This is a genomic window from Leucothrix pacifica, from assembly GCF_003172875.1.
GTDB lineage: Bacteria > Pseudomonadota > Gammaproteobacteria > Thiotrichales > Thiotrichaceae > Leucothrix > Leucothrix pacifica.
On the sequence record NZ_QGKM01000036.1, the window covers coordinates 1 to 57,671 of the forward strand.

51 protein-coding genes and 1 pseudogene (1 of these 52 running past the window's edge) are annotated in these 57,671 nt (G+C 45.6%); 32 read left to right on the plus strand and 20 right to left on the minus strand.

Features of this window, described 5'->3' with window-relative positions:
• A pseudogene (locus DKW60_RS12185) lies at nt 1-335 on the plus strand (hypothetical protein); the annotation flags it as partial.
• On the opposite strand, the gene DKW60_RS12190 reads toward DKW60_RS12185, so the two are convergent.
• Nucleotides 332-1,483, minus strand: a complete 1,152-nt coding sequence (locus DKW60_RS12190) for a hypothetical protein (protein WP_109837930.1) — start codon at nt 1,481-1,483, stop codon at nt 332-334. The pseudogene DKW60_RS12185 and the gene DKW60_RS12190 overlap by 4 nt on opposite strands.
• Before the next feature lie 166 nt (nt 1,484-1,649).
• Between DKW60_RS12190 and DKW60_RS12195 the strand changes: the two genes are divergently transcribed.
• The 11 genes from DKW60_RS12195 to DKW60_RS12245 all read left to right on the plus strand — a co-directional run bounded on the left by DKW60_RS12195 (nt 1,650) and on the right by DKW60_RS12245 (nt 13,501).
• Nucleotides 1,650-2,795, plus strand: coding sequence for an AAA family ATPase (locus DKW60_RS12195; RefSeq protein WP_109837931.1), 1,146 nt, complete (start codon nt 1,650-1,652; stop codon nt 2,793-2,795).
• The gene (locus tag DKW60_RS12200; protein ID WP_109837932.1) at nt 2,792-3,319 is read left to right on the plus strand and encodes a hypothetical protein; all 528 of its coding nucleotides are present in this window, start codon (nt 2,792-2,794) and stop codon (nt 3,317-3,319) included. The genes DKW60_RS12195 and DKW60_RS12200 overlap by 4 nt, the downstream gene beginning before the upstream one ends.
• 153 nt (nt 3,320-3,472) lie before the next feature.
• Nucleotides 3,473-5,074, plus strand: coding sequence for a cytochrome ubiquinol oxidase subunit I (locus DKW60_RS12205; protein ID WP_109837933.1), 1,602 nt, complete (start codon nt 3,473-3,475; stop codon nt 5,072-5,074).
• 12 nt (nt 5,075-5,086) lie between these two features.
• The gene (cydB, locus tag DKW60_RS12210; RefSeq protein ID WP_109837934.1) at nt 5,087-6,232 is read left to right on the plus strand and encodes a cytochrome d ubiquinol oxidase subunit II; all 1,146 of its coding nucleotides are present in this window, start codon (nt 5,087-5,089) and stop codon (nt 6,230-6,232) included.
• A 12-nt stretch (nt 6,233-6,244) separates the two neighbouring features.
• A complete protein-coding gene (gene cydX / locus DKW60_RS12215; protein WP_109837935.1) occupies nt 6,245-6,346 on the plus strand; it encodes a cytochrome bd-I oxidase subunit CydX in 102 nt (33 codons plus the stop codon).
• Between the two features lie 11 nt (nt 6,347-6,357).
• Complete coding sequence (gene cydD, locus DKW60_RS12220; protein ID WP_109837936.1) at nt 6,358-8,193, plus strand: thiol reductant ABC exporter subunit CydD; 1,836 nt, start codon at nt 6,358-6,360, stop codon at nt 8,191-8,193.
• Nucleotides 8,190-9,875 carry a thiol reductant ABC exporter subunit CydC gene (gene cydC, locus DKW60_RS12225; RefSeq protein ID WP_219988747.1) on the plus strand — a complete coding sequence of 562 codons (1,686 nt, stop codon included), beginning with the start codon at nt 8,190-8,192 and terminating at the stop codon, nt 9,873-9,875. The genes cydD and cydC overlap by 4 nt, the downstream gene beginning before the upstream one ends.
• A gap of 66 nt (nt 9,876-9,941) precedes the next feature.
• A complete protein-coding gene (locus DKW60_RS12230) occupies nt 9,942-10,655 on the plus strand; it encodes a Crp/Fnr family transcriptional regulator (protein ID WP_109837937.1) in 714 nt (237 codons plus the stop codon).
• A gap of 239 nt (nt 10,656-10,894) precedes the next feature.
• Nucleotides 10,895-11,437: an RNA polymerase sigma factor gene (locus tag DKW60_RS12235; protein ID WP_109837938.1), complete on the plus strand. Its 543-nt coding sequence runs from the start codon at nt 10,895-10,897 to the stop codon at nt 11,435-11,437.
• Nucleotides 11,438-11,455: 18 nt separating this feature from the next.
• Complete coding sequence (locus DKW60_RS12240; protein WP_109837939.1) at nt 11,456-12,760, plus strand: formylglycine-generating enzyme family protein; 1,305 nt, start codon at nt 11,456-11,458, stop codon at nt 12,758-12,760.
• A 111-nt stretch (nt 12,761-12,871) separates the two neighbouring features.
• Entirely contained in the window at nt 12,872-13,501 is a 630-nt protein-coding gene (locus DKW60_RS12245) for a helix-turn-helix transcriptional regulator (protein ID WP_181389681.1), read from the plus strand.
• A 19-nt stretch (nt 13,502-13,520) separates the two neighbouring features.
• Here the strand turns inward: DKW60_RS12245 and DKW60_RS12250 are convergent, their stop codons facing one another.
• Nucleotides 13,521-14,552, minus strand: coding sequence for a TAXI family TRAP transporter solute-binding subunit (locus DKW60_RS12250; protein WP_109837941.1), 1,032 nt, complete (start codon nt 14,550-14,552; stop codon nt 13,521-13,523).
• 47 nt (nt 14,553-14,599) lie between these two features.
• Nucleotides 14,600-15,355 carry a hypothetical protein gene (locus tag DKW60_RS12255; protein ID WP_109837942.1) on the minus strand — a complete coding sequence of 252 codons (756 nt, stop codon included), beginning with the start codon at nt 15,353-15,355 and terminating at the stop codon, nt 14,600-14,602.
• A gap of 507 nt (nt 15,356-15,862) precedes the next feature.
• On the opposite strand from DKW60_RS12255, the gene DKW60_RS12260 reads away from it, so the two are divergent.
• Together DKW60_RS12260 and DKW60_RS12265 are read left to right on the plus strand one after the other, a co-directional pair.
• Complete coding sequence (locus tag DKW60_RS12260) at nt 15,863-16,483, plus strand: response regulator transcription factor (protein ID WP_109837943.1); 621 nt, start codon at nt 15,863-15,865, stop codon at nt 16,481-16,483.
• On the plus strand, nt 16,480-16,839 hold the full coding sequence (locus DKW60_RS12265) for a hypothetical protein (RefSeq protein ID WP_109837944.1): 360 nt from the start codon (nt 16,480-16,482) through the stop codon (nt 16,837-16,839). The genes DKW60_RS12260 and DKW60_RS12265 overlap by 4 nt, the downstream gene beginning before the upstream one ends.
• Nucleotides 16,840-16,862: 23 nt before the next feature.
• Here DKW60_RS12265 and DKW60_RS12270 read toward each other — a convergent pair whose 3' ends face one another.
• From DKW60_RS12270 to DKW60_RS12280, 3 genes are all read right to left on the minus strand, one after another.
• Nucleotides 16,863-19,598: a transporter substrate-binding domain-containing protein gene (locus DKW60_RS12270; protein ID WP_109837945.1), complete on the minus strand. Its 2,736-nt coding sequence runs from the start codon at nt 19,596-19,598 to the stop codon at nt 16,863-16,865.
• Nucleotides 19,599-19,842: 244 nt separating this feature from the next.
• Complete coding sequence (locus DKW60_RS12275; protein WP_109837946.1) at nt 19,843-20,442, minus strand: protein-methionine-sulfoxide reductase heme-binding subunit MsrQ; 600 nt, start codon at nt 20,440-20,442, stop codon at nt 19,843-19,845.
• Nucleotides 20,443-20,613: 171 nt separating this feature from the next.
• Nucleotides 20,614-21,309, minus strand: a complete 696-nt coding sequence (locus tag DKW60_RS12280) for an aspartate/glutamate racemase family protein (RefSeq protein WP_109837947.1) — start codon at nt 21,307-21,309, stop codon at nt 20,614-20,616.
• 71 nt (nt 21,310-21,380) lie between these two features.
• Here DKW60_RS12280 and DKW60_RS12285 point away from each other — a divergent pair, with 71 nt between their 5' ends.
• The 3 genes from DKW60_RS12285 (at nt 21,381) to DKW60_RS12295 (ending at nt 23,052) form a co-directional block, all read left to right on the plus strand.
• On the plus strand, nt 21,381-21,851 hold the full coding sequence (locus tag DKW60_RS12285) for an FKBP-type peptidyl-prolyl cis-trans isomerase (protein ID WP_109837948.1): 471 nt from the start codon (nt 21,381-21,383) through the stop codon (nt 21,849-21,851).
• A 371-nt stretch (nt 21,852-22,222) separates the two neighbouring features.
• Nucleotides 22,223-22,525 carry a PepSY domain-containing protein gene (locus DKW60_RS12290; protein ID WP_109837949.1) on the plus strand — a complete coding sequence of 101 codons (303 nt, stop codon included), beginning with the start codon at nt 22,223-22,225 and terminating at the stop codon, nt 22,523-22,525.
• A gap of 2 nt (nt 22,526-22,527) precedes the next feature.
• Nucleotides 22,528-23,052, plus strand: coding sequence for a cytochrome b/b6 domain-containing protein (locus DKW60_RS12295; RefSeq protein WP_109837950.1), 525 nt, complete (start codon nt 22,528-22,530; stop codon nt 23,050-23,052).
• Nucleotides 23,053-23,194: 142 nt separating this feature from the next.
• Here DKW60_RS12295 and DKW60_RS12300 read toward each other — a convergent pair whose 3' ends face one another.
• The 5 genes from DKW60_RS12300 to DKW60_RS12320 all read right to left on the minus strand — a co-directional run bounded on the left by DKW60_RS12300 (nt 23,195) and on the right by DKW60_RS12320 (nt 27,595).
• Nucleotides 23,195-23,698: a helix-turn-helix transcriptional regulator gene (locus DKW60_RS12300; RefSeq protein WP_109837951.1), complete on the minus strand. Its 504-nt coding sequence runs from the start codon at nt 23,696-23,698 to the stop codon at nt 23,195-23,197.
• Between the two features lie 100 nt (nt 23,699-23,798).
• A complete protein-coding gene (locus DKW60_RS12305) occupies nt 23,799-25,061 on the minus strand; it encodes an FAD-dependent oxidoreductase (RefSeq protein WP_109837952.1) in 1,263 nt (420 codons plus the stop codon).
• Nucleotides 25,062-25,121: 60 nt separating this feature from the next.
• A complete protein-coding gene (locus DKW60_RS12310; RefSeq protein ID WP_181389682.1) occupies nt 25,122-25,652 on the minus strand; it encodes a c-type cytochrome in 531 nt (176 codons plus the stop codon).
• 85 nt (nt 25,653-25,737) lie between these two features.
• The gene (locus tag DKW60_RS12315; RefSeq protein ID WP_109837953.1) at nt 25,738-26,763 is read right to left on the minus strand and encodes a DUF5666 domain-containing protein; all 1,026 of its coding nucleotides are present in this window, start codon (nt 26,761-26,763) and stop codon (nt 25,738-25,740) included.
• Entirely contained in the window at nt 26,753-27,595 is an 843-nt protein-coding gene (locus DKW60_RS12320) for a DUF6502 family protein (RefSeq protein ID WP_109838053.1), read from the minus strand. Before DKW60_RS12320 ends, DKW60_RS12315 begins: the two co-directional genes overlap by 11 nt.
• Nucleotides 27,596-28,134: 539 nt before the next feature.
• Between DKW60_RS12320 and DKW60_RS12325 the strand changes: the two genes are divergently transcribed.
• The 4 genes from DKW60_RS12325 (at nt 28,135) to DKW60_RS12340 (ending at nt 31,613) form a co-directional block, all read left to right on the plus strand.
• The gene (locus tag DKW60_RS12325) at nt 28,135-29,346 is read left to right on the plus strand and encodes a TsoY family (seleno)protein (RefSeq protein ID WP_109837954.1); all 1,212 of its coding nucleotides are present in this window, start codon (nt 28,135-28,137) and stop codon (nt 29,344-29,346) included.
• A gap of 88 nt (nt 29,347-29,434) precedes the next feature.
• On the plus strand, nt 29,435-30,307 hold the full coding sequence (locus DKW60_RS12330; protein ID WP_109837955.1) for a Rossmann-like and DUF2520 domain-containing protein: 873 nt from the start codon (nt 29,435-29,437) through the stop codon (nt 30,305-30,307).
• A gap of 103 nt (nt 30,308-30,410) precedes the next feature.
• Nucleotides 30,411-30,755: a DUF1127 domain-containing protein gene (locus tag DKW60_RS12335; protein WP_181389683.1), complete on the plus strand. Its 345-nt coding sequence runs from the start codon at nt 30,411-30,413 to the stop codon at nt 30,753-30,755.
• 108 nt (nt 30,756-30,863) lie between these two features.
• Nucleotides 30,864-31,613: a cyclic nucleotide-binding domain-containing protein gene (locus DKW60_RS12340; RefSeq protein ID WP_109837957.1), complete on the plus strand. Its 750-nt coding sequence runs from the start codon at nt 30,864-30,866 to the stop codon at nt 31,611-31,613.
• Nucleotides 31,614-31,667: 54 nt separating this feature from the next.
• On the opposite strand, the gene DKW60_RS12345 is transcribed toward DKW60_RS12340, so the two are convergent.
• From DKW60_RS12345 to DKW60_RS12360, 5 genes are all read right to left on the minus strand, one after another.
• Nucleotides 31,668-32,390 (minus strand): sulfite exporter TauE/SafE family protein, encoded by a 723-nt coding sequence (locus tag DKW60_RS12345; protein ID WP_109837958.1) that lies wholly within the window; start codon nt 32,388-32,390, stop codon nt 31,668-31,670.
• Between the two features lie 19 nt (nt 32,391-32,409).
• Nucleotides 32,410-32,589, minus strand: a complete 180-nt coding sequence (ccoS, locus tag DKW60_RS12350) for a cbb3-type cytochrome oxidase assembly protein CcoS (protein WP_109837959.1) — start codon at nt 32,587-32,589, stop codon at nt 32,410-32,412.
• Between the two features lie 20 nt (nt 32,590-32,609).
• Nucleotides 32,610-35,117 carry a heavy metal translocating P-type ATPase gene (locus DKW60_RS12355; RefSeq protein WP_109837960.1) on the minus strand — a complete coding sequence of 836 codons (2,508 nt, stop codon included), beginning with the start codon at nt 35,115-35,117 and terminating at the stop codon, nt 32,610-32,612.
• Between the two features lie 11 nt (nt 35,118-35,128).
• Entirely contained in the window at nt 35,129-35,302 is a 174-nt protein-coding gene (locus tag DKW60_RS23700; RefSeq protein ID WP_181389684.1) for a hypothetical protein, read from the minus strand.
• A 175-nt stretch (nt 35,303-35,477) separates the two neighbouring features.
• Nucleotides 35,478-37,985 carry a CotH kinase family protein gene (locus tag DKW60_RS12360; protein ID WP_109837961.1) on the minus strand — a complete coding sequence of 836 codons (2,508 nt, stop codon included), beginning with the start codon at nt 37,983-37,985 and terminating at the stop codon, nt 35,478-35,480.
• A 243-nt stretch (nt 37,986-38,228) separates the two neighbouring features.
• On the opposite strand from DKW60_RS12360, the gene DKW60_RS12365 reads away from it, so the two are divergent.
• From DKW60_RS12365 to DKW60_RS12385, 5 genes are all read left to right on the plus strand, one after another.
• Nucleotides 38,229-38,855, plus strand: coding sequence for a dioxygenase family protein (locus DKW60_RS12365; protein ID WP_109837962.1), 627 nt, complete (start codon nt 38,229-38,231; stop codon nt 38,853-38,855).
• A gap of 471 nt (nt 38,856-39,326) precedes the next feature.
• Entirely contained in the window at nt 39,327-40,400 is a 1,074-nt protein-coding gene (locus DKW60_RS12370) for an extracellular solute-binding protein (protein ID WP_109837963.1), read from the plus strand.
• 6 nt (nt 40,401-40,406) lie between these two features.
• Nucleotides 40,407-41,519, plus strand: a complete 1,113-nt coding sequence (locus tag DKW60_RS12375; RefSeq protein WP_109837964.1) for an ABC transporter ATP-binding protein — start codon at nt 40,407-40,409, stop codon at nt 41,517-41,519.
• On the plus strand, nt 41,516-42,376 hold the full coding sequence (locus DKW60_RS12380) for an ABC transporter permease (RefSeq protein WP_219988748.1): 861 nt from the start codon (nt 41,516-41,518) through the stop codon (nt 42,374-42,376). Before DKW60_RS12375 ends, DKW60_RS12380 begins: the two co-directional genes overlap by 4 nt.
• Nucleotides 42,373-43,230, plus strand: coding sequence for an ABC transporter permease (locus DKW60_RS12385; protein ID WP_109837965.1), 858 nt, complete (start codon nt 42,373-42,375; stop codon nt 43,228-43,230). The genes DKW60_RS12380 and DKW60_RS12385 overlap by 4 nt, the downstream gene beginning before the upstream one ends.
• Before the next feature lie 52 nt (nt 43,231-43,282).
• Here the strand turns inward: DKW60_RS12385 and DKW60_RS12390 are convergent, their stop codons facing one another.
• A complete protein-coding gene (locus DKW60_RS12390; RefSeq protein WP_109837966.1) occupies nt 43,283-43,777 on the minus strand; it encodes a CreA family protein in 495 nt (164 codons plus the stop codon).
• Nucleotides 43,778-44,034: 257 nt separating this feature from the next.
• On the opposite strand from DKW60_RS12390, the gene DKW60_RS12395 reads away from it, so the two are divergent.
• Complete coding sequence (locus DKW60_RS12395) at nt 44,035-45,423, plus strand: DUF5011 domain-containing protein (RefSeq protein ID WP_109837967.1); 1,389 nt, start codon at nt 44,035-44,037, stop codon at nt 45,421-45,423.
• 141 nt (nt 45,424-45,564) lie between these two features.
• On the opposite strand, the gene DKW60_RS12400 is transcribed toward DKW60_RS12395, so the two are convergent.
• The 3 genes from DKW60_RS12400 to DKW60_RS12410 all read right to left on the minus strand — a co-directional run bounded on the left by DKW60_RS12400 (nt 45,565) and on the right by DKW60_RS12410 (nt 48,034).
• Nucleotides 45,565-46,068, minus strand: a complete 504-nt coding sequence (locus tag DKW60_RS12400) for an anthrone oxygenase family protein (RefSeq protein WP_109837968.1) — start codon at nt 46,066-46,068, stop codon at nt 45,565-45,567.
• Nucleotides 46,069-46,149: 81 nt separating this feature from the next.
• Entirely contained in the window at nt 46,150-46,740 is a 591-nt protein-coding gene (locus DKW60_RS12405) for a Crp/Fnr family transcriptional regulator (RefSeq protein WP_146203477.1), read from the minus strand.
• Between the two features lie 16 nt (nt 46,741-46,756).
• Entirely contained in the window at nt 46,757-48,034 is a 1,278-nt protein-coding gene (locus tag DKW60_RS12410) for an ATP-binding protein (protein ID WP_109837970.1), read from the minus strand.
• 353 nt (nt 48,035-48,387) lie between these two features.
• Between DKW60_RS12410 and DKW60_RS12415 the strand changes: the two genes are divergently transcribed.
• The 5 genes in view from DKW60_RS12415 to DKW60_RS12435 are tightly spaced (at most 31 nt apart) and all read left to right on the plus strand, a layout consistent with a single transcriptional unit that may run on beyond the window.
• The gene (locus DKW60_RS12415) at nt 48,388-51,939 is read left to right on the plus strand and encodes a helicase-related protein (protein WP_109837971.1); all 3,552 of its coding nucleotides are present in this window, start codon (nt 48,388-48,390) and stop codon (nt 51,937-51,939) included.
• A complete protein-coding gene (locus tag DKW60_RS12420; protein ID WP_109837972.1) occupies nt 51,936-53,273 on the plus strand; it encodes an AAA family ATPase in 1,338 nt (445 codons plus the stop codon). The genes DKW60_RS12415 and DKW60_RS12420 overlap by 4 nt, the downstream gene beginning before the upstream one ends.
• Nucleotides 53,274-53,283: 10 nt before the next feature.
• The gene (ptuB, locus tag DKW60_RS12425; RefSeq protein WP_109837973.1) at nt 53,284-53,922 is read left to right on the plus strand and encodes a retron Ec78 anti-phage system effector HNH endonuclease PtuB; all 639 of its coding nucleotides are present in this window, start codon (nt 53,284-53,286) and stop codon (nt 53,920-53,922) included.
• 31 nt (nt 53,923-53,953) lie between these two features.
• Complete coding sequence (locus DKW60_RS12430; protein WP_109837974.1) at nt 53,954-56,857, plus strand: DUF1156 domain-containing protein; 2,904 nt, start codon at nt 53,954-53,956, stop codon at nt 56,855-56,857.
• 16 nt (nt 56,858-56,873) lie between these two features.
• Nucleotides 56,874-57,671, plus strand: the 5' portion of a protein-coding gene (locus DKW60_RS12435; protein WP_109837975.1) for an ATP-binding protein. Its footprint extends 2,037 nt past the window's final position; the window shows 798 of its 2,835 coding nt (coding positions 1-798); its start codon is at nt 56,874-56,876; its stop codon lies off the right edge, out of view.

Here is a 57,671-nt window from a genome sequence, read left to right on the forward strand (position 1 = left end):
TGAAAGGCCGTGGGTTCAACATGGAAGTTACCCGTCTGACGCATTACTTTCGAATTAAGAAGATGGTGGCTTTACTGGTGATTGGGTTTTGTTGGGCGCATAAAACAGGTGAATGGAAGCACAAAATGATTAAGCCGTTACGTGTTAAAAATCATGGCCGCCTTGAGAAAAACCTGTTCCGCTATGGCCTGGATCACCTGACCGATCAGTTGATGTCAGGTGCGTTGGATGCACTGGAGACTAGTCGCTTATTATTGTTGTTTCTGTGCCCACCTGACTGGTTGGAACCTACTAAATCAACGAATGGCCATGGTTTTTCAATCGTGGATTTCTAAATTGTCGTGTACAGAGGTAAAGATGTTAATGACTGTAAGGACTGAGTTACATTTCCTGAGTTTAATTCTACCCCCCGAGGATGTACCTTTTGTAATATATTTCTTATCTCAGCCTGTTTAAACCCTTTCTCTAGTTGCTCCATATCGCCAGTTAATATTGGAAAAAGTAACCATTTATGCATTTCTAGAGTCGTGTCTTGGAATCCTTCGGAAAACTGACTTAGAAACGAATTAAACCTTCCGCCCTGTTGATTTACAACAAGGCTTACAAGATCAGTACATTCAGTTATGGTACCAATCTGCTTAAGCTCTTCTTGTGTTTTGAGTATATGATATTTAACACAACACTGATGACAGGTTTCCTGAACTATAAAAACGCTTCCATAACATGACTCAAGTAACTCACGTTTAAATTCTTCACCAAACGAAACATTGAGTAGGGCTTCACCATCAGAAATTACTTTATTAAGTTCAGGCTCTTCCCATTTGTCTGCATTTATTGGTAAAAGCCTTCCCGTCAAATCACCGTTGTAAACACTCAAGCGATTTTCCTCCAGCCACACACCAATGATAATGAAACAGAGTTTTGAGTTTTCATGAAACGCCTTCAATGCAACCGAGAAATCCTTCTGAGTTTCAATTGGTAAATAATGAAAGTCTTCTAAAACAATGTATTTCTCAAAACCAAGCTTTTGCAAAGCAGAAATGATGTCATTTACATCAACAGGATCCAACTCAAGAGGAGCTGTTGTTGATCCTTCTTCTTGGATTCTCTCCGACTCAGCTCCCCCTTCAGCTTCCCCCGCCAAAAAGTTAGCCTTAACCTTCGCAAATATTTTCTGCTTGCCAGAAGTCGCTTTAGTTGTAGAAACAGTTAATTCGTACCCAGCCTGTTTCAATACAGCTTCATGGACATCGTCCAGCCCCCATTTATTGGAGCAATGCACAACCACATAGTCATCTTCATCTAAACAATGCTTTCTTAAAGAAGTTTTACCTTGCTTCGAACTCCCGTAAATAACTAAATGCTGACTTCGAGCTAAGTTATCAACAAGTACGGAATCTGCACTATCGCGCTCTACATAATTTAATGGAAGATTACGGTTAATACCGAACACTTCATCAACCGAATGTTCTTTTTCTATCAAAACTCATCTCCCAATAAACATAGTTCATTACAGACCAATTAGACTATCAATATAGAGCCAAGAAAGCACTGAAAACACACTAAAAAATATTACTCACCCTCAAATACCTTGACCATCAAGCCACCTCAACGTATTATTTTAAATTCCAAATACTGGAATTTATATTATGATTTTCCTCAACGTAGCCCTAAAAAACATCTACATGTTTCAGGACGCCAAACTGGATCTGTCCTACCCTAGAAAGCTACCCAGCTCGACTGTCGAAAATGAGTGGCTAGAGGATTTCCCAAAAATAAATTTCAAGAGAGTGCTGATTCTGTCGGGTGCAAACGCATCGGGTAAGACAGTATTTGGCAAAGTACTTTGCATTATAAATAACTACATTGCCGGTAGCAGCATCAACCAGAGCACCAGCTGGCTCGATATAAAGAAGGTAATGTTTGATAAGAAAAAGCCAACCTCTTTCAAGGTGGAATTTCTGACGCCCAAAACTGCTCAAGCTCATAAACTCGCCGTTATTTTCGATCAAGATGGACTAATCGAGGAGTCATATACTTGCATTGATCTGCAACGAAACGAGCCGCAGTCAGCGATGTATAAGCGACTAAGGGAATTCGAACCGACCTCTTACTACCATAAAACGAAGAACAACCACGATATAACCAACGCGGGATTCACGAGTGTTGCTGTCTCACAAGGCAAAATGAAAGTCCCTTCTATGTGGAACTATCGCCTGTGTGAAGTCGATAACACCAGCGGCAGCCAAGGAAGAATTACAGCGCACGACACCAACATCATCAAAACCTTTTTGTCGGCCTTTGATTCGTCTATCACAAAAGTTAAGTCGATTGCTGCAGAGTCATACAAGATCGAATTTTCAAATGGCGAACACGTATTAATTGATAAAGGCAAACTGCTTGATCCAGATCGGTTATCACGAGGCACGCATGAAGCGATTGATATTGCTATGTTTTATGAAGCAATGAAGAATGAAAGCTTTGGAGAGTCTGCGACTTTTTATCTGGATGAAATGTTAGCTTACTCACACACAGAAGCTGAGCAAAGTATTCTAAACTTGCTGATCGACACTTTGCCAAGGCATTCTCAGTTGTTCTATAGCACCCATAATTACGACATATTGGATATGAACTTGCCGGTACACAGCCATGTGTTTCTCAAGAAGGACAAATACTCAGAGTTTATCCAGCCAGAAAAAATGGGCTACAACCAAAATGATAGAAGTTTGCTTGGCTATGTGAAAAACGATGTATTTGGCACACTCCCAAGTATGGATGCGATCAATAACCTATGAGCAAAGTAGAAACGATTTATTTTGTTGAGGGTGAGTGCGAGAAGAACTTTATCAACTCTTTCAAAACGAATCGCGCCATTATCTCAGGTAAGGTGCGAATAACGAATCTGTGGGAAACAGCCAATATCAACCGGATTATTCGTTCACTCCCAAAACAAGGGGCGGTGATCTATGTGGCTTTTGACACGGACGTCACTTCAGAAGCCGAGCGTTTTTGTGCAAACATCAAGGCTCTATCAAAGCATTGCCGAAAAATAATTCTCCTACCTCAGCATGAACACTTCGAGGACGAGTTGGCATTCGCTTGCCAGCAGGCAACCAGAGACTTACCTAGCTACCTATACGGACTTTCTTCTCTCAGCGAGTGTAAAACCAAATTAGCGCAAGACAAAAATCTTGTGAGCAACCTTAACGCCAAAGGTTTCGTGCTAGCGCGAATGTGGAGCAGAACCGACATTATCGAGCAATTAATCCTTCCTAAAAATAACATTCAATGGGGTATTGAATACGTTTTGACAGATTGATCAGTAACTCTACTTGCCCACCATAACACTCTCTTCTTCCCTCTCCAATAATTCCCACCCTTGATAAATATCAAGGTACTCAACCCACTCCTCCTCTATAAATGCACCCTGAACATCTATTTGTCTGGTCAACAACCAAGGAGCGTTAGCCTCATGATTCCAGAAGAAGTCGTCGATATATCGCGGCTGCAGTTTGCCGCAGTCGCCTTATATCATTTTATATTCGTCCCCCTGACCTTAGGGATGACCTTCCTGCTCGCCATTATGGAGTCGGTCTACGTCATGACCGGTAAGCAGGTCTACAAGGACATGGTTAAGTTTTGGGGTAAATTATTCGGTATTAACTTCGCCTTAGGTGTTGCCACGGGTTTGACCATGGAGTTCCAGTTCGGTACCAACTGGTCGTACTACTCGCATTACGTGGGTGATATTTTTGGTGCGCCACTGGCGATTGAAGGTCTGATGGCTTTCTTCTTAGAGTCTACCTTTGTTGGTATTTTCTTCTTTGGCTGGGATCGTTTAAGTAAGGTTTCTCACCTCACAGTAACGTGGTTGATGGCGCTGGGAACGAACTTCTCTGCGCTATGGATTCTGATTGCGAATGGCTGGATGCAAAACCCGGTGGGTGCAGAATTCAATATCGACACCATGCGTATGGAAATGACCAGCTTTGCTGAGGTGTTATTTAACCCGGTTGCACAGGTTAAATTCATTCACACCGTATCAGCGGGTTACGTTGCAGGGTCTATGTTTGTACTGAGTATCAGTGCCTGGTACTTGCTAAAAGGTCGCGACATTGGTTTTGCCAAGCGTTCATTCGCGATTGCGGCGGGCTTTGGTCTGGCGTCTATCCTGTCAGTTATTTTGCTGGGTGATGAGAGTGGTTACGAAACCGGTGAATTGCAGAAAGCTAAGCTGGCTGCGATTGAAGGTGAGTGGCACACAGAGCCAGCGCCTGCGGCATTTACGGTGGTTGGTTTCCCCGATCAGGAAGACCGCGAAACGCACAATGCCATTAAGATTCCGTATGTGTTAGGCATCATCGCGACCCGTTCTTTGGATGAAGAAGTGAAAGGTTTGAATGACATTATCGCGGAAAACGAAGTTCGTATCCGTAACTCTATGCTGACTTATGCTTTGTTTGAAAAAGTCCGCAAGGGTGAAGCGACGGATGTTGAGATCCAAAGTTTTAATGAATCAAAATCAGAGCTGGGTTATGCCTTGTTGCTAAAGCAATTTGCACCGAATGTGGTTGATGCGACTGAGGAGCAAATCAAGGAAGCGGCGGCAGCGTCCATTCCACACGTTGCGCCGATTTTCTGGTCATTCCGGATTATGGTGGCGGTTGGTTTCACCATGCTGGCAATTTTCGCACTGGCGTTCTTCTACACCGGACGTCGTACCGTGTTTACCAAGCGTTGGTTCCTGTGGATTTGTTTCCTGAGCCTTCCACTGCCGTGGATCGCGATCGAGACCGGTTGGTTAGTCGCAGAATATGGTCGTCAGCCATGGGCTGTGGGTGAAATTCTCCCTGTTTCGTCAGCGGTTTCATCACTGACTTATAACGACGTTCTGTACAGCTTAATCGGTTTTGTTCTGTTCTATACCGTGCTGCTGATCATTGAAGTATATCTGATGCAGAAGTTTGCACGCCTTGGCCCAAGCAGCCTGCACACCGGACGCTATTATCATGAAAAGCCCGGCGGCTCGATGTATCACGCGCCTTCTACTAACCCAGAAGCCGAGCTGATGTAAGGAGAATTTGTTATGGAATTTATTGATTATCCAACACTGAAAGTGGTGTGGTGGTTATTGGTTGGAGTACTTTGGTTAGGCTTTGCCATGACTGAAGGCTTCGATATGGGCGTCGGTATGTTGCTGCCATTTGTGGGCAAGACCGATGAGGAACGCCGTGTCGCGATCAACGCGGTTGCGCCGCACTGGGATGGTAATCAGGTGTGGTTGATTCTGGCTGCGGGTGCTATTTTTGCCGCTTGGCCAATCCTTTATGCAACCACCTTCTCAGGCTTTTATTTAGCACTGATGTTGATGCTGTTCTCCTTGTTTTTCCGCCCGGTCGGTTTTGATTACCGCTCTAAGCTGGAAAACAAGCAATGGCGTAATACGTGGGACTGGGGATTATTTATCGCGGGTGTCGTGCCTCCGCTGATCCTTGGGGTGGCGTTTGGTAACCTGTTCCTGGGTGTGCCATTCCACTACGATGATTACCTGCGTTCATTCTACGACGGTAACTTCTTCGGCCTGCTACACCCATTTGCAGTATTGTCCGGCTTATTGGCAATTGCTATGTTCGTCATGCACGGCGGCGCGTATCTAATGATGCGCAGCAGCCACGATGTGTATGCCCGTACGCGTCAATACACGCAGTGGGCGGCTTTGGCCGTTGCAGCGATCTTCATTATTGAAGGTTTGTGGTTATGGCTGGCTATCGACGGCTATGTGATCACCAGTGTGGTTGATCAGGCAGCACCGGCGAATCCATTAGGCAAGACCGTGGAAATTGTGGAAGGCGCATGGTTTAACAACTATGAGACTTACCCACTCACCATGATCGCGCCGATTGTCGGTATCGCAGCGGCATTGGGGACTTACCTGATGGCACGTCTGAATAAACCAGGTGCGGCATTTGCGCTTACTACAACCAGCATGTTTGGCATTATTCTGACCGGTGCATTTGCCTTGTTCCCGTTTGTATTACCGTCAAGCACTCATCCCGGCCACAGCCTGACACTGTGGGATGCGGCATCCAGTGAGTTAACCTTGACCATTATGCTGTTCGCTACGCTGTTGTTTGTGCCCATTATTTTGATCTACACCGTGTGGTGCTACATCAAATTGTGGGGTACGTTCACTGTTGAAGACATCCGTGCTAATGAGCACTCACTTTACTAAAAGGAGATAACCATGTGGTATTTCGCTTGGATTCTCGGCGTATTACTGGCCTGTGCATTCGGCATCATTAACGTGATGTGGTTAGAGCTGAATGGCTTGGATGACGATGAGTAAGCAGATATACAATGTCTAAGATGACTGATTCAGCCATCCCGGCATTTTTAAAAGCCCAGAAACCGCTAGCAGGCAATTATTTGCGTCTGTCAGTTGGTCTGGGCTTACTCTCGGGTCTGTTGCTTATTGCACAGGCCTGGAGCTTTGCCAGTATTATTAATGCGGTGATTTTTGATGACGCCAAGTTGGGCGATGTCACGCTGTATCTCGCTGCATTACTGGCCATATTTTTACTTCGCGCTGCACTGAACTGGGCGTCGGAGCAAGCAGCGGTTACTGCTGCGATGCGGGTCAAACGCGACCTGCGCCAACGGCTGCATCAACGATTATTCGATGCTGGCCCCCTCTTATTGAATAATGAACGCAGCGGCGAGCTGGTCAACACCCTGGTTGACGGCGTCGATGCACTTGAAAATTACTACGCCCGTTATCTGCCGGTGATGTCACTGGTGGCGTTGGTTCCTTTATCCATTCTGGTGTTTATCTTTCCGATTGACTGGATCTCCGGATTAATCCTGTTGGTGACTGCGCCGTTGATTCCGTTCTTTATGATCATGATCGGCAAGGGCACGGAGCGACTGAACAAGAAACAATGGCGCAAACTGGCGCGAATGAGTGCGCATTTTCTGGATATGATTCAGGGATTGACCACACTGAAGTTGTTTAATGCGAGCCGTCGTGAAGCTGATGTGATTGCACGTATTTCGGATGATTATCGTCGCAGTACCATGTCGGTATTGCGGGTGGCGTTTTTGTCTTCGCTGCTGTTGGAATTTTTGTCTACGGTCAGTATTGCGATGGTGGCGGTGCTGGTGGGCTTTCGCTTGATGTATGGCGAGTTAGATTTCTTTTATGGCTTCTTTGCGTTGTTGTTAGCGCCGGAGTTTTACTTGCCGCTGCGTAATATGGGTACGCATTATCATGCGCGTTTGGAAGCGATTGGCGCAGCGGAGAAGATGGTGGAAATTCTTGAGCCGGGCACATTGCAGCTTGAGGATGGGGTTGATCCTTTGGTAAAGGTACAAGCCTCAGTGAGTGATGGTGGGCAGTCGGAGCTGTCTGCTGCGCAAAGTCCAACGCGATATACCCCGGAAGCTATCGTAACCGCTCGCAGTATTGGCATTGCCTTCGACCAAGTCAGTTTTGATTACGAGCCGGGCCGCACTGCTCTGAAAAATATCAGCCTCGATATAAAACCCAACGAACAAATCGCCATCGTTGGTTCAAGTGGTGCGGGAAAAAGCACGCTGATGAATTTGTTATTAGGTTTTATCACGCCGCAGACTGGTGAGATTCAAATCAATCAAACACCGCTTGAAACCCAACAGCTAGATTTCTGGCGCAAGCAAATCGCGTGGATGCCGCAGAAAGCGCATTTATTCCATGGATCGATTCGCGACAATATTTGTTTAGGTCAGGATGACGCCTCCCAACACGCAATGGAAGCAGCGGCTGAGGCTGCGCAAATTGCAGATTATATAGAGTCACTGCCAGATGCATACGACACCCATGTCGGAGAGCGCGGTGCTGGCTTGTCTGGCGGACAAATTCAACGCATTGCGCTGGCACGCGCCTTTTTAAAAGATGCGCCTGTGATGTTGTTGGATGAACCGACTGCACACCTTGATGATGAAAGTGAGCGAATGATTCGGCAGAGCCTGAAGCGATTGGTGGAGAATCGCACAGTGATTAGTATCGCGCATCGCCTGAATACCGTGGAGCAAGCGGATCGTATTGTGTTGCTAGATGCTGGTGAGATAGTGGCGATTGGTAAGCATGACGAGTTGCTTGCAACACAACCACTGTACAAAGAAATGGTCTCGCGCTTCCGGGAAGGTGCGATATGAATACGGTGATGAGCAATTGGCAAGTCATTAAACGTTTACTGGTACTGATGCGCCCTTGGTATGGCTGGATGCTTTTGGGGACCTTGTTATCGCTGATTACCATACTGGCCAATATCAGTTTGATGGCTTTATCTGGTTGGTTCATCGCAACGATGGCAATGGCCGGTATTTCCGGTGCTAGTGTTAACTATTTTACGCCCGCTGCGGGTATTCGTGCATTTGCGATTGCGCGGACCGCTAGCCGATACGGTGAGCGTTTGGTTACACATGAAGCGACTTTCCGATTACTGGCGACACTTCGAACGTGGTTTTACGAACACCTCGAACCGCTAGCACCGGCGATATTGCAGAACTATCGATCCGGTGACTTGCTTAGTCGCATCCGAGCGGATATCGATGCATTGGAAAACTTTTATCTGCGCATACTCGCACCGCTATTAGTGGCTGCGATTACCAGCTTAGTGATTCTGCTATTTTTACTGCAGTACAGTGTTCTATTAGCACTGATCGAACTGGTGTTTTTGATGATCGCAGGCATCATGGTTCCCTTGCTGATTAACAAGCTGGCGCACCACGCCTCCACCCGACAAGTTGAAACCACTTCAGAATTACGCTCTGCTGTTATCGACAGCACGCAAGGCATGAGCGAGTTATTGATTTATGGCGCAGCAGAAAAACAAGCAGAGCGTGTGAATGCTCTGAGTGATCAACTATTGGATGACCAAAAACATTTAGCAAAGTTAAACGGTGGTTCGGCTTCGGCACTCGGCTTATGTGCCAACCTCAGTATGTGGTTGATGTTGATTGTGACTATTCCAATGGTCACAACCGGCAAGCTTGCACCAGCTAATCTGCCGATGATTGCGCTCTTTGCACTGGCTAGTTTTGAAGCGATTCTGCCATTGCCGCTAGCGTTTCAAACATTACCCGGCACACTTGCGGCTGCGCGACGCTTATTCGACATAGTCGATACCAAACCTGCCATCATTGAGCCTGTCACACCGACGGCTATGCCAGAACAGTTTGATATTGAAATCGATAATGTCAGCCTACGCTACCCGAATAGTCATACCAATGCACTAAACGCCATAAGCCTCAATATTCCACAAGGCACTCACCTTGCTATTGTTGGGCCGAGTGGCTCTGGGAAAAGCACCTTGATCAACGCACTGCTGCGCTTTTGGCCTGTCGAGTCTGGGGAGATTAAACTGGGAGATATCAATATTGATCAGTTTAGTGGGGAAGAGTTGCGTTTGCAGTTTGCCGTTGCAACACAGCAAAGCACTCTGTTTAACAGCACCATTAAACGTAATTTATTACTGGCTAAACGTGACGCATCAGATGAAGAGCTTGAGCAGGTGTGTAAGCTGGCACAGATTCATGAGTTTATAGAAACCTTGCCAGAGGGTTATGAAACCTGGATTGGTGAAGCTGGACATAAACTGTCCGGCGGACAGATTCGTCGTCTGGGTGTTGCCCGCGCGCTGCTGAAACCGGCTTCTGTGCTTATTTTAGATGAGCCGGGTGAAGGTTTGGACAGTGTAACTGAGCAGAAAATGATTCAGGCCATCGTTGATAGTGCTAAGGGTCGCACCTTGATTTTGATTACTCACCATCTGGTTGGGCTAGAGAATATGGATCAGATTGTTCGGCTTGAGCAGGGGCATATTGTCAAACGCTAATATTCTGGACTATCCTACACGCCTTATTATGACAGTTGCGCAACAGCATCGGGAGCGTGGGATAACATGGCAAAACTACAAGGCAAAGGCGATTGCCAGAGCTGCCCTATCCGGCATAAAAGTATTTTTTCAGAAATTCCGGTAGAAAAACTTCCGGAGGTTATAGGTGACTTCCGCACATCTGTCATCACGTTAACGCATAATGAAACCATTTACACTGAAGGCGACCCGGCCAAGCACACATTCACTTTGCGCAAAGGTTTAATCAAACTCACCAAGTCACTGGCTGATGGGCGCACACAAATTGTACGAATCATTGGTCATGGTGAGCTATTTGGTTTTGATGGTTTAGCCGGTGAAGACTACAACCAGACCGCTCTTGCCCTGACTGATTGCGAAATCTGCAAGCTTCCGATGAAGGATCTCGAGCGAATTCGTGCCAATAACCCTTCAGTTGATAAGGCTATGATGCAGAGCTGGATTCAGAGCCTGCGTGCCTCTGAAAATATGTTGCTTGATCTCGGTGCTAAAAAAGCGCCTGAGCGCTTAGCCAGCTTTTTGCTGAAATGGTGCAAAGACAAAGAGCCGGGGCAATGGATTGACTTGCCCATGTCGCGCACTGAGATTGCTGAGTTATTGGGGCTGACAGTCGAAACGGTCAGTCGCTTTTTGTCGGACTGGAAGCGTAAGGGGTTTATTCAGGATACGCGTAGCACGATTCAATTGACAGACCCTGAAGGGTTGAAACAGGCGGTTTGTAGTTCGGCTCGCGGTTTGTGAGGTGCTTAACCAACTCATTTAAACCATAAAAAACTACTTTATGCTGCATTCCTACAACTTTAGTTGTAATTATTTCACTCCTTAAGAGTAAATTTTATACACAATAAGCGCATAAAAATCAATCATTTAATGTACAATGTTTCGTCCGATTTATAGACGATTTTGATTAACCAGGCGCTCAAAATATTCCCGTGAGTTACCCAATACCAAAACACAGCACACTTTCCGGCGTGCCTCTGATGCTTCGTAACCTAGTGAAGCAGGAAGGGGACTCTGGTTCAGAGCTCCTCAGCATGGTGGATCATTATGTCCAGCGTTGTTGCCGTGTATATTTCACACTTGATTATAGAGACCAGCAAGATATTGCTCAGGAAGCAGCGATCAAATTAATCCTGAACTACGAAGATATGAAATATACAATTACCAAGCGCTGGCTGTATGTCATGGTTAAAAACCTCTGCATTGATGCAGTCAGGAAGCAAGGTAGCAAAAACCAACTAACCTCCTCTGAATCACAACAAGACCCGGATGTTCCTTTGCCCGGCATGGAAGAGTTTACTTATTCCTCTAACTTTGATCATCATGAATGTCTGGATAATGTGTTTGCCTATATTTCTGCCCAACCGAACGGGCAGGAAGACTTAACCATTTACTCACACTTTGCCTACGGCCTTGGTCGTGCTGATATTGCACATATAACAGGCCGTACGGTCAATGCAGTCACCAAGCGTATTTCAATATTAAGAGCACGCCTGAAGACACTTCGTGATGAACTTTGCTAATACTTTACGGGTATTTTTATGAGTGAGAAAGATTCCAAACAAACCCTGATTCCCCGAGATGACGATGAGCAGTGGCAGAAAGTCCTCAGGGGTGAGGTTGAAGTGGATCAAGAGAATGAAACTCACCGTGAAGCCAAAGCGTTACGCGAGTATCTACTCAGTACGGAGGTTAGAAACGCCGTTGAGTCAGTCCCTCCTTCTCATGCATTAAATACCATCACTCCGGAAGAAGCCAGAGTAGAATACCGACGCGCTAGTGCTGAGATTCACAGAAGGGCTAATACCGGGTGGTATCGCTGGCTGAGTTACGGTCTGGTTTCCCTGTTTGGCTTAATGGCTGGCTTAATTGCTTTCTTTGCAGCGAACTACTTCTCTGATTCAAAAGACACTAACAATGAGCGAGTCGCTTTATCATCCAGTGACAATAGAATTGATACTCAGAGCTTTGGAGATAAATATCAAGTCTACAAAAACGGGAGAACACCGGGTATTTATCCGAATATGCTCCCAGTGCCCGGGGGGCAATTCATTATGGGCTGTAGTAATGGTTGGGATGATGTTGCGGGGGGCTGTCGTGAGAATGAGTACCCCGCACACACCGTTACCGTCAAGTCATTTGAACTCGCCCAACATGAAGTGACTGTCGGACAGTTTCGCTTGTTTGTAGAAGATAGCAACTATCAAACGATCGCTGATGACAGGGGATGTGTAATTGCAGACCCTGAGTCGCCTTCGCCACGCTGGATTATGGATAAAGCTTCTAACTGGCGCTCTCCGGGTTTTGAGCAAGAAGATTCACACCCTGTTGTCTGTCTGACTCGTTCGGATGCATTAGCCTATATCGCGTGGCTGAACAAAAAGACCAGTAAACAATACCGACTCCCGACTGAAGCAGAATGGGAATATGCTGCACGTGCCGGTACGGCCACGCCCTACTATTGGGGAAACCGGGCAGACCATAATCAAGCTAATTTAAAAGACATTGCCGGTGCTGATATTTGGCAGCATACCTCACCGGTTGGTAGCTTCCCTGCCAATCGCTTTAACCTTCAGGATATGCTGGGAAATGCCTGGGAGTGGGTGGCAGACTGCTGGCATGATAACTATATTTCAGCCCCTCTTGATGGTTCAGCCTGGAATACCAACTGTAATGGGAGTGATTTTATTACTCGACGCGGCGGTGCATGGGATGCTTCCACGTTAAATATACGCTCCTCTTATCGTAGTCATGCTGGCAGTACCGACCGAAGCCAAGGCTATGGATTTCGGGTTGCTCATGACATGGCGCCGACAAGCTCAGAGGTAAAAGCAACAAGCGAATGAACAGACATCGTTTATAATTTTATCTTTTTTTACACACCCCCGTAAGAAAAAACTCTCTCGCCCGTATCTTCAATGAGCGTCAACAAGAAACAGGTCTGGAGAGAGAGCCAAATGAATATCATGATAGCTAACGAAAGTCGTTTACTCGGGGAAGGGGTAAGCATGATGATTAAAGCATCTTTTGCAAACGCCGACATTGTGCTGGCAGATTCCGCAAAAGATATTATTAGAACCATTAACGGCCCATCAACAAACAGCTGGCATGTCATACTTATAGACTCCCAGCTATCCAAACTGATTAAACCTAAGCGCTTACATCACTTAATGCCCGGGGCGAAAGTCTGCCTGTTTAATGCTAAGAAAAGCCGGACAACTCCAGATGAGTATCTCAGAGCAGGGTTCAATGGCGTGTTAGCTGACTCCACATCCCCCAATGATTTAAAAAAGGCGATGGGGACACTGCTATCCGGAAGAGACTTTTTCCCTGAAGAAGCGAGTCATTCCCGCAGAGGCTTTTTTAGATCTCCCCAAAGAGATAACAAAAAGACCGTAATCACACATAGAGAGCAAGAAATTCTGTCCCTGATGGCACTGGGGTTAAGTAATAAAGAAATTGCCCGTCACCTTGATGTGGCAGAAGCGACCGTTAAACGCCATATTAGCAATGCGTTTAAAAAGTTGGGCGCAAAAAACAGGGTTGAGGCCACCCAAATGGCCAATGAAAAAGGGTTGTTACACTGACCTCAACCAGACTTTTTTGTTAACTACACCCCGTCCCTTTCTGCAAGTAACAATTAATCAACTCTAGTTCATCAACATCGCTGGTGTCTGTGGCGCAGCTACTTTTTTCCAGATCAACAGGCTGATCTAAATCCACCATGGACCACTTCGGATGGTAATTGCCTTCACCAAGGCCACCAGATGCCAGTAGCATTAAATTATCCCTGATGACATTACTAATTTGATTAACTTGCTCACAACGCATTCGGTAATAATAAGAATTGTCTTTACCAAAATCATGACTCACCAAAAGTGCTTTTACTGCAATAGTTGGCACTGTGACCCGGGTTAACTGATGACGACGATCTTTTGTGACATAGTCCTGAGGTAAAAAGCTTGCTGTCGCATAAGTCTGGTTCAATCGGTCATCATCAATTGGCACCAGATGAATCTCATCCATATACTTACTTAACTTTTCATTCGACTTCATTTCCAATAAGCCGTTGATATAACTGACTGGCTTTCCGCCAACAAAAAACACCGCATCGACTTTACCAAGAATCAGTGATTCGTAAGCCTCCTTAGGTGTCAGGTCATAAATTTGCTTAACATTGATATCGAGTATATTCAGTATATTGTTGGATGTAATATGTGTGCCACTACCGAGCTCACCAACAACGACCCGCTTATTTTCCAGTTCATTGATTGATCCAATATTCTTGCGTGCCAACAGATGAACCTCCTCATCATAGAGAGGAAGGACCAACCTCAGGTTGCGAAGCACTTTTCTGTTAACCCTACTCGGATTCTTTGATAAAAAATCAATAACGTCCGACTGTACGATTGAGATACCTGCATTTTCAGTACCCGCCATACGTCGAAGATTCTCCAAAGAACCTGACGATTTTGTGATATTGATATCCACACCTTTCTCAGCGGCAAGGCTAGCGATATCTGTTCCCATGGAGTAATAAGTCCCACCTGAAGTACCTGTTGGCATCCCAATAGGAGGGTTTGCCGATGTATTCAACGAAAAGGACAGCAATAGAATAAGTGATAATATTCGCTTCATAATTCATTCTCTTTTAAAGGAGTTTTGTAAGAAAGCCGGTTGATGACTCAATTTGCTTGCGTTAAAAACGCTTCAATATCGGCGTTCAGGCGCTGAGTGCGTTCGGCTTTGAGCTCGGCAAGGACGGCTACTTCTGGTTCCGTCTTAATAGACTTTGTTAACGCAGTGTTGGTTGGCTTATTAGTCTCAGGCAAAACACTCAGCGACACCGCTTCAGGTAAATCCAGCGGGGTTACGATCGCTGAATCTTTTTTATCAAAAGCTATTGACCCAACCGCAAAGTGAATTGTTGATAACGTCACCAGCACCATCGCAGTACGCAGCATTAGGGGACTGTTTTTTTGTTTCGGACTCACAGTGGTTAATTGGTCGTTAGCGGCTTCTCTGCCGTTCTGACGTGTTTCTCGCATGAGTCGTGTAACCGGCTCTGAATCTGTATTAAGTTTTGGTGGAAGCTCTGGAAAACAGTGCTGTCGAATATTTCGACGCATGACTTCGGATAGTGATAATGCAGCCGCCCAGGCATCAACGCCCCAAGCGAGGTCAGGCTCACTTTCTGGCTGTCTTGAAACAATGTCGTTGATACATGTGTAAACATCTGACTCATCAACTTCAGCGCCTCGATGAGCAATCAAAGCATCTGGCAACGCTGATTGTCTTAGTGACGTTAGTAATTGCTTCTCATGGGGATAATCAACCATATACCCTGCCAGATAGACTTGGCAGTAAGCATTCATAGTCGCTATTTTTTCTCCGTGATTTGCAACCGCAGATACTAAAATTCCATGCGCATCATTGTTCATTTGTTAAGCCCCCTTGACAATCTGACTACCTGAAGTGCTACGCCAGATAAGTCAAATTACTTCATAACCATTGTTTCATTCAATTTGCCCAAATATGAAGTGCTGAAACAAAGTTCTACATTAATGACGAAGACATTATCATAACAACAGAACATTTTATGTATAAATAAAAAACACATTGATTATTAAGTAAACATTGAATACACCTTAAGATGTAGATTTTTGTATTTTTTTAATGCAACACAATCCAGCTCAGGACTACTTCATCATTCCAGGCGAGTCTTAATGCATGGATTTAAACAGGATATTGGTTCGTTGAGCGCTCGGCCTGCTTGTGCAGACCTGAAAAGAAATAATTGTCTGTAAGATACAATTATGTAATGCTAAAAAGTGACCAACTAAGTTAAAGTCGGTCTAAAATACATAACTAGCCATAAATGACTTGATACCGACTTACAAAAAGCTACTTATGCAAACTAAAAACCGATACTGAAGCCCCATAAACCTATGAAAATACTGCTCGCAGACGACCACACGCTGTTTAGAGATGGATTTTCTATGATTATCAGTGCCACGACTATCGATGCAGAAATCTACCCGGCCGATAACTGGAATGAAGCACTGTCTCTGATACAGAAACAATCATTCGATATCGCATTACTGGACTTATTCATGCCGGGAAACAAACCTTGGCAACAAGAACTGTCTACGTTTATGTCCCACGCGTCTAATGTACCTGTTTGTATTGTGTCAGCTTCCAATAATCAGTCGCATATCAATCAGGCATTTAAACTGGGCGTGAAGGGCTATATCCGCAAAACATCCGGAGCCTCTGAAGTCAAAAGAGCATTATCCAGCGTTCTCAATGGCGGACATTACCGGGACTGGAAAATCTCGCCACCCCCTGAATCAATCAAAACGGCTGACCTAAAACTAACCAGACGACAGAAGGAGATACTCATGCTGATTGCTGATGGTAATAGCAACAAACAAATAAGCTTGTTGTTGAGTATCAGTGAGAGCACCGTGAAGCGCCACGTCTATGACTTGTTTAAGGCACTCGGCGCAAAAAACAGAGTAGATGCCGTACAGATCGCCAAGAAACAACACTTACTAATAGATCAATGAACCCCACTCCTACCGTAAACACGGGATACGACCCGATAGAAAAGCTCAGTGCGTTGCTCACTCCTGCACAGGTATTTAAATTTGTTCAACAAGCTGTTCCCGAACTAAAGCTGGCACATGCCTCACTTCAACACTCACTCATCAATCAGCAATGGGCAGATGCATCCAAGCAGGCACACCGCTTAAAATCAACGATTAGCCTGCTTTCTGTCGATAGTCTTGTTCACAACCTGGACCTTATCGAGTCTGCTGACAGCACAGCCGTTGAATCCTCAGACTTTAGAGAGCTAGTGGCAAGTCAGTGCCAACAATTAGTGGATAGTCTGGAGTCATATTTGAACAACAAGCCAGACTGATTCAGCACAATGTTGTCGCATGTTTACTGCTCGTTTAATACCCCATAAATCGCTCGGTATAAATCCTGATACTCAAATGGTTTAGCCAGAAAGCCATTCATTTCTGCTGCTTCACAATGTTGCTTTATGTGCGTCAGATTGTGAGCCGTGAGTGCAATTATGGGCACATTGGGGTTTAAGCTATGATTTCTAATCCACTGACTCACCTCAAAGCCGTCCATTTCAGGCAAACTAATATCCATCAAAACCACATCAAAACTTTTTTGTTGCAACTGGACAATCGCCCCTTCTCCGGTTGAAGCCAGTGAAACGCTTCCACCCATATTTTTAATCATTTCCCCGCCAACATAACGATTTAATGGCGCATCATCAGTCAAGAGAATTTGAATACCTGCGGGTAAGGTAAAGTCATCCAAACCGTCAGCAATGATTGCCTGAGAAACCATATGATCATCAGCGAGCTCAAACGTAATATCAAAATAAAACCGACTGCCTTGGCCAAGCCTGCTTTCGACGTGTAATTGTCCTCCCATCAACTCGACCAGACTTTTACTAATTGCCAGCCCCAAGCCGACTCCTTCACTCGTATTTGACGCTGAATTAATCACACGTTGGTAGGGGTCAAACAGACTCTTAAGATCGGCCTCTGCGATACCAATACCAGTGTCTGTGACACTAAAGGCAATTCGAACCGTATTCTCTGTTGATTCTGGTAGTTGAGTGACCACTAAACTGACCTCACCCTCTTCGGTGTATTTAATCGCATTATTGATCAGGTTGATCAACACTTGTGAGAGATGCCCACGGTCACCAATAATAGCAATCGACTCCAGTCCCTCACTCATTACCGTCAAGGCAATGCCTCTATCGTCAGCTTTTTGCATCAATATACTTTTTACGGAGTGCAAAGCGATATCCAAACGGAAACTCTGTTGCTCCAGCTCAAAGCTATCATTTTTGACTTTAGCAAAATCCAACAGGTTGTTGATTAGCTGCATCATGTAGCCAGATGAGGCCTCGAGTTTCTCAACATAAGACTTTTGTGTAGGATCAAGTGGGCTAAGTTTAAGCAATGCATTTAAGCCTGAAATAGCATTCATGGGTGTCCGTAGCTCATGGCTCATGACCGCCAAAAAGTCATCCTTAGCCTTTGCTCTGATTTTTACCACCATGGTGTTCCAGTAAAAAATAAGTGCTACTAGCAAAAGCGTTGCAATCAGTACTTTCCAGATGAGCGTATAATCAACCTCAGTTTCATATTTTACAGGCACCCATTTGTGAAGAATCTCTCTGTGTGTTTCATTGCTCAGGTTATTAATCGTGTTTTGTAAGATATCCAGTAAAACGGTATCTTGCTTCACCACGGCCATTGACAGCTTTAAATCTTCGTCTATCTTTCCTGCTATTTTTAGCTCGCCGAAGTACTCACTTTGGAATTCGTAGCCGATACTCGCCAGTGTATCGATATAGGCAAACAACGCTTCATTCTTCACGCTATCCAGGCCTTGATTGATATCATCTACCTCTACCAAGGTGAGTGAGGGATATTTAAGCCTGAGTATATCGACAAACGCATCCCCCCGGATTATGCCGACCTTCTGTCCCTCTAAATCCAATATATTATTAATAAAGGGGACATCCACTCTTGTTGCGACCACCAAGGGCACTTCTAAATAATGGCTCGTGAAATTTAGGTACTCTTTTCTGTCATGTGTTTCCATTCCCAAAGCCAGCATGTCACACTTTTCTTCACGGATGGCATTGATTGACTCACTCCAGCTACGGGTTTTAACGAGTTCAAACTTGGCTGACAGCATTTTTTCAAACAAGTCATAGTAATCCGCACTCATACCGACATGCTCACCTTGTTCGTTCAATCCCTCAAAAGGCAGGCCAGATGGGTTGATACAATACTTAATGGTATTTTGATCAAGGTAGGCGATTTCATGATGGCTTAGCTCGATGTGCCCTCCTGCATATTCCTTAATCGAGCCAATCCATTTATTCACTAATGAGGCTTTTTCTTTTTTTGTAATACTATCCAAGCCTTTTTGAAGAATGCTGCTGAGCAATGGCTTTTCGGGCTGAACACCAAGGCGTAAATCCTCTTTTTTTGTATTTTTTAAGCTGAGCTCACTCGCAAGTCGGATATTATTATAAGAGTGCTTCTTGATCAGGTGGTTTATATTGGTCAGGTTCTGTAGTAGAGCATCCACTTTACCAAACACTAAGTCCTTGGTTAGCTCCTCATAGGTGTCATAATAAACCAATTCCATCGTGTTCATTGCTTCAAGCTCTGCCAGATAAAAAACGTCTTTTAGCACTCCGACCCTTTTGTTTTCAAGGCTATTTATGCCTAAGTATTCACCAAAATCATCCCTTACGAATATCATAATAGGGATTTCGTAATAGGCACTTGTGAAGGTGGTGAATGGCTCTCTGAACTTTTTATAAGAAATACTGGTGATAACATCCCGCTCTTTATTCTTAAAAGCGTTGTAGTTGGTTGTCCAGTTTGAAAAGCTTTTTTCAAAATATAAGCCTGTCTTTTCAGAGATAAGGTTGAGCAAATCATGCTCAAAGCCGACAGGACTATTTTCGATAGAATAAGAGAAAGGAGTAAAGTCCGGCATCATTGCCACGGTGACTTTGGGATTTGAGGCGATGTATTCTTTCTCTTCTTCGGTAAACTCAATGGCTACCGCCTTAGCACTGATCAACAGACCCAACATGAAGATGAGCGCGGGTAATATTTTCATAAAAATCCCTGAATAAAGTATGACTCAAGCTATCGGCTTAATTTTTTCGGCTACTTTACCATTAAATCTCAGTCAAATAGAATCTATAAGTATCGGGGTTTCGAGCATAGGGAGAGATAAGATTAAAGACGCAGTGCGACAACAGCTTGAACCCGAGCTCAGTGCTATTGATAAGGGAGGGTGATATTTGATGAAGCAATGGCCGCCGGCTCTCTATTTGCCGGCAGTCGATGAAAATTCTGACTTAAGTGGTGACGGGTTTAGTCTTACGGAACTGCTGATGCCATACACGATAAGCTTCCAGCCCGCCCAGAATTACGATGTGCACCATCGCCGGGCCAACATTATTCTCAACAAATATCCAGTGCAGTAGTGTTAAAACCGCAGCAGGGTAAACCCAACGCTGCAGCGGCTTCCACTTCTGACGCATTGCCTTTACTGAAGCATCATTTGAAGTGACTGCCAGTGGTATAAAGATAAAGAATGCTAACCATCCGGTCCAGATACCGAGCTTCAACGCCTCATCCAGCATGACCTGAACGGTGCCACTGTCAATGACATACAGTATGGTGTGAAATAGCGCGTAAAAGAATGCAGCAACACCAAAGTAACGACGATTACGCACCAACCACATCGTCCACTTTTTGCCGTTAAACATTAATCTCAACGGCGTTGCCGCCATGGCAATAATCATAAAGCGCGCCGAGAACTCACCTGTCGGATGTAATAGTTGGTGAACCGACATAGTCTCATTTGCCAAGCCCATCGCGAAACCAAAGGAAGGGAGCGCTAGTATCGCCCAGAGAAAATAGCGTGAGCCAAGTACAGACTTGATAAAAGACATGGGAGGAACCTGGGTTAGAGTTTAAAAACTAAATCATATCGCCAATTCGTCCGATACGAGACAAAACTTACGTGGATTTACTTATGTTTCAAATTGTAACAAGCGCAGTCTAACGCTCAGATATAACCAAGTCATAAAACGACGCATAGGCCCTATCAAATGTACTGAGTCTTAGTCACGAAGCGCCCACTCAACCGCTTTTTGTGCATGAATCAGTGTGGTATCAAAGAGTTTAATATCGGTATCTTTCTGTTGAATCAGCATACCAATTTCAGTACAACCCAGAATCACTGCCTCTGCACCCTGCGCTGCTAATGCGTCTATTATTCTTAAATACTCTGCTGCCGACTCAGGCTTCACATCACCAAGACAAAGCTCTTGATAAATCACATCATGCACAATTTTACAGTCCGATTCATTCGGGATAAGCACATTTAGACCATATTTATCACGGAGACGGCCTTTGTAGAAATCCTGCTCCATAGTAAAGCCAGTGCCCAATAAGCCAACCGTGCTCACCCCTGCCACCAATAATTCCTCGGCAGTACCATCGGCAATATGCAATACCGGAATATTGATAGCCTGCTCAATCTGCGGAGCCACTTTGTGCATGGTGTTGGTACAAATCAATACACAGTCAGCACCAGCGGCTTCCACACGTTGCGCTGCTTCAGCAAGTATCACCCCCGTTGCATCCCAATCACCGGCATGTTGTAGCTTTTCAATTTCATCGAAATCGACACTGACCATGGCTATTTTGGCAGAGTGCAAACCGCCCAAGGACTGTTTCACGCCTTGGTTAATTTGCTGGTAGTAGCCAACGGTGCTCTCCCAACTCATTCCGCCGAGCATGCCTATTGTTTTCATTTCACTTGTTCCCTTCCTCATGAGCGAGGCATAATGTTGAATTAATTTACTAAAACTATAAAGGGCGATTCATGAATTATAAAAATATCCTTACCATAACAGCCATCGCATCCACCACACTAATCTTAGCGGCTTGCGGCAGTAACAATAGCAGTTCGGAGTCTGCGTCTGTCGCGCCAAAAGCCATGACAAGCATTGCTGGTTTCCAGAAAATTGATACCCGAGTCGGTCAAGGGCCAATGGCTCAGGCAGGCCAAACCGTATCCGTTCATTACACGGGTTGGTTGTACGATAACAATGCAGCTGATAAGCGCGGTACGAAGTTCGATAGCTCAGTTGATCGGGGTCAGCCATTTGAGTTTCCCTTAGGCGCTGGCCGAGTTATTAAAGGTTGGGATAATGGGGTTGCTGGTATGCAAGTGGGTGGTAAGCGTACGCTGATTATTCCTTCAGACATGGGTTATGGCACGCGTGGGGCCGGCAGTAAAATTCCTCCGAATGCGACATTATTGTTTGATGTGGAGTTATTGGGGATTAACTAATCGCTAACGCTTATGTAAACAACACTCACCAGATGGCAGCCTGAGAATTTGAGGTTGCCGTTCTCAATATTCACCCGCCTCCCCCCTTCACCAAAAAAGTCCCACTTCCTTGATAGGTTAGCAAGTAACGACCTGATTCCACTTAAGCAATCATACAAAATAAATAATTCACACATATCAGTAACTTATAGATATATCTTTAACATAAGACATATGTCTTATGACGGTTATTTCATCATCCGGCATCTCTCACACAGGTACATTTGCCTAATCTGCATACATCATTCCTCGGCTATCCGATACAACGACCAACCGCCATTATTTGATCACGCCAATGACGGCGGATCATTTAACAACATAAGGAACACATCATGCGTAAGACAATCATTTCAGGGCTATTAGTTGCATCTACTTTCACAGCCACATCTGCATTTGCTGGACCAGACTGTACTGAAGAGCCACAAGACACTTGGATGAGCGAGATGGATATGCAAAAGAAAATCGTGAATGACTACGGCTTTACTATGTATAAATTCAAGGTCACTAGCGGCAACTGCTACGAAATTTACGGTACAGCGCCAAAGTCAGAAGATAACGTGGAGGAGCGTGTAAAAACTGAGATCTATTTCCACCCAATCACTGGCGATATCGTTAAGCAAAAAATCGAGGACTAATCATGCCTGGCACTCACGAAATCACTATTTGGGATCGTTTCGTCCGCCTGTTTCATTGGTCGGTTGCCGCTGCTTTTCTGCTGGATTTCTGGGTGCTTGAGGAAGGTGACCCGCCGCATGAATGGGTGGGTTATTTTCTCGGTGGATTGCTGGTACTTAGAATCATCTGGGGATTTATCGGCCCGCATAATGCACGTTTTAGTAGCTTCTTCCCGACCCCTACCCGGGTTAAGAAGCATTTAACAGACTTGCAACGTGGTCATTTTGATCATAGTGAGGGCCACAATCCGCTGGGTGGTGCGATGGTCATTGCGCTTATGACAATGCTGGCCGTTGTTTCTATGAGTGGCTGGATGCTGAACTGGGATATGTTCTGGGGCTCTGGTATTGTTGAGGAAATTCACGAAGTCAGTGCTAATGTGACGATGGTCTTAGTGGTCATTCATGTGGCTGCAATCATTGTTATGGGGCGTTTTACCGGTATCCCATTAATTCGCACGATGATTAGCGGAAAGCGCTCGATTTAGCTTTTCGACTTCCCCACAGTGGTGGTGGTCTTTATTAGCTTCAGGCCAACTCCACTAAACCAAACCACCGATTCAAAAAACTGGCGAAATCTTAAAACACGCCAACTAAGTATCTGCTTGATACCAGTCAAGTGTAGTAAAGCTATTGCAAAAAATCCTCAAAGAACCACGCTGCAAACTCATGACGGCCATTCAAGCCCGACTTTCGATAAATCGCAGTAGCCTGCTGCCTGACTGTTTTCTCTTTTGTTTCACGTACACCTGCAATTTCTTCAAAGCTTAGCCCCTTAAGCAATAACAAACCCACCTCGCGCTCACTGGGTGTCAACGACCAGTCAGTAAGCTGCTGATCAATCACCTCACGATATTGCTGATTGGCGCTTTTTAATTTTTCATTAGATTCGGATAAGCGACTATTCGCCTGCTGGAGTTGCTGCTTTACCTGCTCCATTTCACGACGGCGCATTGAAACTTCCCATAGCAAATAACCAATACCGCCGATTGATGCCACCACGAGAAAAGCCTCCTGAGCCAAATGCCAAACAGGTGACTGCTCACGGTAATCTCCAATAAAATCGGTAATATTCATAATCGCAATCATGGTCAGGAGAGCGATAAAAAAGAGTTCATTAAGGCGAAAGTTCATTACAGCATCCATCCTTGAAATACAGCTGTTTTTTAGAAAGACCCAGTTGCTCTGGTTAAAAATAAACCAGAGCAACTAGCATTAGAGAGTAACAAAATTGCTAAGCAAAAGTATCTCCAAATAAACTATCGGCCCAATCAAACATTTTATTGTAGTTTGACCGGCTAGCGCCTTGTGAAGCACCCAATGACTGTGGCACTAACTCCATAGCACCACTCGCGGAGTTATAAGCAAACACAGCTGTTAACCATGAAGCAGTATCAGCGCTAATTGGGCTATAGCAGGCGGAGTTTGTCATTGGTGCAGCATAAGGCTGCCCACCAGCTAATAATCTCAATATCGCATCAGCACAAACCTTTGCTTCCGCATTTGCGATATGACCTGCTTTGGGTTGTCCGGTCGCTTGAGAGTCTCCAATTACATGGATATCAGCAGCGGCTGTTGATTCATAACTAAGCGGATTTATCACTGCCCAGCGTCCGCTTGCATCATTAGCTAAACCCGCCTGATGAATTAATGATCCCGCCTGATGTGGCGGAATGACGTTCAATACATCCGCTGCGTATTCTCCATAGTTAGTAGTCGCAATACGTTGTACCGAATCAACCGCCTGTAACTCTGAGTCCGGCAAATACTCAACAATCCCTGCATATGTCACCGTGAAGGCATGGTTAAATGTCTCCTGCTCAACAATAATGCCAGCGTTCGCATCCAACACAATGAGCTTTGCAGTTGGGTTATGGCGCTTCAGGTAGTCTGCCACCACACAGGCACGCTCATAAGGCCCGGGAGGACAGCGATAGGGTGCTTTTGGAATCGTCATTACAAAAGTGCCACCCGCTGGCATCGCCGCAAGTTGCTGTTGTAATTGTTGAATCTGCGGACCAGATTGCCATGCATGAGGAATCAGGTCACTATCCAGTCCTGGTACCGTCATAAAGTCAATACCCGGGGCCAGAATCAAGCGGTCGTAAGCCAGTGTATTACCCCCTGCCAAGGTGACAGTATGGTTCGCGCTATCGATTGTATTTACCCGATCCTGAACCACAGAAATTCCATATTGCTGCGCCAAGGTAGCGTAATTAAAGCTCAGCTGACTTAAGTTCCGCTGCCCGTTTAGTACCAAATTGCTTAATATCGGTGAGTAATAATTTGCATTCGGCTCGATCAGTGTAACGTCTACACTTGTTGACCAATGGCGAAGGTATTTGGCAGCCGTGGCTCCAGCAAAACCACCGCCAACCACTATGACGTGCGGCCGGGTAGTTGCTGCACGGATAACACTAGGTGCTGTCGCAAAACCTGCCCCTAAACCTAGTGCCTTTAGAAAGTTACGTCGCGAAGAATGATTAGATTGGCTCATGCTGAAGCCCTCCGAATAAAGTTGTATGAAAAAGGGGAAGTGAAAAAATAATCATTTTTCTTAGTCATCACTTTCATCCTCTTCTAACTCATCCTCTTCTAACTCATCCTCTTCTAACTCATCCTCTTCTAACTCATCCTCTTCTAACTCATCCTCTTCATATTCACCGTCTTCATAATCATCTTCGCCGCCGCTATACCCTGAAAGACTGGCAATATAAGCCGCAATCGCTCTAACTTGCTCCTCTGAATAGCCTCTTGCCTGATAGTGCATCAGGTCATCATCCGTCTCGTAAACCATCTCCAGCATTTCGTCCACTAGCTCGGCTCCACTTTCACCACTCAGGCTATCAATGCCAGTTCTGGAATAGCCATCAGTCCCGTGACATTGAAAACATTGTGATGCCAGCAAACGTGCCCCATCAGGAATGGTTGTGCCAGATGGTGATGTCTCCTGATCAGTTTCTCCTCTGGTATCCACCGCGGCTGAACTGCTATCATCTGCGCTTGGGCTGCTGCTTGTGCCTCCGCCGCAGGCAGTGACGAATACCCCTACTGCCAAAAGCAGAGGGATAGTTGTATAAAATTTCATAAAAGCTCCATTGTTCAAAGTGCTTACCCTTACGGGTAGGTATTTCGATAGCCCGGTACTGCAATACCGGGCTATCACCTAGTTTTTAGTCATCAATCTCTTCTTCGTAGTCCTCCTCTTCTTCATCCTCTGATTCACCACCACTCCGCTTGATAGAAACCTCATCAGCGATCAATACACCTTGCTCATTGATGTAACCCTCAACCTCAATAAAGCTATTCAAGCGGATATCCGCCAGCAAACCATTTTCAACCTCTGTAGAAGCATCAGTCATCACAGGCTGGCCACTCACACTGAACTGCAGTGAAGATGTATATGATGTGACATAGCCTTCCAGCTCAACCTCCTGACCTGACTCAAACTCAGCATACTCATCAGCAGACTCCACCTCCGATGCCAGAATGAGATTTCCCTCAGGTGCTAATTCGCTTTCTACTTCCACATACAGACCATTCACTGGTGTGTTGTTTGACAGCTCAACATCAGCAACAGAGTAATCGATTAACAAACTCCCTAAGCTAAATGTCATGGCACTCAAATCAACGTCACTAATCACACCTTTCACTTCCAGCTTGGATTCACTAGCGGTAAACACCTGCTGCTTTAACACAATGCTACTGGCCTGAATCACACCCAGTGCATCCTGAGTTCCTGATATTTCCAGCACATTTCCTAGCTGCAAGTCGCTAAGCTGACCAAAGCCGTAGAGCAGCGTTGATGCATCGGTCTGAACTACGCTCCCCAATACTTCAATACGACTGTTATCGGTACTGATATTAGTCACTGTGCCTTCTAAGGCATCATCGAACTCAACGGTTTCCGCGACACCGGAAACACCATCTGCGTTAATCACACCGGTAATCGTCACCACTTCGCCAATCAAGTAATCATCCTGACCACTCGCTGCAGCACCATCACGTACAAAGCTCGCCTGACTCACGTCATAACGCACTCCATTAACCCAAATGCTGCCAAACCCGGTAATCGATCCTACGGAAATTCCCGTCCCGCCAATGCCGCCTTCTGACAGCAACATACCGCCTGAGCCACCACCGCAGGATGACAACATTAGACAAGTAACCGCACTCAGTAATATCTGTTTAAGATGCATGCTTTGAATCCTTAATGCTTTGATCGTTATCTGCTTCCAGTGACTGTTCGAAATAGTAAATACCGACACCAGCCCTTATTTTTCCACTTCCTTTGCTGGCAGGGTTTGAGTCCTTATCATGCTTCGCCAACCATTTATTAAATTTCAGCAAAAGCTCCATTGAGTCTTGATTCACCATTGATTTAAACGTCTCGACAGCATGCTCAGGGAGATTGTCATAGCTCACTTTTCGCTGGAAATAAGGCTGTTGACCACTCTGCTGCAAATTATGGTCGATGGTATTAATTAACAAACTCACATCACTCCCCAAAATAGCGAGCTTTTCTGCCTCATCCTGCTTAGGGATATAGGCATCACTCAATAGACTTAACTCATCTTTATCACTCAACTGCACCAGCCCACTGTGTTCCAGCTCCTTCAACATGGCACGGTATGGCATATCACCACTGTAACGACTCACTAAAGCCTCAAAGCTTTTTTCTTGTCCTTGTAATGACAGCACTGCAGGGTCACCCTGAGCATCTTGAAACTCCACATCACTTAACCAGCCACTAATGACTCGCACACTCCGGTTATATTTAGTCGCGGTCAGGTCACTGTCCGCTTCACTCTGACGAAGTTGTGCAACATCCTTACGTGTCAGCCCTGTGGTAATAGCAATACGTGATGTGGTGGCTTTTTCACCTGCCTGCAACAAAGCCGCTTCAGCAGTTTCAACATAGACCTGACGCGCAATCTGGCTGAACTCACCGAAAGAAACCCCTCGCTGATGCAGTATCCGAACCAAAGGCCGAAGAATATGAAAAATGATAGAATGTAGAATTTTTTGCATTTTTGGGATTATATTCCCAAAAATAAAATAAGCAATACTCAGCACTAAATCAAAAGTAATAGACATAAAAAAGCCACTGCAGATATACAGTGGCTTAGGAAGTGAAACAAATCAGACTTGGGGTCGATCTGACTTGGTTGAATCACTTTCGCAGTAGCCCGGGCTAAGGCCGCTGCGCTTTTATTAACTACAAATCCGGGCTAGGAATGCAGTTTTTGAGGAGGAATCTTTTGCTTGTTATTTGCTTCTCTCGGGGCTTGTTTTTATTTACTTTAGCATAGAGTTTTCTGAATGTCATTCAGGTAGCATTCATTTTAATGAAAGATTTTTAACTGAATCACCGTTAACATTAAGAAAGTTGCTATAAATCAAGCACAATATTACCGTCCGTCTTGTTAAAACCGCTCTGACTGACCTAATCTGAAAAGCTAAATTGGCTTATTATTAACCTCTAATATAGATACAAATTGATAAATATCATTTTTTATATAAGCAATTGCTAATATAGTTCTCAGAAATAACTCTCAGAGGACTTAACTATGTTCACTATCACCAAAAATATGGGAGAAAAGTTCTCCCCAATGTACTTCCTCGCCTCATTAGGTGCAGGTGGATTGACGGTATCATTCTTCATGTATCTCATGTTTATGACGCCACATAAAGACACTCCAGTACCAACTTTTGGCTCGCTGCTTGAGGTATTTCAAAGTGGTAATGTGGTGCAAATGCTAATGGTGGTTGCCGCACTGGTCGGCATCATTATCTTTGCCACCTTGCACTACCGTTTACTTGCCTGGAACATCAGTGAATACAAGCAATTCAAACAAACTGACAGCTTTCAAACACTGCTCAAAGGCAATGGTGAAGTTCAGTTAATGGCTATTCCATTGACATACGCGATGTCGGTGAATGTTGCTTTTATTCTTGGCGCACTGTTTGTGCCGGGCTTGTGGACCATTGTTGAGTACATGTTCCCACTGGCACTGCTGGCCTTTGCTGCTATTGGTGTTTATGCCTTAAGAATTTTCGGTGATTTCTTTGGCCGTATCCTGACTTCAGGTGGTTTTGACTGCAGTAAAAACAATAGCCTGAGTCAAATGCTGGCAGTTTTCGCCTTCGCTATGGTTGGAGTTGGTTTCTCTGCTGGTGGTGCGATGAGCCACACTGTTGTGACTTCGGGTATCGGTATTATCTTTGCGATTCTGTTTTTCACCATCGCTGTATTGTTGGCCTTGATTTCACTGGTGCTTGGTTTCCGCTCTATGCTGGAAAATGGTGTGGATCGTGATGCTGCAGTTTCACTATGGATTGTGATTCCAATCATTACCGTACTGGGCATTGGTTTCTATCGCATCATTATGGGACTACACCACAATTTTGATATGCCAACCTCAGCACCGGGCGCATTAGTACTGTTCTCCATACTGGGTAGCATTCAAGTGATGTTTGGTCTGCTGGGTTACCGTGTGATGAAAGATACTGAATACTTCAAACGCTTTATCCATGGTGATGATAAGCATGCGGTTTCATACGCACTGATTTGCCCTGGTGTCGCCGGAACAGTAATGGCGTTCTTCTTCTTGCACAAAGGACTCGTTGCAACAGGCATCGTGAGCATGTTCTCAGCACCCTACTTTATCTTGTTAGTGCCGGTGGTATACCTGCAATACAAAACTATCAGCGTCTTGCTTCGTTTGAATAACAAGATGTTGACTGGCAAACCAGCACCGGTACTCAAGCCAGCAACCTGACTTTCAATGATTGGTAAACCTTACTAATCAGTCTAAAATCGGCAGACGCTTTTGCATCTGCCGATTTTTCGTTTGGGGTATCGCTTCTATGTTACGTATTAATTTTATTGGCTGCGGCCAGCTTGGCCAAACACTAGGCTCCTTATGGCAACAGCAGCACCTACTCACCATAGGCGATGTATTAACCCGCTCCGCCGACAGCGCAGCGCAAGCGGTTAAACAAATCGGTGCGGGGCGCGCTATTTCATCGATACAGGATATGCAAGCTGCTGATATCTACATGCTGGCGTGTGGCGATGATGCGATTGAGTCGTGCAGTCAAACACTGGCGGACAGCCAGCTGATACAGCCAGGAAATAGTGTATTTCATTGCAGTGGTGCGCAATCCTCTCAGCTGCTGCATGCCTGCCAATCGCAAGGCGCGCTGATTGCCAGCATCCATCCGATCAAAAGCTTTGCCGATATTACACTGGCAGCACAAAGCTTCTCAGGAACCTATTGTGGTGTCGAGGGTGATGAAGCTGCTCTGGCGACCCTAAGCCCCTTATTTACAGAAACAGGCGCGAAGCTACTGCCAATCCTTGCTGAGCATAAAACGTTGTATCACGCTGCTAGTGTGATCGCCTGCAACTACCTTGTCGCTCTGGAAGAGTTAAGTATTCAAGCTTTTGAACAAGCGGGTATTGAGCGTCAACAGGCTCTCGCAATCTTACAACCCATTGTCACAGGAACGGTTGAGAACATTTTTAACTTAGGCACTGTCACTGCGCTAACCGGCCCTATCAGTCGTGGTGACCACAGTGTAGTGACGAAGCAATTAGCTGCAATGGAAGACTGGAATCCGGACTATGCAACCGTCTATCGGCAATTAGCTAAGATTGCCGTCCCCTTGTCTCAGCAACAAGGCAACGCCAGCGCAGCAAGCCTGAGGGAAATTCTGGGTTCACTTAATTCGGATTAGTTTATCTAAACTGTAGGCGAAAATCTTGTCTCTTGTGCGGTGCGGCAAAAACCTTATTATTGCAACCATGAAAACACACTTAAACACAGACGGAGTAAATAAAATGTCTACATTTAAAAAACTAACAAGCTCAATCTTTAACGCACTTGAAATGGCTGGTCGTGCTAAAACGCTTGCACACTTAGAAGGCTTAAGTGACCGTACATTGGAAGATCTGGGTTTTTCACGTGCATTAATGAGTCAGGGTGTACAGGCTTGGCCTTGGAAAGTGGATACTGAGTTAGCTGCTCAAACTGCTTCTACAGACTCTAACGAAATTAGCGCTGCTATTAAAGAACTTGAAGCGTATAACGACAGAGACCTTGCAGATCTGGGTATCTCTCGCGGTGAAATTCGTGAAGCAGTTGTTCACGGTCGTAAGGATGTCGACTCTGCGCACGCTGCATGATTAGTCTACAGCAAGTACTGACCATCGATTGATAAGTGTATTAATCACTTGTCAGTCGGTATTCAGGGGTTTAATCTGTCATGAATCCAGCTAATACTACACTTGCATATGGCAGACTCGAAAAAACAGGCGCATTCTTGCAGCCACTGTTCACTTAGTGAAATTTGCCTACCATTAGGCGTTAGTAAACAAGACCTTGAAAAGCTAGAACAACTCGTTCAAAACTCTCAGGTGCAACACGATGGTGATGTTGTGCTTCATCAAGGCGACTCATTTCATAAAATATATGCCGTCAAATCTGGTATGTATAAATCCATTAAACTTAGTCCGGATGGTCATGAAACCATTATCGGCTTTCACTTGCCCGGTGAATTAATTGGTTTAGATGCGATTTACCCGGAAGAATATACAAGTAGTACGGTTGCACTCACCAGCTCCGTACTGTGTCAGATGGACTACGACCAGTTGACCGAGCTATCTGCACACATCCCTGCGCTGCAGCGACAACTAATGAGCTTACTCAGCAAAGAAATTAATACCTCAAATGCCATGCACGGCGAGCTAACTGCTGAGCAAAAACTTTCTTCTTTTATCCATAATCTTGCGACTCGCTATGAAGTGCGTGGCTATTCTGGTACTGAGTTAGTACTCGCTATGACCCGTCAGGACATTGCGAATCACTTAGGTATGGCCGCAGAAACAGTAAGCCGTTTATTAAAACGCTTTCAGGATAAAGGTGTATTGCAGATTAAACACCGTGAAGTGAAGATTCTCAAACCCGATGTATTGTTAGCATTGACTGGTTGTGAAGCTCCTGCTCAAAGCGTCAACCTGACACGACTACACAAACAAGCTTAAAACGAAAAGCGTTCACCATGTGTGTTATAAGAGCGGTGCTTTAGAGTATGCGAATTACAAGATGCAGCGGGCAAGGTTATAGAATAAAGGGTGTTGCTGAATTGCTTCGTGACTAGCAAGTTGTGGTGCAAGAAAGATTAAAGACCCAATCAGGATAAAAAATACCCCACCGCTTTGCTGCACAGCCCGCTTCTGTAAGATATTTTTAAATCCCCAAAAGACATGCCCGGTGAGTAACATCGCGGGCAATGTGCCGACACCAAAGCCCAACATCGTCAGCGCCCCCCCCCAGGCAGACCCACTGACACTGGCCACGGACAATACTGAATACACCAAGCCACAGGGTAAAAAGCCCCACACCAACCCTTGTCGGAATGATTGTGTGTATGTCGCGGGTGCGCCTAATTTCAAATAGGGTTTAATTGCTTCCCAGAGCTTATAGCCAAATTTTTCCAGAAAGCCGAATGGCTTTTCAATGCGAAATAACAGCTGAAAACCAATCACGATAATCATGATCGCAGCGATGCGACGCAGCCATACTGACCAGTCGGGCAAGTTAAGCACCGTACCAACTTCGGCGCCAATAAAACCGAATATAGCACCGGCCATGGTGTATAACGTTACTCTGCCGAGGTTCATGTACAGCAAGTGGAGTTGGTTTTCGATTGGTTTGCGCAATGCTTGTGGTCTGTTTAGAGCGGCTTGTAAACCACCACACATCCCTGCGCAGTGCAAACTAGCCAACAGACCTAATAATATCGCTGATACAAATCCCATGATGATGCCTTAGCTGAGTCTATTTAGTGGGTATCGTTTGCTTATCTGATTCGTTTTGAATTTTATCATCATCCAATACTTTCAGTGCAGGGGTATGTAAATCATCAAACTGACCTGACCTGACTGCCCAGAAAAATGCACCAATCGCAAACACAACCAGTACCAAGCTCAGCGGGATTAACAAGTAGATAATATTCATAATAATCTCAGTAAGATACCTTAGTCTTCCAGCGTTATTCGGTTGATTCTGCGTGCGTTTAAAACCACCGCTAAGGAGCTAAGTGACATGCCAATTGCTGCCATCCAGGGCGCTAATAAACCACTGGCCGCTAGAGGTAATACCGTCAAATTATACATGACCGCCCAGCTAAGGTTTTGACGAATCACTTGCTGTCCGCGCTTTGCAATCTGTTGGGCAATATTAAGACCTTTTAAGCGCCCACCCAATAAAATTATGTCTGCCTGGCTTTGGCTAAGCTGGCTACCACTTGCCATTGCAACACTCACATTGGCCTGCCCAAGTACCGGAGCATCATTCACACCATCTCCAACCATCGCTACCTGATGACCTGCGGCTTGTAGCTCTTGTAGATAAGCCACCTTGTCAGCAGGTAATAAATCCCCCAGAGCCGTATCAATTGGTAAAGTTTGCGCGAAACGAGATACCACCGCTTGCCGGTCTCCACTAATCAAACTGATTTGTGTTACTTGCTTCTGATCATTATCAGGAGTCTGTTTAAGTGCTGTCAGCACATCGTTGGCATCTCTTCGGACTCTGTCCGACAAATACACCGCCGCCAGTACTTTGCCGTGAACCGCTAATACCACAACACTGTGTTCATCCTGCAATACTGGCATGTCGCTTATCTCGCATGCCTTGGCGATCCAAGTCGCATTTCCGGCAAAATATTGCGTTCCTTGCACCACACCATAGACGCCAGATCCATGAACGGACTGAACATCCGTCGCACTTAACTCCGTCGGACGGGTCAATGCACTGGCCAATACATGATCAGAATGTTGCTCAATCGCAGACAAAATTTGCAGGCATTGATCAACTGACAGACCTGTGGATACCTTGTTAGGATGATCAAACAGATCCACATACTCAATCACCAGCTCGGCAGTACTCAAGGTACCCGTTTTATCAAAACACCAATGATCAACGGTCATCAATGCTTCGCAAGAATCTGCATTACTAAGCAGTACACCATGACGACTTAAAAAGTGACTGACAACAGTCAACACGGCGGGCGTAGCTAATGAAAATGCACAGGGACAACTGGCAATCAGTACTGATAAGACAATACTAAACACCCGGTCCGGCGCGACGATATACCAAAACACACCAACCGCTACCGCTATCACTAATAGCACGGTGACAAAATAGCGAGCCATCTGATCGGCAAAGCGTACCCGCTCCGGACGATGTGATTGGGCGCGATCTAATAATTGTTTGATTGAAGCAACCGCAGACTGCTCCCATGCTTGGGTGACCACTAAACGTAAGCTACCGGATTGTAACTTTGTGCCACCGGTCACCAAGTCATCCTGAGCATATGAAACAGGACGTGCCTCACCAGTCAATAGTGACTCATCTAACTGCGCTTCGCCACTTAATACCCTACCATCACAAGGAATCGTCTCCCCTGCTAGCACATCTACTTCATCACCTTTCCCAAGCTGCTGAGGACTGATCACTAAGGTTTCACCATTGCGCCAAACTGTCACCAGCGGAGGCAGTAATTGCCTCAACGCATCCGCACTGGAAGCGGCGCTATAACGTGCCCGCATTTCCAAAAAGCGCCCCAAGGACAGGAAGAATACAAACATGACGGCAGAGTCAAAGTACACCTCAGCAGCCACATTGCGTTGAATTAAGAGCTGCCAGACACTCGCAGCATAAGCCCCCCCAATCGCCAATGCCACCGGCACATCCATACCGAGATGACGATTTTTAAGGTCAAACCAAGCATGTTTGAAAAAGGGAGAACCCGCGTAAAACACTACAGCCGTAGCCACGAGCATACTCACCAGATTTAAAAACTGGCGAATACCTTCATCCATCCCCTGATAATCACCTAAATAGACACCAATGGCATAGGTCATTACCTGCATCATGCCAAAGCCAGCCACAGCCAGACGCTTTAAAGACTGACGGTTTTCAAACTCACGCTTATCGACTCCGGTTTCACTGTCATTAAGGGGGCGGGGTTGATACCCCAATCGGGCAATCGTGCTTAAAATATCACTCAGTGCACTCTGCTCCGGTTGCCAATATAGCTGTACCTGATGAGTGTCCGGGTTGAGTTGCACACGCTCTACTCCCGGTAGTTTGGACAAGGAACTATCAATTAACCATGAGCAACTACTGCAATACATGCCTTGCACATAAATACGCGCACAGGCTTCGCCATCTTGTTCTTTTTGATACTGCGAACGCACTTCCGGCTGATCGTAATATTGCCAGCTATTGCTATCACCGTATTGGTCAGACACAGCCGCTTCCGGCAACTGTCCACCACGATACTGATAGAAATCACCCATACCATTTTGCTGAATAAAGTCGGCAGCCGCCAGACAACCGAGGCAACACATCGGCTCCTGCTTACCGTTTACGTCCAGATGATAATTGCTGTGTGCGGGGACTTCTAAACCGCAATGATAACAACTCACGTCCTCATGCGTGTGCTGATGGGAATGTGCAGAGATGGCTAGATCAGTCATGCCGAAGACGCTTATTTAGACTGAGTGATTGCAGGGGGGACAATGTCAGGTGCATTTCTGTACGCGATGTAGATGGTGAAGCTACTTGCCAGCACGACTAACATTGGCAGTAAAATCACCATCCACACCATGCCATAGCGATACCACGGTAGTTCGATTTCCTGAGAGTTTTGAAGCATATCCATTTTAACATCCTCCGGGAGGGTACTTTGTGTGAGTGTAGATACTAACAAAGCAATCGATTAGATAAATTGATATGGGTCAAACTTGTGGTGGTCTAAAACATAGCGAAAAAAAAGAGGAGCTAAAAAGCCCCTCTTGGTGTTACTCATAACACTAGTTCAGATCATGATAGAAACATTAGTACACTCTTACAGTGACTTTAGCTGCATTATCACGCCCAAAGCTGTCTCTGATGGCATACCAGAAACTGTCCGTACCGCGATATCCTGATCTTGGCGTGTAGCGTAGCTTACCATCAACAATCGCAATCTGTCCGCCATTAACAGAGTATTGATTTACATCCAGAATCGTTAAACCGGCACCCGTATCATTCGCCAACGGATCAAACGTAATCGGTGTATACGCAATGGTGGTTACATAATCACTGTATGCCACCGGATACTCTGCTTCACCAGACACATTAATCGTAACCACACTGCTGTTCGTGCGGCCTAGTGAATCTTCAAACACGTACCAAATTTTATCTTCACCCGTGAAGTCAGTCTTAGGCGTATAGACAATTTTATTACTGCCGATAGATACTGTGCCACCACGTAGTGACCATGGATTGGTCGAAGTAAGCTCCAGGCCACTTCCGGTATCGTTGGCTAGTACATCAATATTCAGTCTGGTGTTGAGTGAAGAGTAAACCGTGTCAGGGTTGCCCACTGGGTAGGCATTTTCTGTCACCGTTATGGTAGCTACGCCATAGTTGGTTCGGCCCTGATTGTCTTTAATGTTATACCAAAGACGATCTGTACCACTGAATCCACTCTTAGGTCTGTAATTGATTTTGTTATTCACAATATCAACACGACCACCCTTCTCTGACCACTGATTAGTGCTGTCAATGGTCAAGCCAGCACCTGTGTCATTGACCAAAACATCAATCGTGATAGCAGTACCCTCCTGAGTACTCACGTAATCAGGGTTACCAACAGGGGCTGCACTACTGCCGCTATTCTGCGCATAGAATTTCACAACACCATAAACAGCGGGAGAACTACCACGGGTAATCTCGTTATAGCCAACCTGCCAGTACTGCGACGGTGCATTAGCATCACGTGCAATGACGCGATAGTAATATTCACCCGTTGCATACAACCAGGGAACAGTCAGATTCGTTGCCTGAATGCCATCCTGACTAAACACAACGCTTCCCGAGTCAAAGGTTGGAGTTGTTGCGATATCCAGATCATAACGAATCGTTTGTCCCGTCAATGACTCAGATGTATTCCACTTGAACGTATAACCACCGCCGTTAACTTCAGGATCTTCAAGCGTGAACGGCATTGGGTCGCCGATTCTCTCAACAAACTGATTATAGTTTTGTTCAACTTTCGCCGCTAGGCTCGAGAAAATCCGATTGTAGGCAGCGACTTTTTCGGGGTTCGTGCCGCCAACATATAATTTATCGATATCAGGACTTGAGGTAATCACCGGGAACACAACATTGTAATAACTATCCGCTTTCTCCTGAATTTTCTCAGCCGTCAGATACTTATTCTTAATCTCAAGCATCGCCTCTTTAAGCAGGTTTAAATTACCCGGCTGCCTTAAGAATTGCTGATGCAGCTCTTGGCCCCACCAATTCGCATGTGACTGAGTCCAGCGAGGCAGGTCGGTACGCTCGGTGTAGCCTGTATCAAACAAAGCACCTAATCCAAGGTCATAATCCCACGGTACCATGTAGAATTTTTCAGTATCCTTTGGGTTGTACAGGTAGAAGTTATGGAAGTTGGTATCGTAATTATCTAACAGTAAATTCACTGCTAACCAACTCAGGTAATTATCCCGATTAAAGTATCTATTGAAGACCTGACTGGTGAAGTCCAGAGATGGATTGTTCAATGCCTGCAGCATCTCCACAAATTTACGGTGATCATCACCTCGCTTAATCTCCATGAGCTTTTCAAAGGCATCTTCATCCAGTGGCTCACCTGCTTCATCCAGCGCAAATGCCGGATCATCTCTGAAAAAGAAATTCTCAGCTTTATACACCCCGGAATCATCATCCCAACCACGTTGAATAAGGTATTCTTTTCCAAAATACTCAACGTGGGTATACAGACCATAGTCCTCAACCACACCCTGATCTTCAACTTTGAAGTTTACAAACTGGGTCTGCATACTGGGTAGATTTGGAATGTCCGCAAACAGGTCATAACTTAGTTTGTTACGAATACGGCTAAAGTCCCAAAAGCTCTTCACTAGCTGAATGCGACGCTCGCCACGCCATAAATCATCACTGCTATCGAGCTTCACCCGGAATGATTTTTGTGGTGCGCCACGGCTGGTTGCACCCCGTTGGCGTAACTCAGCATTAGAGACTAAGCCATCATCCGGAAAGTCATCAGCCGTCATATGGACTTTTATTTCCGGCTTAAAATCATCACTGCCATCAACGTCATTAAGTACATCCTCGAGTGTACAGCCGTCATAAGTACCCGCCACACATGGACCTGTACCAATGACAGTTTTGACTCTCATATTTAATAATGTCGGGGCCGAGCTATCATAAATGCCCGCAGGCTCTACTAAATGACTGGTCGTGACTGACGACAAGACATCCGCAGACAAGTGTGTCGCTGGCAAAACGCACGCTGCGAATAATGCGATACGAAACGGTGTATTACTTTTAAACATAGAGTCTCCCTCTCTTAGCGTCTATATGTTTCTATCCGTAACAAAGCATATAAGTTCAAGGCTGAATATCTGCTATGTGATCAGGACTAGTGGCTGTAATTCACTATCAACTGGCAACTCAGGCAATAAAATAGTTAAACGAATGTTCATTATTATTCTGCGCTTGGTTTGGTTATCTTGTCAGTCAGCAGGTAAACATAAAAATAATCAACTTGCAGATAACAGTCACATTGGGAGTCATTTATGAAACATTCGAACTACTCACGTCGCGGCTTTTTGGCTAGCGTGTCATCTGTTATAGGCGGATTACTTGTTTACCGAAGTGCTAATGCTCGCGCGTTGACCCCTCGCACAACCGAAGGTCCTTTCTACCCCCGTCCGTCCATGCGTTTTGCGGATGTGGATAATGATCTGGTGAAAGTAGAAGGTGCAGTCCGTGAGGCCGGCGGTGAAATCATTCATCTAAAAGGCGTGCTCACTGACAAACAAGGGAGACCACTTGCCGGGCATCGCGTCGAAATCTGGCAATGTGATGTGAATGGTAAATATCTGCATACCGGCGATAGACAATCAACTGCGTATGATCAGGGATTTCAGGGGTTTGGTCACGATATAACGGATGCCAATGGCGCTTACCAATTCCGCACGATTAAACCAACGCAGTATCCTGGTCGTACGCCACATATCCACGTGAAGGTGCTGAGTGCTGAGAGGGAACTGCTAACTACACAGTTCTATATTAAAGATCACCCTAATAATGCACGGGATGGCTTATTTAACTGGATGTCTGCAGAGGAGCAGGAAGTGGTGTCTATGGGGTTCCGGAAGGGAGAATCGGGTATTGAGACATCGGTGAATATCATCGTTTAACGACGTACCACGAGATTCATCACCTCTTCAAACGAATTGCCGCGCAAGCCATATCGCTGTTAACAATATGGCTTGCAGCAACGGACTATCGGATCGCTAAACATCTTATCATTAACAACCATTTAAAAAATCCTTTATATTTAATACGTTAAAAATCGAAATGAGGGAATGAGAACGATAACGACCGAGGTTTATCTTTTCCCAGGTAGCGATTACGGGTATCAAATGTGTTTAGATCAAAAATATGCAAAGTTTTCCAATTTGTAATATTCCTGAAAAGCTGACGACTTAGTATCTCGATTGCTTAGCCAAATAATCAGCTATACCAGATACATTTTTTATTGAAAATTACGAACAAAATTCAATCACTCCAATACAATCACTTCACATTTGTTTCCGTTACTCCTAAGATGAAGTGAAGAAATTCATGAGTTTTACCCCGTTATTTCACCGTTTAACCTCAGGATTGCTATGAAAAATTTCAAATTGAAAAAACTACTTCTTTCTTCTCTCGTCGGTGCTGCTTTATTTAGCAGTGCATTATCCGCCGAAGAACTTCGCTTGCTGACATGGGGCGGATATGCGCCTGATGACGTCATCGAACTGTTTAAAAAAGAAACCGGTATTGATGTCAAAGTCACCAAGTCTAACAACGAAGACATGATTTCAAAGCTGCGTGCCACCGGTGGTTCTGGTTTTGACTTGGTACAGCCGAGTCAGGATCGCGTGACTGGTGCTCAGGAAAACTACGACATCTACAAACCGATGGATCTGTCTAAGATCAAAGCGGAATCTTTCATTGCTTCCATGCTGGAGGCCACTAAAACCAATACAACACTCAATGGCGATGTTTACAGTGTGCCGCATATCTGGGGAACCAGTGGTTTAGTGGTAAACACTGCCGCAGCAAAAGATGTGAAGGACTATACCGACCTGTGTAGTGCCGATCTCAGTGGCAAGGTTTCTTACCGTCTGAAACGCCCAACCCTCATTGGTTTTGCATTTGCGATGGGCGAAGACCCTTTTGCCGCCTACTCCGATGTTGAGAAGTACACGGAACTCATGTCAAAAGTCGAAGCGAAGCTGGTGGAGTGTAAGCCTGTCGTAAAAACCTACTGGACCGGCGGAGACGCGCTACTCAATCTATTACGCTCTGGTGAAGTAACCGCATCGATGGCTTGGGATACTGGTGGCTGGAAGCTTAACAAGGAAAACAAAGACATCACTTTTGTAGCGCCAACATCCGGTGCCTTAGGCTGGATTGATACCTTCACGCTACCCCGCAAAACCAAAAATGAAGAAGCCGCTTACAAGTGGATTAACTTCGTGATGCAGCCTGAAATTGCCGCCCAAATCACGGCATCTGCCGGTAACTTTACTGCATCAGAAGGCGCGGATGCCTTTGCTGACGACGTCTTAAAAGCACAGTTTCAGGCAAGCTTCCCAAAAGAAGCACTGGATAATGTGAAGTGGTATCCACCAGTTCCTGCTGGTTTAGAAGCCATTGAAGGTAAAGTGTTAGACCGTGTAAAAGCGGCGAAGTAAACACGGATGACCTCTACACTTATTGATCTGGAAACCCGTCATGTGAATAAGCATTACGGGGACTTCACTGCCGTCAATAACGTTAGCCTGAAGATTGAAAAAGGCTCGTTCTTTTCAATCCTCGGGCCTTCGGGCTGCGGTAAAACCACCTTACTGCGTATGATTGCTGGCTTTGACGAACCCGACTCAGGCGACATTCTCATACAAGGCGACTCCATGCTTGGCGTACCACCAAACAAACGCCCGGCTAACATGGTGTTCCAGCACCTCGCCCTATTCCCGATGATGTCAGTTGCAGAAAACGTCGCATACGGTTTAAAGCAACGCAAAGTGCAGGCGGCGGAAATTACCAAGCGCGTGAATAATGCTTTGGAAAGTGTTGATCTCGGTGACTCAGGAAACAAACGAATCTCACAACTTTCCGGTGGTCAAAAGCAGCGTATTGCCATCGCACGTTGCTTAGTGCTGGAACCAAAGTTATTGCTACTGGATGAACCATTAGGTGCGCTCGATCTGAAACTGCGTGAGCACATGAAAGTCGAGCTAAAACAGATGCAAAGTCGCGTCGGCACCACCTTCATCTACATCACACATGACCAGTCTGAAGCCTTGGTTATGTCCAATAATATTGCAGTAATGAACAAAGGCTCCTTTGAACAAGTCGGCTCACCTTCGGACTTGTATTATCACCCTGAAACCGCCTTTACCGCAGGGTTTGTCGGCGATGCTAACCAATGGCAAGCGAGCGTTAGTCACATTGAAAACGGTGTGTGTACCGCCAAAGTCAGTGATGGTCTGACGTTAACTGGCCACATCAACCCGAACGATGCACTCCAGACAGGTGACCTTGTCGATGTGTTTGTCCGCCCAGAAGCCATCAAAATAATTGCTGACCACACAAGCCAAAACGACCAACAAAGCAATCAAGTGGACTGCATCGTTATCGATTTATTATTTAATGGAGCCAACAGTACCGCCCTATTAAAAGAAACCATTAGCAATAAAGAACTGCATGTTGCTTTACCGCAAACCGGTGAATACTCCGGCTTACAAAAAGGCCAGACAATCACCATCGCCTGGAACCCGGAGCAAACACATTGCTTTAAGGTAGTCTCGTGAAGGCACAATCGCGCTTATTCTTCTATTTGCTACTCACGCCCTTTTTCTTGTGGCTGTTACTTCTGGTGATTTTGCCGCACATCGACATGCTCGGCATTGCACTACGTGAGCAAACCGCACCCAGACAATACGCCTTCAGCTTTAGTAATTTCAGTGAGTTTTTCAAAGAGCCATTGTACTGGCGTACTTTTTTACGCACCGCCATCATGTCGATAGTAGCCACTGCACTGACGCTCCTGATTGCATTTCCGGTGTCTTACTACATCGCCAAAATGCTACGTGGTCGCTCCAAGTCCTTACTATTCTTACTCTGCCTGATTCCGTTTTGGGTGAGTGAATTGGTGCGCACCTATGGCTGGATGATTCTGCTACGTGAGACAGGTGTGATAAGCAATGCTTTACAGTGGCTGGGGCTGGTGTCCGGCCCTGTCGAACTACTGTATAACGATGCCGCCATTATGGTGGGGCTCGTCTATACCTCAATGCTATTTATGGTTGTACCTCTGGTAACGGTGCTGGAAAGTTTAAGCGACGACATCATCGAAGCCAGTTATGACTTGGGCGGCAATATGTGGACGACCATGAAGAATATTGTCATTCCTCACGCCATGCCGGGTATTGTCTCTGGCTGCATTATTGTTTTTATGATGACGCTGGGGAATTACCTCACACCCAATTTACTCGGGGGTAAAGACAGCCTCTGGTTTACCGAACAAATTTACACACAATTCATCACCCGCTTTAACTGGGAACTAGGTTCTGCCTTTGGCATATTACTGTTACTGCTGTCCTCTCTCATCGTTTGGCTTGGCCTCAAACTCACTAAACAAACCCTCACGAGTACCATGGCCTCATGATTCCTTCTATTGCACAACCCGCATCGTTACGTTGGACGTATAGAATCTATATTCTGATGTTCTATATTTTTCTGGTTGCACCATTGCTAGTGGTAGCAACCTTTGCATTTAATGACTCCCTATTTCCATCACTACCATGGAACGGTTTTACACTGGATTGGTTTGTGAGTGATACCTCCGAGCGTTTAGGTGTTTTTAGCGACTCAGCCATGCTAGAAAGCGTGGGCATCTCAGCATTTGTCGCGTTTTGGGTAACAGCTTTATCCTTATTAGTGGCGACCAGTAATGCATTTTTGTTTGAACGCTATGATTTTCGCTTTAAAGAATTTTTCTACATGCTGATGTTATTGCCTCTGGTAATTCCGGGCGTCATTCTGGGCATTTCTATTCTCATTGCCTCTAACTCCTTTGTGAATGCAGTCGATGAGGCATTTAATATTGAAGTGGAGTTTTTAAGGCCGGGCTTGGTGCTGGTGATTCTCGGGCAATTCGCATTTATCACAACTATTGCAACCATGGTGATTAGCGCGCGTTTGCGTAAAATGGATCGTTCCCTAGAGGAAGCCGCTTACAATCTGGGTGCAACGAAATCAGCAGTGTTACGCACCATTACGCTGCCCTATCTAAAGCCTGCACTGGTAGGCGCAGGTATCGTTGCATTCCTGATGAGTTTTGAGAACTTTAACACCACGCTGATGCTAACCAGCTCAGATTCACCACTGACTATCACAATGTTCGACCGCTTGCGGGAAGGCTCAACACCGGAGTTAAACGCAGTCTCGTTGTTACTGATGATTGTGTCAGGGATATTGGCGCTGCTTAGCGTGCTGGTGCAGATAAAAGAAGCATCATAAGCAAGCTGAGTCTTATCAACAACTCAGCTTGCCAATTTGACAGCGTGAACGGTTATTCCTCAGTCCATGTGACGTCTTGGCCATACAGTGGCACCGTTGACAAACTCATCTTCGCTGAACCATTCTGTAACTCAGTAGCATGCGACAGATAAATTAGCGTCTTGTTTTCTTCATCATAAATACGAGTCACTTTTAACGACTTCACCACTAGCGAAGTACGTTTAGAGAACACACTCTCGCCTCCATCATCCTTTTCAATATCACCGATCACTAAAGGGCCGGTTTGGCGACAAGAGATGGATGAATTGGAAGGATCACTAAACACATCACCATTACGAAAACGCTCAATCAGCCCACGATCAAAGTAAGATACATGACAGGTAACACCTTTTACTTTGGGGTCTTCGATCGCCTCTATTTTAATATCGCTACCCAGCCAGTCGACATTCACATCACCAACCTCATCTGCAATAACAAGTGATGAAGCTATCAAAGAAAATCCGCAGCCTAGCAGCGTTGAAAGTACAGTCACATGTCGTTTATTCATCAAGCTTCTCCTTATACATCGGGGGATTTGTTAAAGCCTCATCTTATACCCTGCCTCGCTATAAAAACAGGGCGTTCATTAGACCCTCGTACTCGAAGATACCATCCATCTCTTAGCCACATCCTCTTATTCCAATCTGAGGTGATTGCTTAATACATGATCAGGTGACTAAAACCACTCATCCATGCCAATACTGTCCTGCCCTCAGTGATCGCTTAGGCTTCCACCCAATAATTGTAAATACCCCCGGATTTCTTATGAAACATTCACTATTAAAGCCGAGCACTCGTTCGTTACTACTCCCACTGCTTTGTTCAAGCCTATTAGTAGCCTGCGTGAGTGAGAAAAAACAAGCGACTACTGACCCTGCTACTCAGGACGCCCCCACTAGTACACAACCAACGGCTGTGCCGCTAACCACTTCTGACACGACACAAATCAGTGTACAGGCACGCTCTAAAGAGTCTCAGTTTAGCGTTGCAGACACCGGTACTGAGCTGGACATTTCAATCAGCTATACCGATGTCGTCGCGGCATCACATAGCCAGATTTTCCTAAACACTGATAACGATACCTCAACGGGTTTTAGTTTTGATCAGGAAGCATGGGGTGTGATAGGTGCGGACTATATGGTTCAGGATGAATACCTTTATATGGCGCTGTCTGATAACGCAGACTGGGACTGGCAGCCAATCGGGCGAGTCAGTAACTATGCGCACTCTAGTAACCAGATCAATATGACGATCAGCAAAAGTCTGATTGGTAACCCTTGTGGCAGTATTCAGGCAGGTACCATGGGACGCAATGATGCATGGGGTGTAGAAACCATGTATCCGGTAGCGAAAGAGCTGACAACGGTGTCTATTGCTAATTGCTCAGTGGATGCTGAAGCACCAGTAGTCACTTTGAATGGCGATACGCAAATCACGCTAACTCAGGGCTCTTCATTTACTGACCCTGGTGCAACAGCGATTGATAATATGGATGGTGATATTTCTTCACTGATTCAGACAACAGGTTACGTCAATACCAGCACGATCGGCTCTTACACGCTGGCTTATAGCGCAACTGACTCTTCTGGTAATGTCGGCACTGGTCCAACGCGTACAGTTACTATCATCGAGTCCACAACCACTCTGCCACCGGTTGGCCTGAATGACGACTGGAGCACGCTTGTAAATAATCAGTCATTATATGCTGGAACGGATACCAGCTTATCGCTGAATGCTTACCAGCATGGGACGACTAATGACATCTACCTCAACTTAAGCAAAAGCTTTGGCACTTCAGTGGGGCATATTCAGATTTATCTGGATACGGATAACAATCCTGCGACCGGCTATCAGGCATGGGGTAATAACAGCACCTCTGCGGAAGCTGGCGCTGAATACATGATTGAAGACGGCCAGATGTATCAATACACCGGTGCAGGAATTGACTGGAGCTGGTCAAATCAGCCGGAGCAAACGGCGTATTCTTATGTTGAAGATACCTCTGCTGGTGCAACGACATTCTCTGAGATGAAATCAATCTTCTCATCGTCAATTGTTAGCGGCGATAATGTTGGCATTATGATTATGAAGATGAGTGCTGACTGGGTAAGCCAGGATGTGTTTACGCCTAATTCGGTTTATACGTTGCGATAACATAAGCACTTTGGGCGTCAATGGCGCTTAGATAAAGGCTGACCTCCCACTTCAAGAGCAATTTTGAAGCGGGATTTTTTATGATGAAATCAGCCTGCATAGTACCTAGTCTGGCAGCAAGCAATGTCACAATAGCAACTGCTAAGCTTGATTAACGCTTCGGCTAAATAAGGCTAATACACCGAAAACAAAGGCTGCACCGGAGGTGATGACGCGTATAGCATTGGCGCTATTCCATTGACTTCGGACAGCTTCCCAGTGAGCAGGTAGGTTCTTCGGATCCCACGACTCAGTGTCGTAGTTCAACGGTAAATTCACTTGCCGCGTGTAAACAATCACACCCAGTATATAAACCAGTGTAGCGGCAATGATGAGCCAGAACGACCAGTGCCCACGGTGCGGCAGATTAAGCAAGCAGACCACGACTCCAACTGCTCCGGTGCCGAAAAAGAAGCTAAAGAACATTGGGTTGCGTACATGGACGTTAAACAAAGACTGGACGGTGGCGTAGTATTCACCACTGACTTGCAGCATGGCGGGGTTAACGCTGAAGGTATACGTCCAGAAGAAGCCCGCCATAATGCCTGACATGATGATAAACAGGCTCAGACTGAGATTTTGTGTGAGGGTGTAGCTTATTTGCATGATGGTCTCCCGAATGATGGTGGTTGAGCATGGTCATCATCATCCGGAAAAGCGCGGTGCTGCGCCTTATCATTTGTTAAGTCAGGGCGATTTTTTTAGATCTGCACGTAAACGTGACAGCGTGACGGGCGTCATGCCCAAGTAGGAGGCCAGATGGTGCAAGGGAATGTGTTCCGCCAGATCCGGGCGTTGCTCCAGAAGCTTTTGATAGCGTTGTTTGGCGCTTAGCGTGAGCAGATCGTGTTCTCGCTGGAGTTTGCCATCCAACAGGCGTGTCAGCAGTTGATATTTCAGGGACTTTACCGTGTCTTCAGGCAGTATGGCCTCGAATTGCTGCATGTCGCATTGCCACAATGTGCCCACTCCAATGCAGCTAATGCTGAACAATGAAGGCTCGTGTTGCATGCTGGGCGTGAGTGGCAAAATGAGTGCGCCGGGGCCGAAGAAGTTTTTATTGAAGGCTTTTCCGTCTTTATTCAGAAAGTACATTCGGATGTGGCCGGACTCGATGAGGTAGGCATTTGACCAGCGGCTGCCTTGGTGGAGTAGCGTAGTGTTGGCGTCGAATTGTTTGGGAGCAAAGGCACTTTCCAGAGTGTTGAAGGACTCCGAGTTTAAGTCTGGGAGGGTGCTTTCTAGTAATAGTTTCAGATGTTCTATTGATTTTTTCATACCCAGCAACTCAGACTTAATCTGCAAGCAGCCAACGCCACAAAGGAATCAAATTAATACACTTGCCGTCAACTTCAATCTGCTCATCACGATGCTGAGTAACTAACTCTGCGCTATCAAGCTTCATGTATTTCATACCCTCCACCAAGCCATTGATCTCACGGTCAAATGTTTTAGCACCCTCAATATTGACGCTCACATTGATCAATCGGGCTTGCTTTCCGGGTACATAAAAATCGACCTCCTGCACACCTTTGTAGTAATACACTTCCCGATGATTGCGACGCAGCTGAAGGAAAACTAAATTCTCATACAGTTTGCTTAAATCATCAGAGAGCGAGGTATTCAGCAGTGTCTTAAACCCATTATCGATTGCATAAATCTTCTTTGGATTACGTTGTTCTTCCTGAACAGAATTCCTGAAGATAGGCACAGAAAACATCGCATACGCATCCTCAAGATAACCAAAGTACTGATAGAGCGTATCCTTGCTGAGCTTATGCCCCCGCCCTTTGTACTCATTGAACAGTTTGTTAATACTCACCAAGGTACCGATATTGCTCAACGAATACTTAATCAGGTGTCGTAGCAAATGTGTGTTCTTAATATCGTAACGCTCGATGAGGTCGCGATAAATAATCAGATCCAGATAATCCCGCCAAATTCGTTGTTGGATATCCTCATCCTGCTCAAACGTTTCTGCAAAACCGCCTTGTGTCAGGTATTTAGCAAAGGCATGCTCGATATAGCTGATACTCTTTGAAGAATTGAGATTGACCTCGACTTGGTGAAACCGCAAATACTCTGCAAACGAAAAAGGGAAAATTTCATAACTTAAGGTACGCCCTCTTAAGCTGGTCGCGATCTCTTTACTTAACAGACGCAAAGACGAACCCGTCACAAAAATTCGCACATTCAAGGTGTCATGAATACGACGTATATAACGTTCCCACTGCGGAATGTTCTGAACCTCATCTAAAAACAAATACACCCGCTCATCACGCTTGTCGGGATACAGCGCGTAGTAGCCTTCCATTAAATGATCAAGATCTGCCAAAGTAATATCAAACAGACGATCATCTTCAAAGTTGAGATAAATGAGATTTAACGGGTCGACCGTTTTTCTCAATTCATTAATCAGGGCATAACAGAGATGCGTTTTTCCACAGCGGCGTACACCAATGAGAGAGATGATTTTTTGACTATCCAGTGGGATTTTATAGTCGCGGGGAACGACTGTTTTGGGTTTGGACTCGTGGAAATCGGTGATTAGACGCTGAAATAATGCTTTCATTGTTTCCCCCTAGAGAAGGAAAAAAAACTAAATTATAGACTTATTAAAAAAGAAATAATAGTGAGCAAGCATTATCTAGCTGATACAGTGCCCACTAGTGTCCAAAGCATTCCAATGTTAGAAACTGACTCAGTCGTTTTCACAAACTTCGTTCAGATACCAAAATTGATTCCCTCGTCACGATTAATATTAGATTAAACTTCAGTATTAGAAAAAAAGATGATTATTAAACGCCTTTCCCAACACAAGAACCCTTAAAACTAGGTTAATATACCCCCACTCTGTCGAAGTATTCTTTTTCGATTTATTTAGATTGAAAAATACACCTAAAGGCTGAGAAACAGAGGTGATTTATGTTAAAGCTAGAAGATATAAAAAAAGACGCGCAAGTTCGTGGTATTCAAGCAGAAGACATTGTACGAATCGTTCAAGTAGAGCCGGTTGGTGGCGATGCGATGACAGTCTACTATAAAGACAGTCAGGGCAATCTAGGCGAGCAAATGTTATTCCGCTCAGACGAAGTACGTCTTGAGATGGCCACTGTTGGCAAGCCATGGGCATTTGATGCGCCGGGTGCTGAATTCAAGTTGGGTATCGAAGCTTATCGAGTGAGTCAGGCGTCATTATTTGATCCCATGATGGCGGTACACACCTCAAACGTGGAGCCATTGCCTCACCAGATATCGGCAGTATACGAAGCCATGCTACCTAGACAGCCACTTCGGTTTGTCTTAGCGGACGACCCTGGTGCCGGTAAAACCATTATGGCTGGGCTATTAATTCGTGAGCTCATTATGCGGGGTGATGCCAAGCGGATTTTGATCGTTTCGCCAGGCTCACTCACCGAGCAGTGGCAGGACGAGTTACTCGAAAAGTTCGGTGTTACCTTCGATATCTTTAGCCGTGAAAAGCAAGAGCAATGCGCTTCTGGAAACTACTTCGATGAGTCTGACCAACTCATATGCCGTTTAGATCAGTTGTCGCGCAGCGAAGAGCTACAAGAAAAACTCAAAAACACTGAGTGGGACATTATCATTGTGGATGAAGCCCACAAGCTATCGGCTAGTTATTTCGGAAATAAAATCAATAAAACCAAGCGCTTTCAGTTGGGTGAAATGCTTGGCTCCATTACCCGCCACTTTTTGTTGATGACTGCAACCCCCCATAACGGTAAAGAAGAAGACTTTCAGATTTGGTTGTCTCTTTTAGATGGTGACCGCTTTTACGGTAAGTTCCGAGAAGGTGCCCATAAAGTCGACGTGTCAGACATGATGCGCCGAATGGTGAAAGAAGAGCTACTCAAGTTTGATGGTACGCCGCTGTTTCCTGAACGACGTGCATATACCGCTAATTACGAGCTTTCTTTAATGGAGGCATCACTTTACGAACAGGTGACTACCTACGTGCGTGAAGAGATGAATCGCGCCGATAACCTCGACAGCAAAAAGAAGAACAATGTTGGTTTCGCACTAACCATGCTGCAACGCAGACTTGCTTCCAGCCCTGAAGCTATCTACCAGTCATTGAAACGTCGTCGCAAGCGCTTAGAAGATCGTCTTGAAGAAACAAAGTTAATGGCGCGTGGTCAGGCTGCCCAGAAAGGTGGCGTGGCTGAAACACTAGGCGAATACACCGTCACAAAGAAAATCGATATTCCCGACAATTACGATGACCTTGATGAAGATCTCAGCGCAGAAGAGTATGAGATTCTTTCAGAACAAGTGGTCGATCAAGCTTCCGCCGCAGAAACCATCGCGGAACTAGAAGCTGAAATACTAATTCTAAAAGATCTTGAGCACCAAGCGCTCACAGTTGTTCAATCCGGAAACGACAAAAAATGGGAAGAGCTATCATATCTGTTGCAAGACAAGCCAGAAATGTTTACTGCCAGTGGTGCCCGTCGCAAGCTGCTGATCTTTACTGAGCACAAAGACACCCTTAATTATCTGGTTAAGCGGATTAGTGACATGCTGGGCAACGAGAATGCGGTACGCACCATTTATGGCGGTACCAACCGGGATGAGCGCCGCAAAATACAGGAAGAATTCCGCAACGATCCAGAAGTTATTGTATTGATTGCCACCGACGCGGCAGGCGAAGGCGTGAACTTGCAAAACGCCAACCTCATGGTGAATTACGATTTACCTTGGAACCCAAATCGGCTGGAACAGCGCTTTGGTCGTATTCACCGTATTGGACAAACCGAAGTTTGTCATCTCTGGAATATCGTTGCTGCCGAAACCCGTGAAGGTGAAGTATTTAAAAAGCTCTTCGACAAGATTGAAATTGAAAAAGAAGCGCTGGGCGGTAAAGTCTTCGATGTGCTTGGTGAAGCCTTCGATAATGTCTCGTTAAAAGACCTACTGGTTGATGCCATTCGCTACGGCGAAGCGCCAGAAACTAAAGCCAAAATGAACGAAGTGATTGATGGTGCGCTCGATGCCGAGCACTTAAAAGAAATCCTGCGTCGAAATGCTTTGGTCGAACAGCACATGGGGCTGGAAGAACTCTATGCCGTAAAAGAAGAAATGGAAAAGGCCGAAGCCCGTAAACTACAGCCTTACTTCATTCGCGCCTTTTTTACCGAAGCATTTCAAACCTTGGGTGGCGAAATGCGCAACCGTGAATCGGGCCGCTTTGAGGTGCGACATGTACCCGCAGCCATTCGTGAGCGCGACCGCATCATCGGCGAGACGCGCACTCCGGTTCTACGCAAATACGAGCGCATCTGCTTTGAAAAGCAGTATGTTCGCCAGCAAGGCAAACCAATGGCTGACATGATTCACCCGTCGCACCCATTAATGCATGCCTCAACCGATTTAGTGTTAGAAGCCCATCGCCCTAAACTTAAGCAAGGCGCCGTGTTGGTAGACCCAAATGATGATGGTTTAGAACCTAAAGTACTCTTCATGGTGGACCATACGGTAAGAGAAGGCGGCAATTCCACTGAGATTGCATCGCGTCGATTACAGTTTGTAGAGATCGACGAAAAAGGCAATGCCATCAATGCAGGCTGGGCACCTCACCTCGATTTGCAACCCATCGACGACTACGACTTAAAGCTCGTTGGCGATGTTCTTAATGCGCCTTGGTTGAATGGAGAGCTAAACAACAATCTTGAAGCATTGGCCCTAAACCACGCGTCACAGCAGTTAGTGCCAGAGCACTATGGCGAAGTGAAAAGCCGCCGCGAACGCCAAGCTGATAAAACCCTTGCAGCCGTGAATGAGCGGCTAGTCAAAGAAATTAATTACTGGTCTGATCGTTACATAAAACTGCAAGACGATGTAAACGCAGGCAAACAACCTCGCATGCAGCCTGAAATGGCACGTCGCCGCGTAGATGAACTCACCGCTCGATTAGAGCAGCGAAAAACTGAACTAGAAGCACTAAAAAACGTCGTCTCCAGCACGCCAGTAGTAATGGGTGGTGCCTTGGTCATTCCACAAGGCTTATTGGCTCATCGCAAAGGCGAAACCCAATTTAGTGTTGATGCCGAAGCCCGCTTACGCGTGGAACGCATCGCCATGAACGCGGTAATGGATGCCGAACGAAGCTTTGGCTTTGAAGTAAAAGATGTAGGCGCAGAAAAATGTGGTTGGGATGTTACCTCACGCCCACCGGCCAATGCCGATGGTTCAATCCGGCCCGACCGCCACATCGAAGTCAAAGGCCGCGCCAAAGGCCAAAGCACTATTACCGTTAGCCGTAATGAAATCATCTATGGCTTAAACCAAGCAGACAAATTTATGCTCGCCATAGTCATTGTTGATGGGGAAGAATTTGAAGGCCCCTACTACGTTAAAACGCCGTTCACCGTCGAGCCAGACTTTGGTGTAGCCAGTATTAATTATGATCTCAGTGACCTGCTCTCAAAAGCAGTATCACCGGAGCAAACGCTATGAAAATAGAAAGACTGTATTTATCGAACTTTCGTCGGTTTCGAGAGTTAGAAATCAGCTTTGATTCCAAACTCACTGTTCTTGTTGCCCGCAATGGCCAAGGGAAAACAACCATTTTAGATGCAGCAACCGCCGCACTAGGGCCATTTACGGGCGCTTTTGACCTTGGTAAATCAAAGCATATTGAAGTGAGAGATGCTCGCTACCTCCGTAAGGAAGACCGATCAGACAGCGAACAACAATTTCCGGTTGTGATTAAAGCTGATTTTGATTTGCTTGATGAGCCTGTAATCAGAGAGCTCAATAGCGTAAAAAGCAAAACGACCACCAAAGGTTCCGCGCATTTAAATAAATTGGGCAAAGATTTGATGGAACAAGTGCGTCAGCTGCAAGACATTAATTTGCCCATGCTGGCTTATTATGGCTCAGGGCGTTTATGGAACAGCCATAAAAACATGCAGCGCAAAGCCGTACTCAGCGAAAGCCGCAGTATGGGTTACGAAGACTGCTTCTCCTCGGCCTCCAGTTTTACCCAAGTGCAGCAATGGATGAGCAAAGCAACTTTTGCGGCCTTGCAACAACAAAGCATGGAAGCCTATGAGGGTTACCCATTACAAGACCAAATAGATGGTATTAAGCAAACCGTAAACCGTGTGCTGCAAAACCAAGAGTGGTCGGGCTTTCACTACAGCATGCAACATGAAGAGCTAGCCATGACCCATGCTGACTTAGGCGTACTGCCCGTGAGCCTGCTCAGCGACGGCGTGCGTGCGATGGTCTCGTTGGTGGCAGACATGGCCTGGCGCTGCGCCAAACTCAACCCGTACTTAGGTAAAGACGCACAAACTAAGGCAAAAGGTATCGTATTTATCGATGAAGTGGATATGCACTTACATCCACAATGGCAACAAACCGTGATTGGCTCATTGCGAGAATCTTTTCCAAATATCCAGTTTATTGTGACCACCCACAGTCCGCAGGTATTGTCCACAGTACCTGCTGAATGTATTCGCGTGCTAAAAAACCAAACCGACTCAGAAACGGGTGAACTGGAATCTACAGCAAAGGCCCCTGGGCATCAGAGTTTAGGTGTTGCCAGTGCCGATGTTATGGCGACCATACAAGGCGTAGACCCAATACCCGACGTTGAACCTGCACATTGGTTAACCGAATTTAAATCGCTTATTACTAATAGCCAATTAGAGACTGAGCGAGCGCAAGAGCTTAAAGATAAAATCATGGATCACTTCGGCGAACACCACCAAGAGTGGTTAGAGTGCCAACGCTTAATTCGCTTACAGGTGATGAAAGCTAAGCTACCGAAGCGTAACGGTTAAAGGGGCAGTTATGCACAAACTCAATCGCCCCATCCCGCCTGCTTGCCTAAGCCAATACCAGCACGGCCTTGATAACTGGCGCGCGGTAACACCAGCGCATAAAACCGAAATATGGCTAAAGCTGGATGAAATGCAGCAGCAACGCTGTGCCTACTGTGAATGCGCCATTAAAACAAACAGAGAAAACAGTAATTCTCATATAGAGCATTTTCGTCAGCGTAGATCATACCCACAAGGTACATTCCTATGGAGTAATTTGTTCGGTTCTTGCAACCGCGAAGACAGCTGCGGCAAGCATAAAGATGACCTACCGCCTTACGACCATCAAGATTTAATCAAGATGGATGTGGAAGACCCAGAAACATTTTTAGAATTCTTAGCGGATGGTAATGTAGTGCCCGCCAAAGGGTTAAACCCAGACGACAAACATCGTGCAGAAGAAACCATTCGCATTTTTAACTTGAATGGCTCATTGCGCCAAATTCGAGAAACGGCAATTAAAGGCTACATACAAACTGCCGAAGAACTTGCCAGCTATGCAGAGGAATTTGACGAAGACGAATGGCTGCCATTACTGCAAGAAGAATTAGACAGCATTAAAAGCTTGCCCTTTACAACAGCCATTAAGCATACCTTGTTACCCGCGTAATTGTGGTGGTAAACAGGCTAAAGAGAACACTATGAGCAACACAAAAGAACATAAAATCATCAGCCCCAAAAAACTCATCGAAGTGGCCTTGCCATTAGATGATATAAACGCCGCTGCAGCGCGAGAAAAATCCATTCGCCACGGCCATCCAAGCACTCTGCATTTATGGTGGGCACGTCGCCCATTAGCCGCAGCCAGAGCAGTGATTTTTGCTCAGATGGTGAATGACCCATCGGAGACTGTTCAAGGCGATAAGCGCCTTCGTGAAACTCAGCTAAAGATCACTAACGAGCGTGAAAAGCTATTCGACATTATTCGCGAGTTGGTCAAGTGGGAAAACACCAATAATGAAGAGGTATTGAATAAAGCGCGTGAAGCTATTAAAGAAAGCTGGCGCTATACCTGTGCGCTAAACAAAAAACATCCGCAAGCTGATGAGTTATTTAATCCTGAAAAACTGCCCGCGTTTCATGATCCTTTTGCTGGAGGTGGTGCCATTCCACTTGAAGCGCAGCGCCTCGGTTTGGAAAGTTATGCCAGTGATCTAAACCCGGTTGCAGTCATGATTAATAAAGCCATGATTGAGATTCCGCCTAAATTCGCTGGTCAAGCACCCGTAGGGCCGGTTCCAGCGGGTGAAAAGCAAGGCAAACTTGTAGAAGACTGGTCTGGTGCGAAAGGATTAGCAGAGGATGTTCGCCGTTATGGCTATTGGGTTCGTGAGCAGGCCTTTAAACGTATTGGTCATGCATACCCTCAGGTTTTAGTTACTGAAGGCATGGCCTCAGAAAGAGAAGACTTACGTCCCTATGTAGGAGAAAAGCTTACCGTAATAGCGTGGCTTTGGGCTAGAACAGCTAAGAGTCCAAACCCTGCTTTTAGTCATGTTGACGTACCTTTAGTTTCAAGTTTTGTTGTCTCTGGAAAAAAAGGAAAAGAAGCGTGGGTTGAACCAATAATTTCAGGCGATACTTATCAATTTAAAGTTCATACGGGAAAACCTGATGATTTAGCGAAAGTTAAGCTAGGTACGTCCGCAGGAAAATGGAAAGCGTTTAACTGCTTATTGTCAGGATCACCAATTTCTTATGATTATCTCAAATCTGAAGGACAGGCAGGAAGAATGGGGGAAAGGCTACTCTCTGTAGTAGCAGAGGGTAAATCCGGCCGCGTATTTATTAACCCAACAGATGAAATGGTAAATATTGCAAAAAGTATAACGCCTTCTTGGAAGCCTAGTTTAGATATCAACTATCATCCCCGAGATATCAAAACACAAATCTATGGAATGACCAAATATGGAGACTTATTCACCAATAGGCAATTAGAAATGTTGACCGTATTCTCTGACCTGGTTGCAGAGGTTAGAGAAAAAGTGCTTGTTGATTTAGAAAGCCAAAACAACCAGAAAGTAGATGCGCAAAAATACGCCGACGCTATATCGACATACTTGGCATTTATCGTCGAACAAGTTGCTAACCATAGCTCTACAATTTGTGGCTGGAATTCAGCAAATACTCAGATGAGGAGCGTTTTTGCTCGCCAAGCCCTGCCTATGAGCTGGGATTATGCGGAGTGTAACGTCTTTAGTAATTCTTCTGGTAGTTTTAACAATCTATTTGAAAGAATGATAAAAGGGTTCTCTTCATTAGGTGATGGGAAAGTCGGTAATGTTGAGCAAGCTGATGCTGCATGTCAGAAGATAAGTCAATTTAAAGTTGTTTCGACAGACCCCCCGTATTACGACAATATTGGTTATGCTGACCTCTCTGACTTTTTTTACGTTTGGATGCGACGATCTTTAAAGTCAATCTACCCAGAACTATTTTCTACATTAGCGGTTCCAAAAACGGAAGAGTTAGTTGCCACTCCATATCGTCATGGAAGCAAAGAAAAGGCTGATAGTTTTTTCTTAGATGGGATGACCAATGCAATACGATCACTAGCGCAGCAAGCTCATCAAGCATTCCCTGTGTCAATTTACTATGCCTTTAAACAGTCCGAAAGTAAGAATGAAGGAACTTCAAGTACTGGCTGGGAGACTTTTTTGGCAGCAATAATTGACGCCGGTTTTACGATTGATGGTACTTGGCCAGTTAGAACAGAAAAAGAAGGTCGGGCGATTGGTAATGGTTCAAATGCATTGGCGTCATCAGTTGTTCTTGTTTGTCAGAAAAGACAAATTGATACAAATTCGGTATCTAGACGCCAATTCCAACGTGAACTCCGTGAAGAAATGCCCGAAGCCCTTGAAGCGATGATCGGTGGCAGTACTGGCGCATCGCCTATCGCCCCGGTGGATTTAGCACAAGCCGCTATCGGCCCCGGCATGGCTATCTTTTCAAAATATGAAGCGGTCCTGAATCAAGACGGTAGCAAAATGAGTGTGCATGATGCGCTTATTTTGATTAACCGCGCCATCACCGATTACCTTAACCCAGACAGCGGTAACTTTGACAACGACACCTTATTCTGTGACGACTGGTTCAGCCAATACGGTTGGGGCCAAGGCCAGTTTGGCGAGGCCGATACTCTCGCTCGAGCCAAAGGCACATCGGTTGATGGTGTGCGAGACGCCGGTGTGATTGAATCCGGCGGCGGTAAAGTACGTCTATTGAAGTGGAGCGAATACCCCACCGATTGGGACCCAAAAACCGACACCCGCACCCCAGTATGGGAAGCCTGCCACCAGATGATTCGCGTGCTGAATCAACAAGGCGAAGCCGAAGCCGGCAGCCTGTTGGCCAAAATGCCAGAGCGTGGCGAGCAAATTCGACAGCTGGCCTACCACCTATACACATTGTGTGAACGCAAAAAGTGGGCAGAAGAAGCCCGCGCCTATAACGAATTGATTGGTTCCTGGCACGCCATTGTTGCTGCTTCACATGAAGTAGGTCATCGCGGTACCCAGTCTGAACTTGGCTTAGATTTTTAAGAGGGAGAAAAAAAGAATGAGTTTAAAACCATGGCGTGAAATTGCCCGCCCTCACAAAGATGTTTTAGAAGGCACTTTTAAGCAATCTGAATTTGCGGCTGATATTTCGCAAGTTGCTTCAGGGACGGCAACCGAAGAATATCAAGATGCCGAAAAGTTCTTCTCCCGTACCTTTATTACTGAAGGCATGCGCTTACTGTTAATGTCGGTTGCACAGCGCTTAGCGGGCCAAGGTGGTGACCCGGTCATCCAGCTGCAAACCGCATTTGGTGGTGGTAAAACCCATACCATGTTGGCGGTTTTGCATTTGGCCTCTCGCCAAGTCAGTACCGATAAACTGGAAGGCATTCCACCTCTATTGGATGAAGCAGGCATCCATGACTTGCCCAGTGCAAAAGTGGCAGTCATTGATGGCATTAAGCTGTCACCTAGCCAGCCACAACAACACGGCTCAGGTAAGGAAAAGGTTGCAGCGAACACACTGTGGGGTGAATTAGCTTGGCAACTTCTCGGTGACGAAGGTTATGCCATGGTTGCCCAGAGCGATGCCGATGGCACATCACCGGGCAAAGAGGTCGTGCGGCAGCTGGTTGAGAAGGCGGCGCCTTGTGTCATTCTCATTGACGAGCTCGTGGCCTTTATTCGCCAGTTAGAAGTCGGCAAACAATTTAAAGCAGGTACCTTCGATAGTAATATCTCATTTATTCAGGCGCTCACCGAAGCCATGAAAGCGGTCCCCAACGCGATTCTATTGGCCTCGTTACCGGAGTCTGAATTAGAAGTGGGTGGCACCATGGGCCAACGTGCTCTGGAA

Excerpts from the sequence above, each read along its gene's own strand:
- DKW60_RS12255 (WP_109837942.1), bottom strand. The coding sequence starts at position 15,355 with ATGAACAATGATGCGCATGGAATTTTAGTATCTGCGGTTGCAAATCAC.
- DKW60_RS12370 (WP_109837963.1), top strand. The coding sequence starts at position 39,327 with ATGAAAAATTTCAAATTGAAAAAACTACTTCTTTCTTCTCTCGTCGGT.
- ccoS (WP_109837959.1), bottom strand. The coding sequence starts at position 32,589 with ATGAATATTATCTACTTGTTAATCCCGCTGAGCTTGGTACTGGTTGTG.
- DKW60_RS12290 (WP_109837949.1), top strand. The coding sequence starts at position 22,223 with ATGCGTAAGACAATCATTTCAGGGCTATTAGTTGCATCTACTTTCACA.
- DKW60_RS23700 (WP_181389684.1), bottom strand. The coding sequence starts at position 35,302 with ATGGATATGCTTCAAAACTCTCAGGAAATCGAACTACCGTGGTATCGC.
- DKW60_RS12270 (WP_109837945.1), bottom strand. The coding sequence starts at position 19,598 with ATGAAAATATTACCCGCGCTCATCTTCATGTTGGGTCTGTTGATCAGT.
- DKW60_RS12335 (WP_181389683.1), top strand. The coding sequence starts at position 30,411 with ATGTCTACATTTAAAAAACTAACAAGCTCAATCTTTAACGCACTTGAA.
- DKW60_RS12265 (WP_109837944.1), top strand. The coding sequence starts at position 16,480 with ATGAACCCCACTCCTACCGTAAACACGGGATACGACCCGATAGAAAAG.
- DKW60_RS12240 (WP_109837939.1), top strand. The coding sequence starts at position 11,456 with ATGAGTGAGAAAGATTCCAAACAAACCCTGATTCCCCGAGATGACGAT.
- DKW60_RS12315 (WP_109837953.1), bottom strand. The coding sequence starts at position 26,763 with ATGCATCTTAAACAGATATTACTGAGTGCGGTTACTTGTCTAATGTTG.
- DKW60_RS12410 (WP_109837970.1), bottom strand. The coding sequence starts at position 48,034 with ATGAAAGCATTATTTCAGCGTCTAATCACCGATTTCCACGAGTCCAAA.
- cydD (WP_109837936.1), top strand. The coding sequence starts at position 6,358 with ATGTCTAAGATGACTGATTCAGCCATCCCGGCATTTTTAAAAGCCCAG.
- DKW60_RS12430 (WP_109837974.1), top strand. The coding sequence starts at position 53,954 with ATGAGCAACACAAAAGAACATAAAATCATCAGCCCCAAAAAACTCATC.
- DKW60_RS12235 (WP_109837938.1), top strand. The coding sequence starts at position 10,895 with ATGCTTCGTAACCTAGTGAAGCAGGAAGGGGACTCTGGTTCAGAGCTC.
- DKW60_RS12395 (WP_109837967.1), top strand. The coding sequence starts at position 44,035 with ATGAAACATTCACTATTAAAGCCGAGCACTCGTTCGTTACTACTCCCA.
- DKW60_RS12295 (WP_109837950.1), top strand. The coding sequence starts at position 22,528 with ATGCCTGGCACTCACGAAATCACTATTTGGGATCGTTTCGTCCGCCTG.
- DKW60_RS12310 (WP_181389682.1), bottom strand. The coding sequence starts at position 25,652 with ATGAAATTTTATACAACTATCCCTCTGCTTTTGGCAGTAGGGGTATTC.
- DKW60_RS12345 (WP_109837958.1), bottom strand. The coding sequence starts at position 32,390 with ATGGGATTTGTATCAGCGATATTATTAGGTCTGTTGGCTAGTTTGCAC.
- DKW60_RS12305 (WP_109837952.1), bottom strand. The coding sequence starts at position 25,061 with ATGAGCCAATCTAATCATTCTTCGCGACGTAACTTTCTAAAGGCACTA.
- DKW60_RS12355 (WP_109837960.1), bottom strand. The coding sequence starts at position 35,117 with ATGACTGATCTAGCCATCTCTGCACATTCCCATCAGCACACGCATGAG.
- DKW60_RS12230 (WP_109837937.1), top strand. The coding sequence starts at position 9,942 with ATGGCAAAACTACAAGGCAAAGGCGATTGCCAGAGCTGCCCTATCCGG.
- cydB (WP_109837934.1), top strand. The coding sequence starts at position 5,087 with ATGGAATTTATTGATTATCCAACACTGAAAGTGGTGTGGTGGTTATTG.
- cydC (WP_219988747.1), top strand. The coding sequence starts at position 8,190 with ATGAATACGGTGATGAGCAATTGGCAAGTCATTAAACGTTTACTGGTA.
- DKW60_RS12245 (WP_181389681.1), top strand. The coding sequence starts at position 12,872 with ATGAATATCATGATAGCTAACGAAAGTCGTTTACTCGGGGAAGGGGTA.
- DKW60_RS12205 (WP_109837933.1), top strand. The coding sequence starts at position 3,473 with ATGATTCCAGAAGAAGTCGTCGATATATCGCGGCTGCAGTTTGCCGCA.
- DKW60_RS12415 (WP_109837971.1), top strand. The coding sequence starts at position 48,388 with ATGTTAAAGCTAGAAGATATAAAAAAAGACGCGCAAGTTCGTGGTATT.
- DKW60_RS12200 (WP_109837932.1), top strand. The coding sequence starts at position 2,792 with ATGAGCAAAGTAGAAACGATTTATTTTGTTGAGGGTGAGTGCGAGAAG.
- DKW60_RS12325 (WP_109837954.1), top strand. The coding sequence starts at position 28,135 with ATGTTCACTATCACCAAAAATATGGGAGAAAAGTTCTCCCCAATGTAC.
- DKW60_RS12385 (WP_109837965.1), top strand. The coding sequence starts at position 42,373 with ATGATTCCTTCTATTGCACAACCCGCATCGTTACGTTGGACGTATAGA.
- DKW60_RS12360 (WP_109837961.1), bottom strand. The coding sequence starts at position 37,985 with ATGTTTAAAAGTAATACACCGTTTCGTATCGCATTATTCGCAGCGTGC.
- DKW60_RS12250 (WP_109837941.1), bottom strand. The coding sequence starts at position 14,552 with ATGAAGCGAATATTATCACTTATTCTATTGCTGTCCTTTTCGTTGAAT.
- DKW60_RS12260 (WP_109837943.1), top strand. The coding sequence starts at position 15,863 with ATGAAAATACTGCTCGCAGACGACCACACGCTGTTTAGAGATGGATTT.
- DKW60_RS12405 (WP_146203477.1), bottom strand. The coding sequence starts at position 46,740 with ATGAAAAAATCAATAGAACATCTGAAACTATTACTAGAAAGCACCCTC.
- DKW60_RS12300 (WP_109837951.1), bottom strand. The coding sequence starts at position 23,698 with ATGAACTTTCGCCTTAATGAACTCTTTTTTATCGCTCTCCTGACCATG.
- DKW60_RS12280 (WP_109837947.1), bottom strand. The coding sequence starts at position 21,309 with ATGAAAACAATAGGCATGCTCGGCGGAATGAGTTGGGAGAGCACCGTT.
- DKW60_RS12285 (WP_109837948.1), top strand. The coding sequence starts at position 21,381 with ATGAATTATAAAAATATCCTTACCATAACAGCCATCGCATCCACCACA.
- DKW60_RS12330 (WP_109837955.1), top strand. The coding sequence starts at position 29,435 with ATGTTACGTATTAATTTTATTGGCTGCGGCCAGCTTGGCCAAACACTA.
- DKW60_RS12195 (WP_109837931.1), top strand. The coding sequence starts at position 1,650 with ATGATTTTCCTCAACGTAGCCCTAAAAAACATCTACATGTTTCAGGAC.
- cydX (WP_109837935.1), top strand. The coding sequence starts at position 6,245 with ATGTGGTATTTCGCTTGGATTCTCGGCGTATTACTGGCCTGTGCATTC.
- DKW60_RS12320 (WP_109838053.1), bottom strand. The coding sequence starts at position 27,595 with ATGCAAAAAATTCTACATTCTATCATTTTTCATATTCTTCGGCCTTTG.
- DKW60_RS12365 (WP_109837962.1), top strand. The coding sequence starts at position 38,229 with ATGAAACATTCGAACTACTCACGTCGCGGCTTTTTGGCTAGCGTGTCA.
- DKW60_RS12390 (WP_109837966.1), bottom strand. The coding sequence starts at position 43,777 with ATGAATAAACGACATGTGACTGTACTTTCAACGCTGCTAGGCTGCGGA.
- DKW60_RS12375 (WP_109837964.1), top strand. The coding sequence starts at position 40,407 with ATGACCTCTACACTTATTGATCTGGAAACCCGTCATGTGAATAAGCAT.
- DKW60_RS12340 (WP_109837957.1), top strand. The coding sequence starts at position 30,864 with ATGGCAGACTCGAAAAAACAGGCGCATTCTTGCAGCCACTGTTCACTT.
- DKW60_RS12275 (WP_109837946.1), bottom strand. The coding sequence starts at position 20,442 with ATGTCTTTTATCAAGTCTGTACTTGGCTCACGCTATTTTCTCTGGGCG.
- DKW60_RS12420 (WP_109837972.1), top strand. The coding sequence starts at position 51,936 with ATGAAAATAGAAAGACTGTATTTATCGAACTTTCGTCGGTTTCGAGAG.
- DKW60_RS12400 (WP_109837968.1), bottom strand. The coding sequence starts at position 46,068 with ATGCAAATAAGCTACACCCTCACACAAAATCTCAGTCTGAGCCTGTTT.
- ptuB (WP_109837973.1), top strand. The coding sequence starts at position 53,284 with ATGCACAAACTCAATCGCCCCATCCCGCCTGCTTGCCTAAGCCAATAC.